Origin of the sequence: Ureibacillus galli (assembly GCF_014836845.1) — a bacterium.
GTDB classification, from domain to species: domain Bacteria; phylum Bacillota; class Bacilli; order Bacillales_A; family Planococcaceae; genus Ureibacillus; species Ureibacillus galli.
In genome coordinates this window covers 57,672-113,571 of the sequence record NZ_JACSQA010000004.1, presented here as the reverse complement: position 1 = coordinate 113,571, position 55,900 = coordinate 57,672, and the positions used below count along the sequence as shown (strand labels likewise).

Annotated in this window: 66 protein-coding genes, 1 pseudogene and 3 riboswitches (2 of these 70 only partly in view); of the genes and pseudogenes, 14 read left to right on the top strand and 53 right to left on the bottom strand. The window is 36.3% G+C overall.

Translation table 11 applies throughout. The annotated features are described in order from the left end of the window. Positions 1 to 453: the 5' portion of a hypothetical protein gene (locus H9636_RS05050; RefSeq protein WP_191706536.1), read on the bottom strand. It extends 12 nt beyond the left edge of the window; the window shows 453 of its 465 coding nt (coding positions 1-453); the start codon lies at positions 451 to 453; its stop codon lies off the left edge, out of view. A gap of 755 nt (positions 454 to 1,208) precedes the next feature. Between H9636_RS05050 and H9636_RS05045 the strand changes: the two genes are divergently transcribed. Beyond that, complete coding sequence (locus tag H9636_RS05045) at positions 1,209 to 1,694, top strand: NUDIX hydrolase (protein ID WP_191706535.1); 486 nt, start codon at positions 1,209 to 1,211, stop codon at positions 1,692 to 1,694. Positions 1,695 to 2,332: 638 nt separating this feature from the next. On the opposite strand, the gene spoIIP is transcribed toward H9636_RS05045, so the two are convergent. The 5 genes from spoIIP to H9636_RS05020 form a co-directional block, all read right to left on the bottom strand. Next, positions 2,333 to 3,226, bottom strand: coding sequence for a stage II sporulation protein P (spoIIP, locus tag H9636_RS05040; RefSeq protein WP_191706534.1), 894 nt, complete (start codon positions 3,224 to 3,226; stop codon positions 2,333 to 2,335). Continuing rightward, positions 3,216 to 3,755, bottom strand: a complete 540-nt coding sequence (locus H9636_RS05035) for an RNA polymerase sigma factor (protein WP_191706533.1) — start codon at positions 3,753 to 3,755, stop codon at positions 3,216 to 3,218. The genes spoIIP and H9636_RS05035 overlap by 11 nt, the downstream gene beginning before the upstream one ends. Positions 3,756 to 3,975: 220 nt before the next feature. Beyond that, on the bottom strand, positions 3,976 to 4,116 hold the full coding sequence (locus H9636_RS05030) for a hypothetical protein (RefSeq protein ID WP_191706532.1): 141 nt from the start codon (positions 4,114 to 4,116) through the stop codon (positions 3,976 to 3,978). Between the two features lie 64 nt (positions 4,117 to 4,180). Continuing rightward, entirely contained in the window at positions 4,181 to 4,870 is a 690-nt protein-coding gene (locus tag H9636_RS05025) for a Dph6-related ATP pyrophosphatase (RefSeq protein ID WP_191706531.1), read from the bottom strand. 228 nt (positions 4,871 to 5,098) lie between these two features. Further along, positions 5,099 to 5,491, bottom strand: coding sequence for a DUF2294 domain-containing protein (locus H9636_RS05020; protein ID WP_191706530.1), 393 nt, complete (start codon positions 5,489 to 5,491; stop codon positions 5,099 to 5,101). A 141-nt stretch (positions 5,492 to 5,632) separates the two neighbouring features. Next, positions 5,633 to 5,763: riboswitch (cyclic di-AMP (ydaO/yuaA leader) on the bottom strand. A 159-nt stretch (positions 5,764 to 5,922) separates the two neighbouring features. After that, positions 5,923 to 6,062: riboswitch (cyclic di-AMP (ydaO/yuaA leader) on the top strand. A 335-nt stretch (positions 6,063 to 6,397) separates the two neighbouring features. Here H9636_RS05020 and H9636_RS05015 point away from each other — a divergent pair. Then, positions 6,398 to 6,775 carry a hypothetical protein gene (locus H9636_RS05015; protein WP_191706529.1) on the top strand — a complete coding sequence of 126 codons (378 nt, stop codon included), beginning with the start codon at positions 6,398 to 6,400 and terminating at the stop codon, positions 6,773 to 6,775. Between the two features lie 76 nt (positions 6,776 to 6,851). Beyond that, positions 6,852 to 8,678 carry an APC family permease gene (locus tag H9636_RS05010; protein ID WP_191706528.1) on the top strand — a complete coding sequence of 609 codons (1,827 nt, stop codon included), beginning with the start codon at positions 6,852 to 6,854 and terminating at the stop codon, positions 8,676 to 8,678. A gap of 46 nt (positions 8,679 to 8,724) precedes the next feature. On the opposite strand, the gene H9636_RS05005 is transcribed toward H9636_RS05010, so the two are convergent. From H9636_RS05005 to H9636_RS04965, 9 genes are all read right to left on the bottom strand, one after another. Next, positions 8,725 to 9,192 (bottom strand): FixH family protein, encoded by a 468-nt coding sequence (locus tag H9636_RS05005; protein ID WP_191706527.1) that lies wholly within the window; start codon positions 9,190 to 9,192, stop codon positions 8,725 to 8,727. Further along, positions 9,185 to 10,558 carry a PepSY-associated TM helix domain-containing protein gene (locus tag H9636_RS05000; protein ID WP_191706526.1) on the bottom strand — a complete coding sequence of 458 codons (1,374 nt, stop codon included), beginning with the start codon at positions 10,556 to 10,558 and terminating at the stop codon, positions 9,185 to 9,187. Before H9636_RS05000 ends, H9636_RS05005 begins: the two co-directional genes overlap by 8 nt. Positions 10,559 to 10,605: 47 nt before the next feature. After that, positions 10,606 to 11,172, bottom strand: a complete 567-nt coding sequence (locus H9636_RS04995) for a DeoR family transcriptional regulator (protein ID WP_191706525.1) — start codon at positions 11,170 to 11,172, stop codon at positions 10,606 to 10,608. A 218-nt stretch (positions 11,173 to 11,390) separates the two neighbouring features. After that, positions 11,391 to 11,960: a hypothetical protein gene (locus tag H9636_RS04990; protein ID WP_191706524.1), complete on the bottom strand. Its 570-nt coding sequence runs from the start codon at positions 11,958 to 11,960 to the stop codon at positions 11,391 to 11,393. A gap of 118 nt (positions 11,961 to 12,078) precedes the next feature. Then, on the bottom strand, positions 12,079 to 13,107 hold the full coding sequence (locus H9636_RS04985) for a potassium channel family protein (protein ID WP_191706523.1): 1,029 nt from the start codon (positions 13,105 to 13,107) through the stop codon (positions 12,079 to 12,081). A gap of 5 nt (positions 13,108 to 13,112) precedes the next feature. Then, positions 13,113 to 14,348, bottom strand: a complete 1,236-nt coding sequence (locus tag H9636_RS04980) for a glutathionylspermidine synthase family protein (RefSeq protein WP_191706522.1) — start codon at positions 14,346 to 14,348, stop codon at positions 13,113 to 13,115. Next, the gene (locus H9636_RS04975; protein WP_191706521.1) at positions 14,345 to 14,806 is read right to left on the bottom strand and encodes an RNA helicase; all 462 of its coding nucleotides are present in this window, start codon (positions 14,804 to 14,806) and stop codon (positions 14,345 to 14,347) included. Before H9636_RS04975 ends, H9636_RS04980 begins: the two co-directional genes overlap by 4 nt. Before the next feature lie 18 nt (positions 14,807 to 14,824). Next, on the bottom strand, positions 14,825 to 15,223 hold the full coding sequence (locus H9636_RS04970; protein ID WP_191706520.1) for a DUF350 domain-containing protein: 399 nt from the start codon (positions 15,221 to 15,223) through the stop codon (positions 14,825 to 14,827). Between the two features lie 44 nt (positions 15,224 to 15,267). Continuing rightward, complete coding sequence (locus H9636_RS04965; protein WP_318240994.1) at positions 15,268 to 15,597, bottom strand: aminotransferase yhxA; 330 nt, start codon at positions 15,595 to 15,597, stop codon at positions 15,268 to 15,270. Positions 15,598 to 15,864: 267 nt separating this feature from the next. Here H9636_RS04965 and H9636_RS04960 point away from each other — a divergent pair, with 267 nt between their 5' ends. Next, positions 15,865 to 16,587, top strand: a complete 723-nt coding sequence (locus H9636_RS04960; RefSeq protein WP_191706519.1) for a class I SAM-dependent methyltransferase — start codon at positions 15,865 to 15,867, stop codon at positions 16,585 to 16,587. Positions 16,588 to 16,635: 48 nt separating this feature from the next. Here the strand turns inward: H9636_RS04960 and H9636_RS04955 are convergent, their stop codons facing one another. Together H9636_RS04955 and H9636_RS04950 are read right to left on the bottom strand one after the other, a co-directional pair. Further along, on the bottom strand, positions 16,636 to 17,220 hold the full coding sequence (locus H9636_RS04955) for a hypothetical protein (protein WP_191706518.1): 585 nt from the start codon (positions 17,218 to 17,220) through the stop codon (positions 16,636 to 16,638). Between the two features lie 93 nt (positions 17,221 to 17,313). Then, positions 17,314 to 18,261 (bottom strand): helix-turn-helix transcriptional regulator, encoded by a 948-nt coding sequence (locus tag H9636_RS04950; RefSeq protein ID WP_191706517.1) that lies wholly within the window; start codon positions 18,259 to 18,261, stop codon positions 17,314 to 17,316. 98 nt (positions 18,262 to 18,359) lie between these two features. Here H9636_RS04950 and H9636_RS04945 point away from each other — a divergent pair, with 98 nt between their 5' ends. Next, the gene (locus H9636_RS04945; protein WP_191706516.1) at positions 18,360 to 18,863 is read left to right on the top strand and encodes a DinB family protein; all 504 of its coding nucleotides are present in this window, start codon (positions 18,360 to 18,362) and stop codon (positions 18,861 to 18,863) included. 413 nt (positions 18,864 to 19,276) lie between these two features. On the opposite strand, the gene H9636_RS04940 is transcribed toward H9636_RS04945, so the two are convergent. From H9636_RS04940 to H9636_RS04900, 9 genes and pseudogenes are all read right to left on the bottom strand, one after another. Further along, positions 19,277 to 19,558, bottom strand: coding sequence for a DUF2564 family protein (locus tag H9636_RS04940; protein WP_191706515.1), 282 nt, complete (start codon positions 19,556 to 19,558; stop codon positions 19,277 to 19,279). Positions 19,559 to 19,698: 140 nt separating this feature from the next. Beyond that, the gene (locus H9636_RS04935) at positions 19,699 to 20,784 is read right to left on the bottom strand and encodes a lipocalin family protein (RefSeq protein WP_191706514.1); all 1,086 of its coding nucleotides are present in this window, start codon (positions 20,782 to 20,784) and stop codon (positions 19,699 to 19,701) included. 75 nt (positions 20,785 to 20,859) lie between these two features. Continuing rightward, entirely contained in the window at positions 20,860 to 21,597 is a 738-nt protein-coding gene (locus tag H9636_RS04930) for an energy-coupling factor transporter transmembrane component T family protein (protein ID WP_191706513.1), read from the bottom strand. Then, positions 21,594 to 23,177: pseudogene (locus tag H9636_RS04925) on the bottom strand (ABC transporter ATP-binding protein). Before H9636_RS04925 ends, H9636_RS04930 begins: the two are co-directional and overlap by 4 nt. Then, positions 23,155 to 23,751: an ECF transporter S component gene (locus H9636_RS04920; protein WP_191706512.1), complete on the bottom strand. Its 597-nt coding sequence runs from the start codon at positions 23,749 to 23,751 to the stop codon at positions 23,155 to 23,157. The pseudogene H9636_RS04925 and the gene H9636_RS04920 overlap by 23 nt, the downstream one beginning before the upstream one ends. Then, positions 23,748 to 24,434 carry a thiaminase II gene (tenA, locus tag H9636_RS04915; protein WP_191706511.1) on the bottom strand — a complete coding sequence of 229 codons (687 nt, stop codon included), beginning with the start codon at positions 24,432 to 24,434 and terminating at the stop codon, positions 23,748 to 23,750. Before tenA ends, H9636_RS04920 begins: the two co-directional genes overlap by 4 nt. Positions 24,435 to 24,547: 113 nt before the next feature. Continuing rightward, positions 24,548 to 24,647, bottom strand: a riboswitch (TPP riboswitch). 136 nt (positions 24,648 to 24,783) lie between these two features. Further along, positions 24,784 to 25,560 carry a TerC family protein gene (locus tag H9636_RS04910; RefSeq protein ID WP_191706510.1) on the bottom strand — a complete coding sequence of 259 codons (777 nt, stop codon included), beginning with the start codon at positions 25,558 to 25,560 and terminating at the stop codon, positions 24,784 to 24,786. A gap of 406 nt (positions 25,561 to 25,966) precedes the next feature. Beyond that, positions 25,967 to 26,110: a hypothetical protein gene (locus tag H9636_RS04905; protein ID WP_191706509.1), complete on the bottom strand. Its 144-nt coding sequence runs from the start codon at positions 26,108 to 26,110 to the stop codon at positions 25,967 to 25,969. A gap of 150 nt (positions 26,111 to 26,260) precedes the next feature. After that, positions 26,261 to 27,673, bottom strand: coding sequence for a DHA2 family efflux MFS transporter permease subunit (locus H9636_RS04900; RefSeq protein ID WP_225230085.1), 1,413 nt, complete (start codon positions 27,671 to 27,673; stop codon positions 26,261 to 26,263). 211 nt (positions 27,674 to 27,884) lie between these two features. On the opposite strand from H9636_RS04900, the gene H9636_RS04895 reads away from it, so the two are divergent. Next, a complete protein-coding gene (locus H9636_RS04895) occupies positions 27,885 to 28,439 on the top strand; it encodes a TetR/AcrR family transcriptional regulator (RefSeq protein WP_191706507.1) in 555 nt (184 codons plus the stop codon). A 43-nt stretch (positions 28,440 to 28,482) separates the two neighbouring features. Here H9636_RS04895 and pdxR read toward each other — a convergent pair whose 3' ends face one another. After that, a complete protein-coding gene (pdxR, locus tag H9636_RS04890; RefSeq protein WP_191706506.1) occupies positions 28,483 to 29,844 on the bottom strand; it encodes a MocR-like pyridoxine biosynthesis transcription factor PdxR in 1,362 nt (453 codons plus the stop codon). A gap of 92 nt (positions 29,845 to 29,936) precedes the next feature. Between pdxR and H9636_RS04885 the strand changes: the two genes are divergently transcribed. Next, a complete protein-coding gene (locus H9636_RS04885) occupies positions 29,937 to 30,509 on the top strand; it encodes a GNAT family N-acetyltransferase (protein ID WP_191706505.1) in 573 nt (190 codons plus the stop codon). Between the two features lie 54 nt (positions 30,510 to 30,563). Here H9636_RS04885 and H9636_RS04880 read toward each other — a convergent pair whose 3' ends face one another. Then, a complete protein-coding gene (locus H9636_RS04880; RefSeq protein ID WP_191706504.1) occupies positions 30,564 to 31,187 on the bottom strand; it encodes a TetR/AcrR family transcriptional regulator in 624 nt (207 codons plus the stop codon). 155 nt (positions 31,188 to 31,342) lie between these two features. Here H9636_RS04880 and H9636_RS04875 point away from each other — a divergent pair, with 155 nt between their 5' ends. Then, a complete protein-coding gene (locus tag H9636_RS04875) occupies positions 31,343 to 32,494 on the top strand; it encodes a YhgE/Pip domain-containing protein (protein WP_191706503.1) in 1,152 nt (383 codons plus the stop codon). Positions 32,495 to 32,573: 79 nt separating this feature from the next. On the opposite strand, the gene H9636_RS04870 is transcribed toward H9636_RS04875, so the two are convergent. After that, positions 32,574 to 32,996: a VOC family protein gene (locus tag H9636_RS04870; protein WP_191706502.1), complete on the bottom strand. Its 423-nt coding sequence runs from the start codon at positions 32,994 to 32,996 to the stop codon at positions 32,574 to 32,576. A gap of 147 nt (positions 32,997 to 33,143) precedes the next feature. Between H9636_RS04870 and H9636_RS18980 the strand changes: the two genes are divergently transcribed. Further along, positions 33,144 to 33,347 (top strand): hypothetical protein, encoded by a 204-nt coding sequence (locus H9636_RS18980; protein WP_225230079.1) that lies wholly within the window; start codon positions 33,144 to 33,146, stop codon positions 33,345 to 33,347. 109 nt (positions 33,348 to 33,456) lie between these two features. Here H9636_RS18980 and H9636_RS04860 read toward each other — a convergent pair whose 3' ends face one another. The 11 genes from H9636_RS04860 to H9636_RS04810 form a co-directional block, all read right to left on the bottom strand. Continuing rightward, the gene (locus tag H9636_RS04860; protein WP_191706501.1) at positions 33,457 to 33,888 is read right to left on the bottom strand and encodes a DUF4362 domain-containing protein; all 432 of its coding nucleotides are present in this window, start codon (positions 33,886 to 33,888) and stop codon (positions 33,457 to 33,459) included. Positions 33,889 to 34,147: 259 nt separating this feature from the next. Then, positions 34,148 to 34,951, bottom strand: coding sequence for a hypothetical protein (locus tag H9636_RS04855; protein WP_191706500.1), 804 nt, complete (start codon positions 34,949 to 34,951; stop codon positions 34,148 to 34,150). 1 nt (position 34,952) lies between these two features. Further along, a complete protein-coding gene (locus H9636_RS04850; RefSeq protein ID WP_191706499.1) occupies positions 34,953 to 35,825 on the bottom strand; it encodes an ATP-binding cassette domain-containing protein in 873 nt (290 codons plus the stop codon). Continuing rightward, positions 35,822 to 36,199: a GntR family transcriptional regulator gene (locus H9636_RS04845; protein ID WP_191706498.1), complete on the bottom strand. Its 378-nt coding sequence runs from the start codon at positions 36,197 to 36,199 to the stop codon at positions 35,822 to 35,824. Before H9636_RS04845 ends, H9636_RS04850 begins: the two co-directional genes overlap by 4 nt. 204 nt (positions 36,200 to 36,403) lie before the next feature. After that, positions 36,404 to 38,122, bottom strand: coding sequence for a methyl-accepting chemotaxis protein (locus tag H9636_RS04840; RefSeq protein ID WP_191706497.1), 1,719 nt, complete (start codon positions 38,120 to 38,122; stop codon positions 36,404 to 36,406). A 266-nt stretch (positions 38,123 to 38,388) separates the two neighbouring features. Beyond that, complete coding sequence (locus H9636_RS04835) at positions 38,389 to 38,850, bottom strand: GNAT family N-acetyltransferase (RefSeq protein ID WP_191706496.1); 462 nt, start codon at positions 38,848 to 38,850, stop codon at positions 38,389 to 38,391. Between the two features lie 148 nt (positions 38,851 to 38,998). Further along, on the bottom strand, positions 38,999 to 39,763 hold the full coding sequence (locus tag H9636_RS04830) for a GNAT family N-acetyltransferase (RefSeq protein WP_191706495.1): 765 nt from the start codon (positions 39,761 to 39,763) through the stop codon (positions 38,999 to 39,001). A gap of 103 nt (positions 39,764 to 39,866) precedes the next feature. Then, the gene (locus H9636_RS04825; protein WP_191706494.1) at positions 39,867 to 40,229 is read right to left on the bottom strand and encodes a YunG family protein; all 363 of its coding nucleotides are present in this window, start codon (positions 40,227 to 40,229) and stop codon (positions 39,867 to 39,869) included. An 82-nt stretch (positions 40,230 to 40,311) separates the two neighbouring features. Then, complete coding sequence (locus H9636_RS04820) at positions 40,312 to 40,476, bottom strand: DUF5320 domain-containing protein (protein WP_191706493.1); 165 nt, start codon at positions 40,474 to 40,476, stop codon at positions 40,312 to 40,314. 143 nt (positions 40,477 to 40,619) lie between these two features. Further along, entirely contained in the window at positions 40,620 to 41,393 is a 774-nt protein-coding gene (locus H9636_RS04815) for a Cof-type HAD-IIB family hydrolase (RefSeq protein ID WP_191706492.1), read from the bottom strand. Between the two features lie 130 nt (positions 41,394 to 41,523). Then, positions 41,524 to 42,504 (bottom strand): ABC transporter substrate-binding protein, encoded by a 981-nt coding sequence (locus H9636_RS04810; RefSeq protein WP_191706491.1) that lies wholly within the window; start codon positions 42,502 to 42,504, stop codon positions 41,524 to 41,526. Positions 42,505 to 42,655: 151 nt separating this feature from the next. On the opposite strand from H9636_RS04810, the gene H9636_RS04805 reads away from it, so the two are divergent. From H9636_RS04805 to H9636_RS04790, 4 genes are read left to right on the top strand one after another with little or no spacing between them, the layout of a single operon-like run. Beyond that, positions 42,656 to 43,654 carry a FecCD family ABC transporter permease gene (locus H9636_RS04805; protein WP_191706490.1) on the top strand — a complete coding sequence of 333 codons (999 nt, stop codon included), beginning with the start codon at positions 42,656 to 42,658 and terminating at the stop codon, positions 43,652 to 43,654. 1 nt (position 43,655) lies between these two features. After that, positions 43,656 to 44,711, top strand: a complete 1,056-nt coding sequence (locus H9636_RS04800; protein ID WP_191706489.1) for a FecCD family ABC transporter permease — start codon at positions 43,656 to 43,658, stop codon at positions 44,709 to 44,711. A gap of 15 nt (positions 44,712 to 44,726) precedes the next feature. Continuing rightward, positions 44,727 to 45,557, top strand: a complete 831-nt coding sequence (locus H9636_RS04795; protein ID WP_191706488.1) for an ABC transporter ATP-binding protein — start codon at positions 44,727 to 44,729, stop codon at positions 45,555 to 45,557. Further along, entirely contained in the window at positions 45,535 to 46,305 is a 771-nt protein-coding gene (locus H9636_RS04790) for an IucA/IucC family C-terminal-domain containing protein (protein WP_191706487.1), read from the top strand. Before H9636_RS04795 ends, H9636_RS04790 begins: the two co-directional genes overlap by 23 nt. 114 nt (positions 46,306 to 46,419) lie before the next feature. Here H9636_RS04790 and H9636_RS04785 read toward each other — a convergent pair whose 3' ends face one another. The 11 genes from H9636_RS04785 to H9636_RS04735 form a co-directional block, all read right to left on the bottom strand. Continuing rightward, positions 46,420 to 46,704 (bottom strand): hypothetical protein, encoded by a 285-nt coding sequence (locus H9636_RS04785; protein WP_191706486.1) that lies wholly within the window; start codon positions 46,702 to 46,704, stop codon positions 46,420 to 46,422. Continuing rightward, positions 46,701 to 47,000: a DUF2089 family protein gene (locus tag H9636_RS04780; protein ID WP_191706485.1), complete on the bottom strand. Its 300-nt coding sequence runs from the start codon at positions 46,998 to 47,000 to the stop codon at positions 46,701 to 46,703. The genes H9636_RS04785 and H9636_RS04780 overlap by 4 nt, the downstream gene beginning before the upstream one ends. A gap of 134 nt (positions 47,001 to 47,134) precedes the next feature. Then, positions 47,135 to 48,166: a serine hydrolase domain-containing protein gene (locus tag H9636_RS04775; protein ID WP_191706484.1), complete on the bottom strand. Its 1,032-nt coding sequence runs from the start codon at positions 48,164 to 48,166 to the stop codon at positions 47,135 to 47,137. 37 nt (positions 48,167 to 48,203) lie between these two features. Beyond that, complete coding sequence (locus tag H9636_RS04770; RefSeq protein ID WP_122973012.1) at positions 48,204 to 48,581, bottom strand: VOC family protein; 378 nt, start codon at positions 48,579 to 48,581, stop codon at positions 48,204 to 48,206. A 143-nt stretch (positions 48,582 to 48,724) separates the two neighbouring features. Then, positions 48,725 to 49,693 carry a DUF3994 domain-containing protein gene (locus H9636_RS04765; protein ID WP_122973011.1) on the bottom strand — a complete coding sequence of 323 codons (969 nt, stop codon included), beginning with the start codon at positions 49,691 to 49,693 and terminating at the stop codon, positions 48,725 to 48,727. 147 nt (positions 49,694 to 49,840) lie between these two features. Then, positions 49,841 to 51,202, bottom strand: coding sequence for an MFS transporter (locus tag H9636_RS04760; protein ID WP_191706483.1), 1,362 nt, complete (start codon positions 51,200 to 51,202; stop codon positions 49,841 to 49,843). Between the two features lie 64 nt (positions 51,203 to 51,266). Further along, complete coding sequence (locus H9636_RS04755; RefSeq protein ID WP_191706482.1) at positions 51,267 to 51,857, bottom strand: TetR/AcrR family transcriptional regulator; 591 nt, start codon at positions 51,855 to 51,857, stop codon at positions 51,267 to 51,269. Positions 51,858 to 51,994: 137 nt separating this feature from the next. Then, positions 51,995 to 52,375 carry a hypothetical protein gene (locus tag H9636_RS04750; protein ID WP_191706481.1) on the bottom strand — a complete coding sequence of 127 codons (381 nt, stop codon included), beginning with the start codon at positions 52,373 to 52,375 and terminating at the stop codon, positions 51,995 to 51,997. 35 nt (positions 52,376 to 52,410) lie between these two features. After that, complete coding sequence (locus H9636_RS04745; protein WP_191706480.1) at positions 52,411 to 52,890, bottom strand: GNAT family N-acetyltransferase; 480 nt, start codon at positions 52,888 to 52,890, stop codon at positions 52,411 to 52,413. A gap of 135 nt (positions 52,891 to 53,025) precedes the next feature. Beyond that, positions 53,026 to 54,024: a trypsin-like serine peptidase gene (locus H9636_RS04740; RefSeq protein WP_191706479.1), complete on the bottom strand. Its 999-nt coding sequence runs from the start codon at positions 54,022 to 54,024 to the stop codon at positions 53,026 to 53,028. A 73-nt stretch (positions 54,025 to 54,097) separates the two neighbouring features. Then, the gene (locus H9636_RS04735) at positions 54,098 to 54,475 is read right to left on the bottom strand and encodes a DUF3221 domain-containing protein (protein ID WP_191706478.1); all 378 of its coding nucleotides are present in this window, start codon (positions 54,473 to 54,475) and stop codon (positions 54,098 to 54,100) included. 318 nt (positions 54,476 to 54,793) lie between these two features. Here H9636_RS04735 and H9636_RS04730 point away from each other — a divergent pair, with 318 nt between their 5' ends. After that, on the top strand, positions 54,794 to 55,219 hold the full coding sequence (locus H9636_RS04730) for a nucleoside 2-deoxyribosyltransferase (RefSeq protein ID WP_191706477.1): 426 nt from the start codon (positions 54,794 to 54,796) through the stop codon (positions 55,217 to 55,219). 53 nt (positions 55,220 to 55,272) lie between these two features. Here H9636_RS04730 and H9636_RS04725 read toward each other — a convergent pair whose 3' ends face one another. Together H9636_RS04725 and H9636_RS04720 are read right to left on the bottom strand one after the other, a co-directional pair. Then, the gene (locus H9636_RS04725; protein ID WP_191706476.1) at positions 55,273 to 55,701 is read right to left on the bottom strand and encodes an OsmC family protein; all 429 of its coding nucleotides are present in this window, start codon (positions 55,699 to 55,701) and stop codon (positions 55,273 to 55,275) included. Between the two features lie 26 nt (positions 55,702 to 55,727). Continuing rightward, positions 55,728 to 55,900: the 3' portion of an amino acid ABC transporter ATP-binding protein gene (locus H9636_RS04720; RefSeq protein WP_191706475.1), read on the bottom strand. It continues 574 nt past the right edge of the window; 173 of the gene's 747 nt are visible here — the last part of the coding sequence; the start codon falls outside the window, past its right edge — the gene reads right to left on this strand; it ends in the stop codon at positions 55,728 to 55,730.

The window sequence follows — 55,900 nt, the reverse complement described above, 5'->3', positions numbered from 1 at the left end:
CTCTAATCTACATATCCATTTATAAAATGCCAACACAACAACAAGGAGAATCGGGTAACAAGGTGCTGAATAAGCTAATTTCCACCAGCCATAATGAAAGTAGCCCCAAGGTTCCGGAAGCAAGGCAAGTGCTTCATAAATTGTACACCCGATGGACCATAAGATGAGATAAAGGAAACGCTTAAAAAAAGAAGCGTGAAACGGGAAACGATTCAAAAACAACAGAATAACAGGCGGAGTCAAAAATGTTCGTACCGGTAAATCTGACCATTCAATTTCACTACTGTCAAAATACCAGTAAGCATTATATCTAGAACCTAAATAGAGGTCGACAAATAATTGAAACACGACGGTAAACATCCACATATGTACGATTTGATTTTTAGTTAGTCGTTTAACAGTCATAAAAGCAACTGTGTTAAGTAGGATAACCGCAATAATAAGTCCGATCATAACTAAATAGAATCACCTCTTTAGACACTATTCTTTACTAAAACTTTATTAAGTATTCCGCACCTTTCTTTCAAGCACTAAACATCTTCATTTAAATGCAATAACCCTCTTTCAAAAAATGAAAGAGGGTTTAAAGCGTTCTTAATTTGATCATTAGGTTTACTATTTTTAACGCATATTCATTGGTAGAGATTTTTCATCTATTTCTTTTAATATTTCATGTAAAAATTCCTCTAGGGACATTGTTTTTTGCACGTTCTGCTTATATTCCCTAACTGTAACTGTTTGGTCTTTTTGCTCTTTAAGGATATGCACTATGTACATATGTATTTTATAGGAAAAGGTGGTTGAAGATAATACCATTTAGAATCCAATTGAAAAGTTAATGCCTAATAGATGAAAAAATAAAAGAAATTACTTAAGATGAGAATAGGTTAAATTATTAATAAATGGGAAAAAGAGTGATTATTATGAAAACTAATGGCTTTCTCGTTTTGAATTTCATTATTTTGTTTGGTATAGGGGTTTATTTAATGGTTTATAGTTTTTCTGCGCATGTGGAATTAAAAACAGGGATTCCTATAATATCAGGTCTTTTAATGGGTTTTTCCATCTATTCAACCTATCGAATACAAAAGCAAGCAAAGCATTAGTTTGAACAAGATCATTTTTTTATCCGCGCTCATGATACATATGCAAAACTGATTTTCTAGATTAAACCAAACCATTATCCCATATCAATTTGGAGGGGAAACATGACAACTACTTATGTCCATTGGGGAGAATCAACGGTTAAATTAACATGGAAGAAAAGTGACGTACTTCCGCAAAAAAATCTAATCACAAGTGTCCACGGTTTTTGTTTTCAAGATGGGAAATTATTATTGGTTCATTTAAACAAAAGAGGATGGGATTTTCCTGGAGGACATATCGAGCCTGGTGAAACACCTGCCCTTTGCCTTAAACGAGAAGTACTGGAAGAAGGTTATGCAGAAGGCGAATGTCAATTGTTAGGACACATCATTGTTGACCATCACGAGAATCCTCTTTGGAACGAGGACAGCTCATACCCTAAAATTGGTTTTCAACTATTTTACAAAATGAATATTACAAAATTGCACCCTTTCGAAGGGCGATTTGAATCTTCGAGGCGTATATTCGTGAGGCCTCAAGACATTTCCTCATATCATCACGAATGGAACATTCTTTATCAAGAAATTTTGAACTGTGCGCTTACATAGGAATTCCCTTCTTCTTTCCGTTGCCATTGAACCATATATTTTTTGAAAATTATGTATAAAGAATTATGCTTTTATTTTCCAAATTAAATTTCCCATGTTATAATCTAATTAAATTAAGAGTACATTAAAAAAGACTACTCGATGTGTGCCATCAAGTAGTCCTAGCAATTTAACAGATTGCTTCAAGGGCAATCAGCAACACAGTAAAGAGTAAACCGTATGCTTGGTAGGCGGGCGGTTTACTTTTTTTGTGTGAACGTGTAGGACAATGTAAGAATCATCACTACAAGAACAGCCACATCAATCGTAAGAGACAACGCTTCTATACTCATCAATCTATATCACCTCCTAATCGATTACTCTTTCGGAAATGATGTAGATTATGTTTCAGTCATCGTCATAGCAACACCCCCTCTCCTCAAAGAGTAGAGGAAAAACGAGTGCTGACCGCCCACAAAACCCTATTAAATCGCTAACCTTATTATACCATTCTTTCTATTATAATACTTAGTCAAAAATCTGATTATTCTTAAATTTATTTCTCCCAAAATAGTAAATAGGTCTATTTCGTAATGGGATAGACATAAAAATAGATGGTTTCCTTTCTACCAAGAAAACCACCGAAGATTATTTTCTCATTACTCGTTCATTATTTCTTCAATCACTTCAGCCAACGCATCTGCAGTTCTATAAGCCTCTTCAAATGTATTTTCATGCCCCCCTATGTTTAACGATAAAGAATGATCATGAAGATCTTGGTTGTATGTGTTCCGAGGATTCTCCCCTTTTTCAAATACGCCTTTAGATAAACCGGGATATAATTTTTCTAGCTTTTCATGGAGACGTTCGGCAAATGCTTTGTTCGCTTCATAATTATCATTAATTTTTGATACAAAAAAAGAAATCTTTGCGTAATCCTTTCCGTCAATGTTTACCGTTGTATAGGATCTTTTTTGGGAATCTCTGTGTATGTCCAAAACCATTTTTATGCTTTTATATTCATTTAATGTTTCTTGCAACTTTAGCCTTGAAACGTTATAAGCGTTGGAAAAGGATAAATTTTGGTCTTCTAATATTCCTAAAACATCGGTATCATCGTGTATATTACTAATATTATTTTCCTTCAATGCTTTACTTAACTCTTTTCCAACTAATGTAACATTCTTCGTTTCGCTATAAGTATCTGCAGCACTTTTAGGTTCCTTTACGTTATAGGTCTCGGTATTATGTGTGTGATAAATGTATACTAACGGATCCTTTTCATCAATTGCCGTTGACAACGCTTCACCCCCAGTATTCGTGAGGATATTTGTCATTACCTCTTTTCCGTTAAATAAAAAGAACCATGAGAAAGATAGTGTGAAAAATAAAATACTACTTGTTACGGCGGATAACCTTTTTACCTTTCCATTTCGATTCATTCTTCTCGCCTTTTGTCTAAGTTTGGCTTCAGTTAAAAAAATAAAGTCTTTACTTGGATGCTGCGGGTAACTTTCTTTAATCATATCCAATAATTCTTTGTCATTTTGCATTTGTCAAAACCTCCCTTGCATCAAAATGTAGTTTCCGCTTTAGCTCTCTCAAGGCTCGATGATAATCTACTTTCACTTTGGATTCACTACAATGCAGAATTTCGGAAGTCTCCTTTATGGAGAATTCATGAATACCACGAAGTATTACAACTGCTCGATAATTAGGTTTCAGTTTCGAAATCGCCTCATGAATTAATTGTTCCATTTCAGTAATTTCAAATTCTTCATCAGGTCTCTTCTCCTTTGATTCCAACTGTGAGAAAAATCCTTCTTTAAAAACCGAAATAAATTTCTTTTTCCTGTAATGATCCACTGCTACATGTTTTGCTATGGAAAAAATCCAAGTTTTTAAATTGTTTCCGTTTTTAAAATGGGGTAAGTTTTTTAAAACACGAATAAACACTTCTTGTGTTAAGTCCTCGGCATCATTTTGATTACCTGAAAAATAGACAAGGAATCTAAACACGTCTAAATAATGATCGTTGTAAATAATAACAATAGAAGACTCTAAGTTTTTTAAATCGACCAATCTTTTCCCCCCTTATTATGAATTCACGTATTATTCGTTTAAGCCCATTAAAAAGTTACAATTATTTCGTTTAAAGTTTTAATTTATTTATGTACCCTTCTAGCTAACCTTCAGTTTTTCCTATCTTAAATATATATTCTTCTCAACCCTGCAAGTACTCCAATAAAAAAAGCGCTTATCCTTTACTCGGATAAACGCACCCACCTTGTTAAATTTCCCTTCACCATATATTCGAAATAAGACGAGCCACCATTCTTGGTAAAAACATTACAATGTTCCAAACTACTTCAAATAGGAGTTCGAATTGAATATCACTGTAAAAACGTTCTTTCTTTGCTTTATTTCTTTTTCTCCCTTTCATCCTCAATCCCCCAAACACTTCAATAGTTGCGGCTAACTACCAAAAGCTTTACACCTTTATTTTGTTACTGATCTAGCTCCAAAGGTAAAAATGCATAATCTCCGTCCTTTACGATATCGCAATAACGAACAGAAATCGGATGTTTAAAAATAGGTCCATCCATTACTGTAGTATGGAATTCTCCACCTTCTCCGCAAGGGTCAATACCACGAGCTTCAAGCTCTTTCACATATTCATGCGTAAATGTTCGCCCTAAATCGTCCTCTCGCATGCCAAGTGATAAATTAACCGTTACAATAACCGTTACAAATCCTAAATCGATGAATTCTTCGACAACTGCACGATGGTCCATTTCCCATAACGGCATCCTAAGCTTTAAGCCAACTTCATTCGTAACCTTTTCATGCCAACAGCCATGTTCAGGTATATCAATATCTCCCGTTACTAACACTTCTGCTCCTTGTTTTTTCGCCTTTTCTAAAAGGCTTATAAAGACTTTTTCATAATCTGCCCAACTTGCAGCAGCTGCGTAAATAGGTAAACCGATAGAACTCGCTTGTGCACGGATGATTTCTGGAGGCATTCCATGGGATCTGGAACGTTTTCCCTCCTCCTCCATCATGACAATCAGTCCAATTGCTTTCCCCGCTTTCATTGCTTTAAATAAAGCTAACGTACTATCCTTCCCTCCACTATAAGATGCTATAAATTGATGACCGTGAACACTCTTTTTCCAATCCTTTAATTCTTCCATTCATCTCTTACCCCCTTTATTTTCATAAACTGCATCGCTCTATACGTTAAATTTTATCACGATTTACTTAAACAAATAGGCTAATATCTTAATCGAAAAAAATAATTAAAGGAGGCTCATTTTAAGGCGATTCTCTATCAAATCTGTCTATCAGAAAGTGAGCTATTGAAAAAAACCCGTTATAATGAACGAGTTTTTTTCATAGATATGAGTTGTTTTTTAGAGGTTTTATTTTCTTAATTCTTTTTCAGATTGACTAGTTAAAATTTGTTCTAAGTCTTTCTCCAAAATAAATACTTCGATTCTTTCTCCTGTATTCGTACTTATGTCAGAATGGGAGGAAAGAACTTTACATCCTGTACTTTCTTCTACAATTCTTTCGTGCTCTGCACTATAAAGTTCACGAAGTAACGTTCTCATTTGCTTAACGAGTTTTTTACCCGTATCGTTACGAACAAGGTGCTTCTCTTCCACCGTCAGAACACCTTTGAATCGAGTAATGAGCATGTCTTTTATAATATAGGTTTTAGCCTCTTGTGGGCCTTTTCCGATCAATTCCCGCTGAAATTTAATAAATGCCTCACTAATTTCAGCTTCTAGTTTCTTTTTTGAACTTAACATACTGCCTCCAATTGATAAATTGACTTTCCTTTTCTAGTTGAGCTTAATATATCCCGATCATTCTTTTTCTAAGCAACAACTACTATCTTGATTTCCCAAATCTATCAAAAGAAAACTTCCAATATCATCATCTCTTCACCTGCTCTCTCCAAACAACGCTTACGAGGTTAGCTGTCGGGTTTGGATGGTTAGAGTCACCCTACCTCTTATGAGGATTCACCCCTAAACATTGGTTCCCCCGATTCAAAATTTGAATTCAGCGAATGAGGTTAAAATTGACTTTATAATACTATTAGAAAAAATGGTTGTAAAGAACATTTATTGGATAAAACATGTACTTTCCATCCTCATTATAAACATCGTTTTATGTAATAAATAGCACTTTTCGACTATTTACAGATTATCAATCTAGAAGTATATTTCTTTCATAAATTAATTATCGGCCTAATCCTGGTACCAGGAACGGAGGAACCAATCTTTTGGGGTTAATTCTACAGTTAGTAGAAGGGATGAGAAACTCTTTCGCCATCCTACCCGTCAGCTAACTTCGTCGGCTAAAGCGAAGGAGGTCATAAAGACCGCCTTATTTCAGGGGGCTTTTTTTGTTGGATTTAACAGCAAAAAGGCAGCTTGATTGTACGTAGGTCTTTTTATTATGCCTATTAATTGAAAAAGTACCATGGAAGACAGAACACAGAGACGGCTGATTGCTTGCTAGGTGTTAAGTAGACCAATGATGCTTTTTCTCCATTACATGAGCAACTTACAAATCATTCAAAGGGATAATCGTGAATTTTATTCACTTTTGAGCTTGATTGTTTTGTGCTGCTACATGCCGGAGAAAGAGTGTTATTGGTCTTTTTATTTTGCAAAAGCTTTTCAAGATCATTTAAAGAAGGGATACACATGACAAACAATTTAATTGTATGTAGCGAAGCGTTTTACGATGCAATCGTGTCACTAACCGATTCCGAGTCTCCTGTAGAAGTAATGTCCTATGAGCAATCCCTATTAAGCCATATTCAAAAAAGTGATTCTAGCAAAATGGACTTTATCAATTTAGTTGATAAATTAATCGATTACGAAAACGTCTATATCATTCCTCGTTCTGAAAATGAGGGTTTTAATTTAACTTTATTCTTTTCTGAAATGGGAACAAAAGTGATCGTTGCCGTCACCCATCAAAGTCGGTATATACCCATTTATAAAATGTTGGGAGCCAAAATTGTCGTGACAACAAGTCAAGGTGATGCCGCCTATAGTTGGTTACATCACATTACTTAAAAAACGATATTCATCGCTTTAAAATTCAATCCATTTTGACATGTAGAAGAAAATATTATGAAGAGGAGCAATCAAAATGATTTCATCTATCAAAAGGGTTTTAATTGGAAAACCGCTGAAATCAACTGAACTTGGTGAACAAAAACTAAACAAAGCGAAAGCATTAGCTATCTTATCTTCGGATGCCCTATCATCCGTAGCATATGGTCCAGAACAAATCCTAATTGTTTTGGCAACATTAGGCGTATTGGCATATTGGTACTCTCTCCCTATTGCATTGGGTGTTTTAATTCTTTTAGTAGCGCTTATCTTGTCTTATAGACAAATTATTTTCGCTTATCCTCATGGAGGTGGAGCGTATGTCGTATCAAAAAGCAACTTAGGCATAAATTCAGGTTTAATTGCAGGGGGTTCCCTTTTAGTAGACTATATATTAACGGTAGCCGTAAGTGTCTCTGCTGGTACCGATGCGATTACATCTGCATTCCCAGCGTTACACCCTTTTAATGTAGAAATTGCGGTTATTTTTGTAGTTCTACTTACCATTTTAAATTTAAGGGGAGTCACAGAGTCTGCCTCTATATTGGCATACCCCGTCTACTTATTTGTGCTTGCTTTATTTATTTTAATCGCTGTGAGTATTTATCATATTGTAACAGGTCAAGCTACACCAGCATTGCATACTGAAATGGGTACTCCTGTTGCGGGGGTTAGTTTGTTTATCCTTTTAAAGGCGTTTGCCTCTGGTTGTTCTGCTCTTACAGGAGTTGAAGCGATTTCGAACGCCATCCCTAATTTTAAAGATCCAGCACCAAAGAACGCGGCGAAAACCTTATTAATGATGGGTGGCTTACTAGCGGTATTATTTACAGGGATTGTATTTTTAGCTTACTTTTACGGAATCTCTCCAAGTGCCGAAGTAACCGTCGTCTCACAAATTGCAGAAGAAACATTTGGACGTAATTTCATGTACTTCTTTATTCAAGGAACTACAGCTTTAATATTAATCTTAGCTGCAAATACGGGTTATTCTGCTTTCCCATTACTTGCCGTTAACCTTGCAAAAGATAAGTTCATTCCAAGAATGTTTCTTGCAAGAGGAGACCGATTAGGTTATTCAAATGGCATTATCATACTTGGGGCTGCTTCGATTATTTTAATTTTTGCTTTTCAAGCACAAACGGAACATCTTATCCCACTGTATGCAGTAGGTGTGTTCATTCCATTTACCCTTTCTCAAACCGGGATGATTGTAAAATGGATTAAAGAAAAACCGCAAGGATGGGTTCCGAAATTAATCATTAACTCCATAGGCGCTATCATTAGTTTTATTGTGACAATGATGTTCTTTATCACTAAATTCGAACAAGTCTGGTCAATCTTTATATTTTTACCTATTATCATTTTTGCTTTCCATCGCATTAGAAAACATTATCGTGATGTCGGTGACCAACTTAGATTTACCAACCATCATGAACTAAAGGCCATTAATGGAAATGTAATGATCGTTCCGGTCGCTGGTATGACTCGAGTGGTCGAGAATTCCTTAAATTATGCGAAAGCTTTTTCGCCTGACCAACTGTATGCCGTCTATGTTTCTTTTGATCGAGAGGATGAAAAAGCCTTTGAGGAAAAGTGGAAGAAGTGGCAGCCTGATGTAAGATTAGTAACCTTGCATTCTCAATATCGAAGTGTCATTCATCCACTGATGAAATTTATTGATATCGTTGAACATAAAGCAAGTGAATCCAATTACCAAGTCACGGTAATCATTCCTCAATTTATTCCGAAGAAAACATGGCACAATATTCTTCACAACCAATCGGGGATACTTATCCGTTCTTCCTTATTGTTCCGAAGAAACGTCGTCGTTTCGACGGTACCGTACCATTTGAAAAAATAAATGAAAAGAGACAACTTTCTATATGTGAAAGTTGTCTCTACTTCTATTAATGATGATGTTCATGCCCTTCGATTTGACTTTGTTGTCCTTTTTGTAAAAAGTCCAATTCACTTTTAGAAAGACTGCCCACAACAAATTGTTTTTGTGGAACGATAATCGATCCATTATTGCCAGCATGTACTTTTACAAAATAGAGACCGTCACTATTAAAATCTTTACTAATTCCATACACACCGTTGCCTAAATCAAAGGCTTCTTCCATATAATATGTGACCGTTCCATCTTGTTTCCAAATTTCAAAATGGACAAAATCTGCATCTTCTACTCTTTCCCCGTGTTGTGTCAGAATGACTTTAATTGTCTCTTTTTCATTGGCTGAAAATGTGTCAGGAATAATAATTTCTGATTGAAGGGGCGATTCTTCTTTATAGAGCTTGGCAACGTCCGGTTTCAGGGAACATCCACTAAGCATCACAATGAAAAGAAACATCCATATCATTTTTTTCTTATGCATTGAAAAACATCCTAACTTTCGAGATTCTTTTAATAATCAGCCAATCTATTAAGAAAACAATAATAAGAGACAATCCAACTAAAGGAAACAGTATACCGAGCGCAATCATCAATAATAGGAAGAGCTTCATTTTCTTTATACTAATGGCCTTCGGAGCCCCTAAACTATGTGTCGGCTTCCGTTTCCACCAAAGGTAAAATCCACTTACGACAACAAAAATAATCCCTAAACAAATGACAAGACTAATAAGTTGGTTGATGAGACCAAATTGTGTTCCTTTATGTAATGTGATTCCCCAAGCGATGATTTTCCCCATTACGCCGTAGTTATCATAACGATAATCAGCAAGCACCGCACCAGAATATTGGTCGATATGAATCGTTGCTTCATCCTGTGCTTTTGGAGGAAAGGCAGATAATGTGAATACCCCTTCTTTACCATTTGGGAAAATGACCGTATAACTCGGATGCATCCCTACTCGATTGGCGACCTCTACTACATCGTCAATGGAAATGGGTACATACCCTTCCACTTCAGACTTCGGTACTTCTAAATTTTCCGCCGCCCAAGGGACATCGGCAATTTCCTTTGTTTTTACATTGGACGTTGGGGCATTACCAATCCAAACAGATGGTGGATACCCTTCTCCTGTATTCGTAACGATTGTCTGAAATTGATTTCCCCATAATCCGGACCAAGGCAATCCGGTCATAATAAGAAATAACATTCCTGCTGTGATCCAAAAGGCAGGTACTGCATGCATGTCTCTTCTGAAAACCTTTTTTCCTTTCGATAGCCTTGGAAACAGCACTCCCGACAGGTCCTTTTTCTTCCTCGGAAACCATAAGAAAAGGCCTGTCACAATGAGTACAATCGCCCAGCAAGCAGCTAATTCTACGATTCGGTCTCCGATTGTTCCCGCCATTAATTCTCCGTGAAATTCTTCAATTCGATCCATGATTCGATCATTATTATTTAATTCACCAAGGGACTCCCCTGTATACGGATCTATAAAAACCGTTAACGACTCATCATTGGAAATGATGCCCACTTCACTTGAACGTTCGTCATTTTCTCCTGGACGATATTGGGTTACGACGGCATCCGGGTACAGTTTTTTCACTTCTTCTATTTGCGCAGAAGCGGAGATTTTCTCCCCTTGTGGGTTTACCTCATAATAATCTTTATAAATGACTTGTTCAATTTGTGGCTTAAATAAATAAATGGAACCTGTAACGGCGAGAATGATTAGGAAAGGAGCAAAAATAATCCCTGCGTAAAAATGCCATCGCCATACCGATTTATATAGGGCCGCTTTCGTTGTTTTTTTACTTTTTTCTTCTAGACGATTCGTTGTTTCATCCATGCCTAGCCCTCCTTACTTTTTAATGCTGATGGAAGAAAATTTCACCTTTAACAACAACCATTTTTCGGATGCATTTCATCAACGATTGCTTGAATGGCTTCATCAAAACTATAAATGGTCCCACCAAACCCTTTTCGGAATTGTTTTGCTTGTTTCTTTGATTCAAAAACAATGACCTGTGGTTGGCAACAATTCAGTTGGATATCCGCATTCAAAAGATAGATAGCCGTTTTTGCACTGATTGTTGTATCTTTTAAAAAGTCTCGGCAAATCATTTGAGAGACGTCCTGCTCAATATCCTTATATCGCAAAAGCGCGCAATGGGGACAACAAGCTTGCTCAATTTGTTGGTTCTTTTTGATTAATTGCACTGCCATTCTTGAAGTCGGTTCTTTTAAACAGTACGCACATCGATTTAATAAATTTGGAGTTTGTACAACAAGGGTAATCCCCTTGGATGTTTTAGAAACCTTTTGTTCATCGATTAAAGGTTTAATATCCCGATAAACTGTCATTTCTGAAACTCCTAATCTTTCACTAATTTCAGAAACTCGCAATGTCCCTTCTTGTTCTAACCATGTTAAAATTTGTTGTTGTCTTTTGATAGGTAACATTTATCTCCAACACCTACTTTTATTGTAATGACACGATTCTTCTACACCATTATAGATTTAATCATTAGGGATAGGTGATAAATTTTGTGAATTAATGTTGAACTTTAACAAATTTGCAACAAATAACTCCCTTTTAATACGCCTGAAAACATAAAAAAACCTAACAACAAACGCGTTACGCATTGTCGTTAGATTTTGTATCCATATGTCAATATTCTCTATCCGAACACGGTTATTGCCTCTAAAAGATCACCGATAAAATATGATATAACTACATTTAGGACAGCTAAAAAGATGATTGAAATGGCAATCGAATGATTTTTTAACATATCCCCATTCACAAACTTCATTTTCGGGATAGCGAAATCCTTTTTTACTTGGTTTAAAACATCATTTATGTCTAATAACACTTCCAGATAAACAAAGAAAAACGGAAGTCCGATTAACCAAACGCTTTCACCCATAGAACTCATCGGGAAGAACAGCACCATCAAAACAACCCATACCATGAATACTATTTTGAGCAGTGACCTGATGATGACCGTAATCAACTCCCAATTTAAACAACCTAAAGCGATAAATAAACCAACCGCTATAATATTCATTTGGATGACCGATTCCAAAAGCTCACTATACGTTGTTCCTTCAAGGGCTTTCACCCATAAAAATAGCGATGATAAATAAATTACGATACTGACTATTAAGAATAAAAATACTTTTGGAAGACTTAACAAATGTTTACGATTTTCTACTTTCTCCCTTTTAATCCTTTCAGCTCTCGATAACATTTTAACCTCCCCATATATCAATTGGAATGCATTTATGTATTCAAAATCGTTTCCCTAAATAAAAATCAAAGCCCCGCCAAAATGAGGCTTTCCTTTAATATACCAATAATTGACACAATTACCCAACAATCTTTTGATAAGTTCCCTCATCACAGATGATAAATAATTTCGCTCCGTCAGGAATTTGCTCATGATGACGGCGGGCAATGTCTAAAGAGCTCCCTTCTGAAATTAAAATGGCGCCCATATCAAACAACTCGATTGAAGCATCCCGGTATGTTTTCCATTCGGGTTTGGCGTTAATCTCATAAAGATTCTCCCCGTCGGTGTTGCTTAAAATTTGCTTAAATAACTTACTCGAACCGTGATGGAGGGCTGCTTGCGCCATCAGTCGGGAAACCGAATCGTTGGACAGAATGAATTCATCCACATTGGCATGTTCAAATAAAGCAATATGTTTATCTTTCTTTATTTCGACTATCGTATAAATATTTTGATCGTATTTTTTCGAGATATGCTCCACCCTGGAAGCAGTAAGTAACGTTTTTCCATCGGCATATTCGGCAAAATTTTGTTGATCATCGGAAAAGATAGCGACGGATTTTGCTTCCAGAATATTTGCCTTCATCAGGACCTCTTCTTCAGCCGGATTGCCACTTATAAAATGAACTTTGTCGTATTCAATCGGGCAGCGCTCCCCGTGATCAATAATGACCACATCCCCTTTATAGCCACCACTTACAATTTCCTCTACGACATTTTCCAGTTTTTCTTTTGATGACCCGATTAAAATATAATGGTCCTTTCCTGAATAGCTCAATCGCCCCTCCTCCTTCATTCTTCGATATGTGCTAAAGCTCTCGAATACTTTCCCGATAATAATCCCCATTCCACCGATACCGACCGTATAAAGGAGAATCATCGTAAACAGTCTTCCAACGTCACTTTGCGGAAAATAATCGCCATATCCAACCGTTACAAGGGTCGTCATCGTCCACCATAGGGCATCGATGAATCGTGGGAACGTTTCCGGCTCAACCAGTCTCATCGTAATACTACTTATTAAAATGAGAGCAACTGTTAAAAGGGCAGCCTGTAGGAGTGAAATCTTTGATATTTTCGAGAAAATTTTATGTAAAATCCACATACTCCTTACCCTTCTCCCTTTAAAAGTCCAACAGGTAAGTAATAGGAAAGATTATTTGTAATCGTTCCCCCTACTCTATAGCCTATTGCAGATGGTTTTCCATTTAATAAAAAGCTTCCAAGTAAAAGCTGACCTTGTTGGACACCCTTTTCACTTTGAAAAGTTACCGTTGGGTGTTCAACAAATTGCTGATAGACCGGTAAAAATTCCGAATAAGATTTTTGGGCATCTTGATGTACAAGTTGACCATCCCCATTAAAAATTTCTACCGTGTCACCTTCCCTTCCAAAGGACGGCTTTTTCACGAAGGGAACTCCCTTTTCTAATAATGGATCCGACTCCAAATAAGTTGGAAGAAAGTATTCTTCTATCCATTCGTGTTCTTCATCTGTATAGAAAGGATGGCGCTCTTCATGCAGACCCCAAATAATTGCTTGAACTGCTTTATTTTGTAGTAAAAAGGCAGATGGAGGATTCATGATCATCAGTTTCCCTTCCTCCACCAACTCCAACAACCATTGGCCAATCGGGTTTCCTTCATCGTCTTCGTCCGTTATTAAACTTTCAATCGGGAAAGTTTGGCGGTAAAGAAGATCGATTTTCACGCCATCCTCATCAAAGAGACCGACTCCCCTTTGAATTTGTAGCTGATGAAGGGGCGTGAATTTAGATGGCACTCCCCTTTGAAGAAACAGTACCGTTTCCCTATCCTCAATGTTGTCCTCGTGGGCTGTAAATACAATATGAGGGGATGGATGGGCAATACTTTCATTAATACTATGTCGAACCGCTTTTCTTAAAAGAACTTCCATTCCTTCATTCGGATTGGCCACGCCAAAGTCGCTACAAACGAACCCATTAATCGAAAATAACTCTTTAATGAATGTCGGTGTATCCGCATTAATTTCGATACATTTATAACTGTCTCCATAAGGAATTAAATCCAGCCGAGAAATGACACTCTCAGCTGGAATGGTTTTTAATCTTAGAAAAGAAATCGTCTCCTTTGGGAAGCCCATTTCGAGTAATGTTTCGTCGGGCGCATTTCGAAGTAAGGAAGCACTTTTAAAAAAGATTGTTCCGATACGTTCACTAATTTGGCGAATGCGGGTTACTTCTTCTTCTTTTAAAAGCTTTATATCATATAGGGCATATTCCTCCCCATACAGGTCAGCCCAAAATCCTTCTATATTTCGGTAAAATTGTTGGCGTTTTGTATGATAATCAACTGACTCCTTCACGCTGTTCCCTCTCCTACATCCTTGACATATAGGACATAAACTCCCCGGTCCTCATCGATTTCCGTTGAAGTTACGAGTTTTTGTCCGATGCCCGGTACATCGACGACATCCTTTACAAGGTAGCGAAGGACATCGAAGTGGGAAGGACAAGGAATGCGAGATAATAACGGGAAATTATTCCGTTCATCAGGGCTACGAAACTCGATATGGACGCCCATACCACGAAAACTTTTTTCATCTTCTCCTGGGTAGTTTCTGCCGATTTCTTTAATCACTAAAATCTCTTCTTCCCCAAGCATTTCATTGGAAGTGAGTTCGTATTGGGTTCCTCTTAAGATGAAGTACGTACATAACTGCCTCGCGTAAAATTCATCGATTCCAACATTGGCTGTTGTATATTCATAAAATGGCTCATAATGGCCATTTCCTTTATCGAGATAGTAAGTTAATGCTTTCATTGTCCTTCCCCACCCTAACTAGTAAGATAAACAGTTGGCAATAATCCAACCAACGGCTAACGATAAAGATAATAACATCGTTCCTACTGCTCGATTATCCTCTTCGATTGCTTGATGGATACTAAAGCGAATCGTTAACACTTCCGCTAAAATAAAGACGATAATTTGAGCGACAATTCCGATTGCTCCCCAAAGTAACATGTCAAGAAGAGAAACCGAATATTGTGCTGCCGCACCTAATACAATTGCTAAACCAAAAATTTTCCCTCCAAGGGACATTGCTGCCGTGACATTTTTTTCAGCGATTAAACGAAATTCCTTTAATTTCGGTGTACTGATCGTAAATAAAACAACTCCTACGATAAGAAGCAGTAAAGAAACCCCTACATACGATGCAAAATTAAGATATAAATTCATTGTGTACCTCCCTTTTTAACTTCTATTTTTCATAAAGGGGGTTCTTATCCCCCGTAGCTTTTTGATCCACTGCCAAAGCCAGAGCTCTTGTTCACAGAAGAACTACTTTTCGAGCTCTTAAAACTTGAATTCTTTAACAGGGAGTTTTTATCTTTATAATAAGAGCCGCCATAATAATAATGACCATAATAGCTAGAATGTCTGTCATCACATTCCCATACACCATCATCGTTATCCCATTCCCAATCATTACAATATTGATCATCAGGAGGAGATCCTTCAGCAGTATTTGAACCACATCCAGCTAATCCTAGCGTCAGTGCAGTCGACGTAACACCTACCATGACCTTTCTCGTTTTCCCCAATCTCTTCACCTCTTTTCTTTTACATTTACGAGCAATTTTGTAAAAAGATTCAACTTCTCTCAAGGGTCGTCATACCATACGATTTCCCCATCCTATTTATGCTAAAAATCGAATGAACCTTTACTATTGTAGTGCTTACAAACTTGGAAGGAAATAGGAAATAAATCGGATTTACGCCTATTGAATTTGGAGGAAATATTGCGTATGAACAATACACCTTTGAAGGAACCATCAATTATACCCAACATAAACTACAACTAAAGATAAAGGAAGTAGGTGGTTCAAATAAAAAGTTCTAAGTATTTAGATTTTCTTTCCCAGTTCGGAGTCGGAGGGGCCCATCCTGGAGGACTTAGTTTAACGATGGAAGTGTTAAAAAATGAGTCGATTGACGAAACATCCCATGTATTAGATGTCGGTTGTGGTACGGGGCAAACGGCAGCTTATCTTACCTCTCGATATGACGCAAAAGTAACCGGCATTGACATCCATCCAATAATGGTAGAAAAGGCGAAAAAAAGAATGAAGAAGGATCAGTTACCGGTAGAGATTCTCCAAAGTTCCATCGAGAATGTCCCATTACAGGACGCTCAATTTGACCTTGTCCTCTCTGAATCCGTACTATCCTTTGCCAATGCATCCGTTGCCCTTAAAGAGATTTACCGTCTATTAAAGTCTGGTGGTCGTTTCATTGCGATTGAGATGACGATAAACCGCCCTCTTGATAAAACGGAGGAAACGGATCTTCAACAATTTTACGAGTTTCAATCCCTTTTAACAGAAAAAGATTGGATTCATTTATTCGAGCAAACTGGTTTTCAACATATTCACATTCATCCTCAGCCTTCCCAACAACAAGACAATGCCGTTTTAGAAGATTATCATTTCTCCGAGTCGATTGAACCTGAAACGTTCGAAGTAATGGAGCAGCATTTTGAAAAAGTTTTAAAATATCAAGGGATTTTAGATTACCGTATTTTCACTTGTACGAAGGGATAAAACGCAAAAAGCACATCAACGATATTGATGTGCAGTGATGTATACGTGCTATCTAGGTCCTCTAAAGGCATTCAGAAAGGCTCCCAATTGCCTTACCATATCAACCCCGTTCCGAATCGTTCCGACATGACCGTAAATTTTATTTATATTATCAGGTAATCTTGTGAAAAAACCAGGTCGGGGTTGTTGGTTTCCGTTAAAAGGCGGTTGCTGTGGCCTCCCTGGATTGCGGTTAAAGGCACCCGGCTGTGGTCTTCCTTGAGCTTGGTTAAACAGCGGTTGCCCTCCCCGTCCTTGATGAGGAAAAGGTTGCCCCCCTCCTTGAAAAGGATTGAAAAACGGAGGCTCTACATCATAAGGGTTGAAGTATGGTTGTTCCTCCAAATTTTGATATGGATCGAAATACGCTTCCTCTCCTCTTCCTTGAAACGGGTTAAAGAACGCCTGCTCTTCCTGATACGGATAGAAGGGCTGTTCTGCTCCTTCATACGGATTGAAATAAGGCGTCTCTTGTCTACCTTGATTGGACTCATAGGATTGTTGTTGCCCTCTAGCTGGATTGGAAGGTCCAAAACCAGATCTATACATCATTTGCTGTTGCCTTCGTCTAGGATTGGGCGGATAAAATGGCATCAATTCACCCCCTATCAGGGTTAAACTTTAAAATTAGTATATGGTGAATCTTTGCTAGTACCTAGACTTTTGGGGACACTCCATCATAAAAACTTAGTGACAATACAGTTTTAAAATTTCATGTAACTTTTCTTTCATACAGTCAATTAATTCTATAGGGCCATTGATCAATGCTTCTTTCCCATAATCGATAAAATAGTTTGCAAAAAAGGACAAATCTTCTTCCGAAATCTCACCTATTAAATACCCCGAACCATCTTCTCTCACGTGTAAAAACACGCCCGGATAGCTCGCCTTTTTAAATTTTTCTATCCCTTTGTCCGTCAACTCCACATGTAATGGATAAGTGACTTTATTTTTATCGATTAAATTAAAACGATTTTTCAAGTGTATTTCCGATAGATTAATCGGTGGCGTTTGTTCATCCTCTTTTACCTGTTTAATCCGATCACACCTGAAAACACGATAATGATTTCTTAAAAAGCAATAAGCCGGGCAGTACCATTTTCCATCTTTCGCGTAAATACCAATCGGTTGAATACTTCGGTTACTGCTTTTTTCGATTGTTTCATAGTCGATGTTGATGACTTTCTGTTCGATAGCTGCCTCCAATAGTTGTTTTAAAAACGGCACCTCTTCTTGTTGGGTAATGGCATAAAAATCAACCCGGTCTTTCATTTGGTCAATTTTATCCCGCACATCTCCAGAAAGAGTTAAATAAAATTTCTTTTTGATTGATTCATACTCTGTATCAAAAGGAAGGGAAATGTAATGTCTTAATGCATGAATAGCATAAAAAATAGAAATCGCTTCATTTTCACTAAAAGCAATCGGAGGAAGAATTCTTTCATTTAATACTTGATAGCCCCCATGGGGACCTGGCTCAGAATACAGTGGAACCCCCATTTCACTTAATTCTTGCATATCTCGTAAAATCGTTCTTTTAGATACGCCAAATTCTTGCGCTAACTCCCCGACCGTAAATCTTTTCTTTCGATTCACCATCATAATGAGTTCATTTAACCTTTTCGCTTTAGACATGGATACCTCCAAATAATAAACAGTGACATTCGTTGTCACCATTGTAGTTTATAATCGACAATAGATACAAAAAATATATGATATCGGAGGAATGAAACATGTATGGTACCGTTGCAGATTTTATAAAGGAATGGAATAAGGAAGCGTTGTTAACGCAAAAAGTGTTGGAAGGTTTAACCGATTCATCGTTGAACCAACAAGTGTATGCGGAAGGTCGTACATTAGGAAGGATTGCATGGCATTTAACGACGACAATACCGGAATACTTATCCGATTTTGGATTGAAAATCAATGAAGTAGAAAATAAAGAACAGATTCCAAGCTCCGCAAGTGTTATCGTTAAAACGTTTCAAAAAACTAGTGCAGATGCTGCGAGAGTGATTGAGGAACAATGGACAGACGAAGATTTGAAGAAACGACAAATTGCCTTTGGCAGAGAAGAATCCAATGCTCAAATTTTAATGGGATTAATTAAACATATTATCCATCATCGCGGCCAAATGACTGTTCTCATGCGTCAAGCTGGCATAAAACCGTTCGGCGTGTACGGCCCACCAAAGGAAGATTGGTTTCAATTTGGAGTGGAAAATCCACCTCTTTAAAAGTTTCAAAGGCATTCTGGATATATGTTTATGAGATTTTGCTTACCAAAAGTCCAATTAGAACTACATGTGAAGGTTAGTTGAGGAGTATTGTTTAAATACTATGGATATTTATGGTAACATTTAATTAATTTATGGAATAATTACATAGGAGGTGTAAAATTTGGTTACAGAAGATAAAAAGGAAAAGAAAGACTTACACCTAGCTCTTTTTGTTTTTCCAGCAGCTAGTATTGGTGCATTTATCGGTTTATTAACCTATGTTAAAGGTTGGCTTTGATTGTATGCCAACAAAACATAGTGGGTTTATTAAATAGAAAATCGAAGTTTTCACTGAAAATAATGAGTTTTTCACGAAAATCAGCTAATTGGCATTTTATTTGCCAATTAGCTGTCATGTTTGTAATACCAATTTATTTTTGCTCTTCCACAATCTCTTCCACTTCACGTAATTGTTGTTTCACTTTGTCTAAATGCTGTTTATTTGCTTCAATCATATCCATATGTTCTTCATGTTGGACTGCATTGGAAAATGCGTTTTCTGCGTGGGCGATGGAATTGAAAGCATGCTCCACTGCTATTTCCTCTGGGTGGGACATCGCTTGCTTTACCGCGCGATCAGCCTTTTGAACCGAGTTGCCGAACAACGTACTTGGATGATCCTGTTTCCAACTTGTATCTGAATGCTTCGCCATATGTCTCTTCCCTTCCTACGCCAATTTTCGTTTCCACTTTAGTATTGAAATTTGGCTACAAAATATGTACGAAGGAAAGCTACAAATGTTGGACATATCTTTTTGTGATGGAGCAATACTAACAATACAACGAAAAATATTTAATTCGCATATCCGACTAATTCCATAAAGCCTTTCCCATAAATATTTTTTCTCTTTCCATTCGCTAAAATTTCCTGACCCGTTACAATACAAGCTCCTTCCCATATAGCTTGAAGCGGTCCGATAATCGGCATTTCTTGATTAGGGAAAGCAGCCTTCACGTTTATTTCCATTGAAAAATCAGGAATAACAATCTTCCATTCGATTGGATAATTCCCTTTCGTTTGCACACTTTGCCAATGTTTCAATTGTTGAAAATCCACATTTCTTGAAAAACGCAATGATCCGTCCCGTTCAATTAAATTGGCCATCGGAGAAAAGGTTTTCTCCCCTCTGGAATGCATCTCATTTAATAACAACTCTCGGCCATCACTTAATTGAAGACCAAACCAATTCCATCCTTCGTTTCCTTTTAATAATGCATAATCCCATCCCCATTGATGATCAAACCAACCTTGACCTGTTACTTTTTGTGTTCCTTGTTCCGTACGAATCTGTCCTTGAACTTCGTTTTTCGTAAAGGAGTAATAGTATAACTCATCTGGTTTAGCATCTTCACCAATAAGAGCAATGGATTTAAGCGGTGTAAATTGTAAATCGATTTCCAATTTTTCGTCGGCTAGTTGTACGTTAAAACGATCTTCCTTCTCACCGAAAAATGATACATGATGATCCCCATAAATAAGCTCGGTTGGATTATGTTTGATTGTCACTTCTTTCATTTGCGTATGGGGAGAAGGAATTTTTCCCTTCAACAAGCTTTTTTGCAATCTCCAAATGCGCTTATCTGCGGGACGAAGTAGTAAATACAGCGGAAGATAGAAGGCCTTTAAATTCCACTTTAATGTTGAGTCGATTTGGGAATAGTTATACTGAATTTCTTTATTCAAATCAATGAGAGAAAAAATTAAATAATGGCCTTTATTTAACTCGGTTTCCCCAATTCGAAAAAAGGAAGCCATTGTCGCATATCGGCCTCCTTTCTCCCCCGTAAGATAAGCAAAATAGTACCACCATTCCACATTTGAAAATAAATGGGGAGCTGTATCTTTCGGAAGGGAAACTTCATTAGAAAAGTTTTTCATCAACTTACGTCACACACCCTACTGTTTTTCAGTAAGATATGCACATCCGAATTAGAATGCGACCATTAATCGAAATCATCCCTCCACCATCATCAACGCGATTACAACGATTAATAATAAAAATGCATAAGCCCAGTCTTTTGTCACGACTTGTGTCGTTTGATAATACGTTCTCTCTTTTGTCCCTGTAAATCCACGGGCTTCCATTGCAATGGCAATTCGCTCTGCCTTTCGTATTCCCTGGCTAAACAGTGGGATGGAATATCGCATAAATGCTTTCCAACTATTTTTTTGTTTGTACCCTCTTACTTTATGGGCCGTCTTCATTTGCCTTAATTCCGATTGAAAGAGCGGGATAAATCGAAACCCGGCTAGTAATCCGTAAGCCCATTTTGGTGAAAGCTTACATTGATGAATTAAACTCATAATGAACAAGGTTAAATCGGTTGTAGAAGTAAATAATAAGCCATACGTGACAAAGCCTAACATTCTTAATGCAACCGTTAAGCCATTTGTGATACTTTCCTCCGTCACATGGAACCAAGCCCATTTCCAAATCGTTGTTTCCCCTTCGCCAAAGGCCGCCATCATCCAAAAGACAAGAATGGAAAACCCAAGGTATGGCACAAGCCGTTTGAAAAGGTACGAAATCCGCCAACCTCCTAACAAAATTCCCACGAATACACCGAGAATCCATATGAATAAGGTTACTTTTGGATTTGAGATTGTCATTAATAAAAACATGACAAATATGTGCGTAAATAACTTACAACTCGGATTTAAAGAAGCGAGGAATGAATCGTTTGCCTTCATACAAAAACAAGCCCCCTTCTTTCATGCATCAACTGGTAATGGAGTGGTGGGATTAATCCACATTCCCGCACCATCTTTACATCAGAAAATAATCCATACGGTTGGCCTTGATACATCACTTTTCCATCGTTAAAGAGAATAACTTGATCCGAATAGCGATCAACTAAATCCATATCGTGGGTCACCATTATAATGGTTGTTCCCTGGTCCTGCCTTTCTTTTAGACAACGAATCAGTTCATTCGCCGTTTTTTCATCTTGGCCAAAAGTAGGCTCATCGAGTGATAGTAAAACTTGATCGAACAATAACATTGTCGCCACACTTAATCGACGTTTTTGCCCTAAACTTAATGTAAAAGGGTGAGCGTCGCAATATCTTTCCAATCCAAATTCCTTTAATAATTGCATTGTTTTTGTTTCAATTAAATCCTTTGGCCAATTTCTTTGTCGGCCACCAAAGGCAATTTCGTCAAATACCGTATCTGTTATAAATTGATGTTCTGGATTTTGAAAAACAAAGCCAGCCTTTTCAAATAATTACCGATCGGACCATTTTTTTAATTCCTTATGTTGAAAGTAAAGTTGTCCTTTTTTTATAGGCTCTAAACCAATCACACTTTTTAAGAACGTACTTTTTCCACTTCCGTTTTGCCCTATAATAGATACCCATTGCCCCTTACGGATTTCTACATTAATGTCGCTAACAATCGTCTTTTTCCCATAGCCTATTTCCATATTTTCTGTACGAATCACTACGTCATTATTTCCCTTTTCTTTATTAACTAGCTTCGTTTCAAGTTTTTCAGATAGTTTCATCGATATAGGATGGGACGTATTCTCCACTACTTCCGACCACTTTTCAGGAAAAACCTTTGGTCGCCAAATCCCCGCTGCTTCCATTTCTTTTTGGAAGTTTTGAAGAATGTCCTTTGGTTTTCCGTCGGCAATCACAGTTCCACAATCATTTAACAAAATGGCTCGATCCATCCACTCGATACAACCATCTAATACATGTTCCACAAAGACCATCGTTTGGTTTGTTTGTTTCGAAAGTTGGTGCAATAAATCAAATATTTCCTGTCTACCTTTCGGATCGAGTTGGGCTGTTGGTTCATCAAAAAACAACACTTCAGGTTGTAAGGCTAACAGACAGGCCAACGCTAATCGTTGCTTCATTCCACCTGATAATGTTTCAATCGGTGTTCTCCTATCTACGTTCAAACCGACTTGCAACATTAAGTCGGCAATCATTTTGTCCATCTCATTTCGAGGAATAGATCGATTTTCCAGACTAAAGGCAATCTCTTCATCTACATGCAACATGCAAAATTGGGAATCGGGATCTTGGAACATCACGCCACCATTTTTTCTAGAAAATACTTCACCACTTACTTCGGCCTCAACATGCTCCGGAATAATACCAGCGAGGGCGGAAATCAAAGTTGATTTGCCACTCCCACTAGGTCCGAGGATTAATACTTTTTCCCCTTTATTTATGGATAAGGTTATATTTTGAAGCGATTGTTCAGAGCGATTATAGAAGCGAATAAATAAATTTTTACATCCTAGAAATGTTTCCATTGATCTCGCCCTTTTTTCTAGTTTGTTTCATAATTTCATATTGTTCTAGTACCCCTGTTTTGGCTAGGGCGTCGACTACTACTTTCCCTAACCATCCACCGAGAATCGCTCCGCTAATAATATGAATCGCTAATGTTGCAAAAAATACGCCCGTCGTATAGTAGCCAAAACCGTTAGCCACTAAGTTATAAACTATTCCTAAAACTCCTGCTAAAGCACCCGAAAGCATTAAAGTGAAGAGGTTGTAACGTTTATATCGAAATAGGGCAAAGGCGATTTCGGAACCAATCCCTTGAAAAACCCCTACTAATAGAGCCGATAAACCAAAGTGACTACCCGTCAGTAATTCAACAGCAGCTGCAGCAACCTCTGCGATAAAGGCTGCACCCGGTTTACGAATGATATAAGCAACGATGGGGCTAGCAATAACCCAAATCCCAAACATAAACCCTGCTCCTACTGGTCCGACTAGAGCGGAAATCGGAATCCAAAGGGTCGACCAGCCTAAATAAATGACACCACAAGCTACTGATAAAATAACCGCAAGGACGACTTCTTTCATCTTCCACTTCATTCTTTCACAGCCTCCATTTTCACAGGCCATTCTTCCAGTTGATAAGCCATATCCCAAAACATATATTCAAGCTGGCAACTGAGTAAAAAGTGACTTCGCATCTTTTCCTTTTCTTTCTCTGTTGCATTTAACGCCCATGTATCTAGACGTTCACAGAATTTTGTCGTAATAGAATCCGTACGGCTACCGTAGAAATGAATCCATTCGTAAAATGGATGGAATCGATCTGGTTTAACGTCATTTAATAATTTCTTCCCTATCTCCCAATACGTCCATGGACAAGGCAATAAAACAGCTAAAATTTCGCCTAACGTTCCTTCATGGGCAACGGTCAGCATATGACGAATATATTGATGAGCAGATGGCGATAACGGATATCCTTGTAAATCTTCGTATAGTACACCTGCGATTTGGCAAAAGTTTTGGTGCGGATGGGTTTCACTGTTTAAAATAAATGCTATTTGCTGGTTAAACATGGCCATATCTTCACGATTCTCGCACTTTGAAATGGCAATTCCATAGATTCGTATAAAGGAACTTAAATACTCAAAATCTTGTTTGACGTAATGGATTAATTGTTCCCTTTTTAAATCTCCCTTTGCGATTCCTTGTACGAAAGGATGTTCAAAAATTGCGTTAAAGATAGGAGTTGCTTCCCTCCTAAGTTCTGCTGAAAAATTCATGTTAATTCCTCCTTATTGGTTATAATCGGAAGACGTTCATTGGAGCCATTTTTCCTTCAACAACGAAAAAACCGCTCCAAAAAATGGAGCGGCAGAATAATTTTAAACATACCCATGCACGGACTCCACTTTCCTACGCTAGTATGAACTAGATCAGGTTCAAAGGGTCCAGATTACTCTGTCTCAGCCAAAACGGCTCCCCTAGTGGTCTTTCCTATTAATTTAATTTTCACTCTACATCCGATTATTTTAAAAGTCAATTCAAATTTTTCCAAGAAGGTACAATTTAATCCGAAGGTACTATAGGTAGATAGTGATAAGGTAAATGCTTTTATAGATTATTTTTTATTTATAACGATACATCTTTTCCTTTTGGCTTGTTACTAGGCGCAAACCAACCGAGTAGGGCAATAGCTACTAATACTCCATAGAAGATTAGTGTCCAAGTAGTGCTGTGAGGGAAGTGATGATCCAACACACCGATATCCTCATGGGCAAGCGTGATTACAGCTAATTTAACACCAACCCAAGCAACAATTGCATATGCTGTAGTTTCCAAAGCTGGACGTTTATCAAGAAGTTGTACGAACCAAGTTGCTGCAAACTTAATTAAAACAAGTCCAGCAATACCTCCAAGTAAGACAACGATAAATTTACCTGCATCCATACCACCAAAGTCGCCTAGTGGGGAATCTGGAAGACCGAGGGCAAGAGCAACTGCGGCTAGAATAGAATCAATTGCAAAAGCAAGATCCGCTAATGCAATCTTCCCTACAGTAGCACCAAAACTTTTACCTGCTGATTCCTTTTCATCGTCCTTATGAATATTCTTATTATCTTTACCAAACCGTGCTTGAATGACATGCTTTAATCCTAGATATAGAAGATAGGCAGCCCCTATCGCCTGTATTTGCCACACATTGGCAATAAAAGAAATGGCAAAAAGTGCAGCAAATCTAAATACAAAGGCCAATAGGATTCCGTAATTTATAGCTCTTTTTTTATTTTCTTCAGGTAAATGCTTGGCAATTACTGCAAGGACTAGAGCATTGTCTGCTGATAATAATCCTTCCAATCCGATTAAAATCAACAATGTCCAGGCATACTCTAACCATAATGACTCCATTTTACAAGACCCCAATCTGTAAGTATTATGATAGGAAAAAATCTCTATAAATATAGACTTTCCTAATTAGACATAAGTATTCTTAGTGGTTTTGAAAGCAATTTTAGTGGTTAACCATTAAATTACTACTCAACTGCTAAGGTATATTTTTTCAAAGAAAGTGCTGAAGGTCAATATTTCATTAATTTCGACTTTACATCAATTGCACTTATACCTTGTATTATTTTCTTCCAACGACAAAGTGCCATTTTTTCCTTTAAAAACGAAAAACTTCTCAAAAAAAGGGAACGGTGTAATAATAGTAAACATCCCACTGTATGGACTCCACTTTCCTCTAGTAAACGAGATCTCAACTATTGATACATATATATTGCTCATTCACAGTGGATATTTCTGGGAAGCCACATTATATTTCGGTTACAGTTACTTTTAGTCTTTCTTTTTCTAACGCTTCTTCATCAAAATACACAATCCATGTTAATTTATTCTTTTCAACATGGGCATAGACCGCTTTTGTATTTTTAGAAATAGAGCAGAAAACTTTATGCACTTACTATCAGTTCTCTAAAGATTGAATCTATCAGGTTATTCACACTCCTTCCGAATCACTTTTAATTAAAAATACCATATCTTAGAAATTAAATTAAGTATTTTCTCATTAAAAAAAGACTTACCCATAAAGAGTAAGACTTGTTATTGTTTATCCTTCTTGTTTGGTTGTTTCTAACTTCACTTTAGCTTTATTTGGCATAAAGAATGTTAATAAAAGAGCAACTACGGCTAAAATCAGCATAAATTGATAGGCATCTCCCGAACTTAATATTGAAGATAGACTTGTCATTTCATCAGTAGAAAGTTTAGGATTTTCACTCCCTATCTTTGTTGCGTGAGCTGTCGCTTGGACCGTATAAACCGTTACAACTACCGCTGTTCCTATAGCCCCTGCTAGTTGACGAACGGTATTATTCACTGCTGAACCGTGTGTTCCTAAATGTTTTGGCAATGCATTCAAACCTGCTGTATTTAATGGCATCGTGATGCAGCTTAAACCAATTCGTAAAACTATCGTACGCATCATGACATATAGATACGTCGTTGATTCCGATAAATCCGTCACCGCCCACATGGAAGCAATGACGAAAAGTAATCCTGTGATAAACAACGGCTTTGCCCCGTATTTATCGTATATTTTCCCCGTTACAGGTGATAAAAAGGCATTGATTACAGCCCCTGGCAGTAACAATAATCCCGCTTCAAAGGCTGTAAATCCCCGACCCGTTTGCAGGTATATCGGGAGCAAAATTAAATCTGCGTACATCACCATCGTGACGAACACATTAATGATGGATGTGAGCGTAAACATTTTATTTTTAAAGACAGATAAATTTAATAATGGATCGACCGACTTGATTTGTCTTAAACAGAAAAGGAATGTAATCACGATGCCTAAACAAATCGACATAAGGACAACTAAATCATCCCATCCTTTACTACCGGCACTACTAAATCCATATAAAATACCACCGAATCCTATCGTTGATAATAAAACGCTCGGAACATCTAATTTCGCTTTCACTGTTTCCGAAACATTGACTAAAAATTTGTACGCAAGAACGATAACGATAAATGCCAATGGAGCTAATCCTATGAATAACCATCTCCATGAGACAAATTCAATAATAAAACCAGATAAAGTTGGTGCAATTGCCGGCGCAAAAATCATTGCAAACCCGACAATGCCCATGACACTTCCCCGTTTTTCTACTGGGTAAATAAATAAAATCACGCTCATCATTAACGGCATAATAATTCCTGCGCCAATGGCTTGAATCATTCGTCCTGACAATAACATGCTAAAATTCATCGCACAACCACAAAGAACCGAGCCGATGAATAAAAAAATCATTGAACTAATAAACAACTGTCTCGTCGTAAATCGTTTCATTAAAAATGCCGTAATCGGCACTAATACCCCGTTTACGAGCATAAATCCGGTTGATAACCATTGAACTGTTGTCGGACCTACATGAAAGATGTCCATTAAATCACTAAGAGCAACATTTAATAATGTTTGATTCAACGTTGATAAAAAACAGCCCGTTACTAGTACCATTAATAGTATTTTTTTATTTATATTTAGTTCCTCGTTCACCATTTGTTTCTCCTTCTCTTCTATTGCTTAATCAACACAATGTCGATAAAATTTATAATAACAAAGGAATTAGATGTTTCCTAACCACAATTTCCTCGAAAACGTTCACTACTCAACATGCGATATAACTGTTGTTGAGGAAGTTGAAAAAAATAGATAAAAGGAGGACGAAATGTTGATGACAAAAAAGGAAGATCCCCGTTCCATCCGGTCGAAAAAAATGTTCAAACATGCGGTTTTCTCCCTTTTAGCCGAAAACCCATCCATCGCCGATTTAACGGTTCAAAAAATTTCAAATCGTGCTGAACTGAATCGCACAACGTTCTATTTACATTACCAAGATATAAACGATTTATTAAAACAAATCACCGATGAAATTATCGACGAACTGTCGAATAAAGTGGATGATTTAATTCATATGAAGGACCTATCGAATCATGAACAATTCGTTATTTTATTAGATTTTTTATATGATCATCGAAAATTCATCGGGGTATTGTTTGAGATGCGAAAGTTTGAAAATGAACTATTTCATTTATTGAAAAAATTAGTAGCAACGAGGAGAGAAAATGCCGAAAAAGCAGTAATAAAAGAATATGTCGACATTGATATTAAAGTAGCCTCAATGACAGGAATCATTATGTGGTGGTTAAAGGATGGGATTCATTTTAGTTCAGAATATATTGCCCGACAAATGTACTTATTTCAAAGACCAACGAAAGAATAACATGAAAAATCTCACCTGCTTCATACAGATGAGATTTTTTCACCTATTTTGATTTCCAAACTTTTGCAATCGCCGTAATTCCTTGCGAGATTTCTTCCAATGATAAAGCCCCGTACCCTATGACAACTTTGTTCGAACTTTCCCCTGCTTGATCAAATTGGGAATAGGCATCAACGGTTACCCCTACTAAATTTGCCTTTTGTAAAGCTTGTTGCTCCGTTAAATAATCGGGTAAGTGTAAAACAATATGTAACCCCGCATCATCACCTGTAATTATAAACTCATCGCCTAATCGGGTTTTAATTTCATCGATTAAATGTTGTCGTTTCTCACTGTAAAGTTTTCGCATTTTCGCGATATGCTTTTCAAAATGCCCATCTTTCATAAAATGCGCCAGCACTACTTGATCTAATCGAGATATCATTGACTTTTCAAATTGCATAAACTGTTCGAAGGAATCTACTAAATGCATAGGTAAAATCATATAACTCATCCGTATGGAAGGAATCGTTGTTTTAGAAAAGGAACCGAAATAAATGACCCGTTCTTCATAATCTAATTGGGCTAATGGTGGAATCGGATTTCCTTTATAACGAAATTCTGCATCATAGTCATCTTCAATAATATAACTTTGATGAGCAGCGGCCCACTGTAACAATTCTCCCTTTCTTGTGATGGACATGATTGTTCCTTTTGGAAATTGATGAGCAGGTGTTGTATAAAGCAAATCTAGCGGAACAGTCGGGACCGTACAACCTTGTTCATCTACCGGGACAAGGGTTGGTTCAAGCCGGGACTGTTTCCACGTATAGTAAACTCGATGGAAACCAGGATTTTCAATTCCGACAGCAGTTGGTTTTAAAAATTGACTTAGCACTTTTAATTGTTGTTGGGTACCGTTAAAAATAAAAATTTGCTTAGGCTGACAGTGAATGCCCTTTGCCTTTCGTATGTACCGCGCAATTTGATTTCGTAAAATCGCTTCCCCTTGCCATTTTGCATTTGGCATGATATCGGCATGAATATATTCTTTCACATACTTCATCCATACGGAAAATGGAAAATAGTCAGCATCCACTTGGCCGTTCCGAAAACTAATCGTCGGATTTTCATTCTCTTCAATTTCTACTATAGGCTCAAAGGAATCTTCAAAGGAATAAGGAAATTCCACTTCCGAGACATAATAACCATTCCGTTCAATTGTATAAATAAAGCCCTCACTAATAAGTTGTTCATAAGCCGTTTGAACTGTTTGTATACTGACATTTAGTTGAGTTGCCAACAGTCGTTTTGGTGGCAACTGTTCGTGGGCATGGATGACGTTCGTTAAGACTTGTTTTTTAACTTGCTTATAAATGGCCATATATTTCGGTTCATCGGTTGAAAAGATAATTTGCAGTTCCATTTTGACGCTCCTTGGTATTGTTTAATAAACGTTTTTTGGTTATTTCTATCATATCAAAGCTAGTATTTAATAAATACAAGGAGTGATGAAAAATGGAAATATTACAAAATGACATCGTCAAACTAGAACCTATTAATCCTTCACATATGGACGGGATTCTTTCTGCCGCATCAGACCCCCGTATTTGGGAGCATATGTCGGTGGAATTATTTAGTAAAGAAAGTGTCATCCAATACGTGGAAGACGGCTTGAAAAAACGGGAGGCCGAAACCGATTATGTATTCGTCATTATCGACCAAAGCTCTCAACAAATTGTCGGCGCAACGTCTTATATGGACATTTCTTTTCAACATAAGCGTTTAGAAATAGGTTCTACCTGGCTAAATCCGAACGTGTGGCGAACAAACATCAACACAAACTGTAAATATTTATTACTACAATACGGCTTCGAACAATTGGGCATGCAACGTATTCAAATTAAAACAGGACACGAAAATGTTCGTTCCCAAAAAGCGATTGAACGGTTAGGAGCTGTAAAAGAAGGTATTTTACGCAATCATATGATTCGTAAAGAAGCAACGATTCGCCATACGGTCATGTACAGCATTATTCAAGAAGAGTGGAAAAGTATAAAAGAAAGATTTGAACTGCAATTGTTAAAATAACCATTAGCAAGCCTACTCAACCATTAAAGAGTAGGCTTGTCTTCTCTAAAAACTTCATTTTTGCTCCATTATAATCTTGATTAGCCCACTCGCTTCCAAAGGTCCTTTTAATATCATTTGAACTAACATCGAGGAGATCTCTTCTGGGGTTTGCTTCATATCTGTATTTAACCAATATCGTATAACCCCTAAATGAGCTGAAGAAATGAATTGTGTCATTACCTCTAACGGAATGTTAAGGTTTGACATATTCGGTATATTGGAGATATTTCGAAACATATTGTCTATAATGGTGTTTCTTAATTTTTCTTCAAATAATGGATCTCCCTTTGGACTTAAGATCACCTTTAAGAAAGAAGCATCCTTTTGGAAATAGTGAAATAAGTTGACTATAAAAGGTAGCGGCCTTCCTGATGAAAATAACTCCTTCATATTAGACGAATTCAACTCCCTCGCAATCCCTTCAATCTTTTGAAATATCTCCTGTTCACACTTCTCTAGTAAATCAAATTTATCTAAATAATGAAGATAAAACGTTCCTCGATTAATTTTGGCACGTGTGGCGATATCCCTTACGGTGACCGCATTAAATCCCTTTTCTTCTATTAACGAAATAAATGCATCTTTAATTTCCTTCTTTGTTTGCATCGTTTTTCGTTCATATTTCTTCTTTTCCAATTTCCATCACCCTATTTTCACTGGACATTTTCATCAAAAGTGATGAATTTTCAACACATCGATCATTTTTGCTTATCGATTCTTATTATTTTAAATCATATAATAAAACTGCTTTTAAATGAACACGATGTTGAATTTTGATTGGAGGTATGAAAATGGAAGGCAAAAAATATTTTGGATTAGCCTTTATAGCTGTACTCGTTTTATCCTTTGTTTTTATTTCGACTCAAATTCCCGCTGCCCATCAATCAATCAAAAATCTACCAATAGCGCTTGTTAATGAAGATGCCGGGCAAATGGGGCAAACACTGATCGATACCATTCAAGAAAATGGGAAAGCTATGAAAACGAATGATGAACCGATGATGAAATTTGATGTTCTGGAGAATGAACAGCAAATGAAAGAAGAAATGGCAGAGCAAAATTTCTATGGTGCAATCGTCATTCCTTCCGATTTCACTGAGAACTATATGTCTTTACAAACAGCAACACCGACTTCGCCGAAATTACAACTTTATGTAAACCAAGGGAAGAATATGAATGTAGCAAATGTCGTTAGCCAAACATTATCCGGTATAGTTGCACAAATGAACGAAATGATGAGTACTCAACTCCTTACAACGATGGAGCAAAATAATGTTTCACTTAATGTTGAGCAGGCTCGTATTTACACAGCCCCTATTAGTAATAATACGACTATGCTAAACGAAACGGGGAAATTAGGGAATGCACCATTATCATTATTTCAACCACTATGGATTGCAAGTATTGCAAGTGCCGTTATGTTGGCATTCGCGGGTAGAAAAAACATGTTCAAATCGGTTAACGATCAATTCAAATTCAAAGGGATTCAAGTACTTGTCGCCATTGCTCTAGGATTCGTAGTAGGCTTTGCTTTAACTTGGTACACAACGTTTATGTTAGATTTTGAGTATGATAGTTTTTTAACTGTTGCATTGTTTTTATCCATTACGTGTATTAGCTTTATTCTTTTAATATCTGCTGTTATTTCTTGGATTGGCTTAGGGGGCGTTGCTTTATTTGTTCTGCTTATGTTCTTTGGCCTACCTTTGCTCCAATTAGCTCCAGAAATGCTTCCGGAATTTTATAAAGATTGGATTTACCCATGGTTACCGATGCGTTTTATGTTTGATGGATTACGTGACATTCTTTTCTTTAATGGGGAAATTTGGAACAGCGCTACAACCATTTTAATTTGGGTAGCCATTGTGAGCGCCATTGTTCACTTAACTAAATCGTGGGTCTTAAAGAAAAACGTTGTTGAAGAAGTTCAAGAAGAAATATAAAAGTTTTATCATCAATTAATTTAAAAGGAATTGCATCCCTACTGGCATTGGGGCTGCAGTTATATTCGACTAAAACGAACTACTCTACAATCGTTGAAATTTGCCATGTGATGCCATATTTATCTTTTACTTGTCCGTATGAAGGACTCCAAAATGTTTCTTGAATCGGCATAACCGTTTTACCCTCTTTCGCAAGTTTACCAAACACTTCTTTTGATTTTTCTACATCATTTAAAAGGATGGCAACATCTACTTGAGATCCCATTTCATAAGATTCACCTGGGAAAATGTCCGATAACATCAAGAATGTATTCCCGATTCTTAAATTTGCGTGGACTATACGATTTTTCCCTTCTTCAGGAAGTGTAAATTCAGGGTTTTCAGGTAATTCCCCATAAGTTTGAATGCTTAATACTTCCGCTTCCAATACTTCCTCATAAAATTTCACTGCTTCTTTTCCGTTCCCATTCATTTTTAAATATGCATGAACACCTAAAATCATCAAAAGCACCCCTTTTCCATTTTCAAAAGAACATACGTTCGCGTTTATATTACCATACACTTCAAATTTTGGGAAGCGATAATTTAGAAAAGTACTTTATAATTGTTAAAAAATTCCTATATAATTAAGCTTAGGAGCGTGATGACATTGAAACTAATAAAAGAAGCTATTTGGAGATTAACTGAAATTATTACATTACTAGCAGTTGGCTTGCTTTTTACTATTTATATTTTGAAACCGATTTATAAACGATTTGGTATTGAATTTATAGGAAACGTATGGGTAAATTGGTTCGGTGTTTCTTATCTTTTATTTGTCCTATATACGATTAGCAGGAGTATTTGTTTCTAAGAAAAGTATGTTTAAACAACGACTGTCATCCACTATGTTTTGGCTTCTTTTTATCGGGTCCAGTTATATTGTTTTTATTCCGTTTATTAAGGGGGAAAATCCATTCTAACTATTTCGCTACGGTGAATATATGGGTTTCCTCTGAATTGCCGCAGCCTTCCAAAATATATTCTGTATCTTCTCCTGTTTGTACTTCCTCAATGGAACTACATGTTGTATGGCTAACGCTTCCTTGACCATACTTATCTCTCCGAGTATCGTAGGTTGAATTAATAATGTCTCCATCATACTCTAGAACATGCAAAATGGGATCTCCTTCTATTGTATAATGAACGATTCGAACTTCATCTGCTTTCCCTTTTTTTATGTTGCTAAGAAATTGTTCAAAGCGCTCGATATTTTGTATTCCATTAGGCTTATTTACTACATCATCTGGAGAAGAAATCAATTTAGGTATATCATCTGTATTATTTTGTGGACTTTGACAACCTGATATAAAAATCAAACTTAATAAAGCAAATAAACTATTTCTCATCTTCATATTTACCCCTCCTTTTACAATTTGTTGTTAATATTCGAAAAAAGTTTCATAGCATGTAACTTCACATAACTTTGATAAAAAATATGAAATCCAAGGAGAGCACAATGTAAAAGACCTTTTTGAAATACTTGAAAGAGCAGAAAAAAATAATCAGATGTAAATTAAATTTAGTACTCCTCCCCTCAATAACATTACATAACCGCTGGATAAATAAGGACTAATAAAAAAGAGCTAACCCTCCCGGATTAACTCTACTAAACTAATATTTCACAATTATTTTTTTCGTCATTAGACGAATTAACCAACAGTAAATGGCAATTAACACGAAAGTTCCGATTACAGAAAAAGCGAGGGGTAATTCTGTTATTGTTATAAAACTTGGAACTGGTAAACCTAAGCTAATGGATATTAAAATATCCTCAATATAAATTAAAACAAAGGCTAGCACAATTGATACGATACCGAATATACCGAATCGACTAAAGGCCGCGCCAATTAACCAACCCGCTACATAATAAGTGAAAATATTTATTGCGAAAATGAAGATAGCTAATAGCCAACTAGAGCTAGGATCTTCATACGGTGTGAAAATGATGGATAAAATTAAGTCTGCAATAAGGTGCCCTTCCGTCTCGTTCATCGATCCATCTAGTGGATTCATATTTACCGGAATGTTCAAAAGGTTCACGATGAAAGTTATTACTGCGGAAATAATCGCACCAGCAACTGGAATCGTAATCGCAAGGCCTAACGTGCCAATTAATGTCCCCTTGAAATAATCTTTTCTTGTAACACCATTGCTCACATAATGGGATAGTACGCTCACCGCGGAAATAATCCCAATGACAAGCATAAAAATATTAGAAGCAATGAATAATGAATCGAAATACGTATTTACGCCACCACTCTCTTTAAATAGTGAAGATACGATTTTAACATCACTCAATATCGATGACATGATTTTCACGAATTGAATAATGAGCATGACCTCCATAAAGCCAAATGCCCACGATCCTTGGACTAAAAACATATCCTTTGCTACTTTAGGATAAATTCGTGGCATCTTATTCTTCCCCCTCTGTTAAATGAATAAATAGGTCTTGTAGTGAGATCGGTCCAACTTCCAAACCATTTTGATGGGCGAGCTTGCGATCTACATCTCTTAATTCCCCATAAACCATAACGGATTTTGTATTCCCTAATTGTTTCGTATTTAATATGTTCATCGATTGCGTAAAGGCATCAACAGCTTCACTTGCCCCTGTAATGGAAGCCCCTTTTGTCACAACCGTTTCATAATCTTCATGGAGTACAAGTTGCCCTTTATTTAAAATCAAAACTTCGTCAAATAAATAATCCATTTCAGATACAAGGTGTGTCGAAAGGATGATGATACGGGGATGCTCAGATTGGTCTTCCAACAACTCTTGGTAAAAGACTTCTCTAGTTGGAGCATCCATCCCGTTATAAACTTCATCAAAAATCGTAATCGGTGTACGACTAGCTAAACCGATTACGGCATTGACAGCAGATTGCATTCCCTTAGAAAGCTTACGAATCGGCTTATCAATAGGTAAGTTGAATTTCTTCACTAAGTAATTGGCATATTCCATATCAAAATTTGGTCGATAGCGCTGAACATCTCCCAATACTCGTTCCAATTTCTCTGTTTCATCTTGATTGTCTTTATTAAAGATGAAATTCACTTGTTGCATGATTTTCGCATTTTCAAAAGGAATTTCCCCATTTATTTTTAACGTGCCATTCGTCGGTTCACGAAAGGATGCTAGTAAGGATAATAGCGATGTTTTACCTGCACCATTTCTACCGATTAATCCGTATATTTTATTGTCACTTAACTGAAAGCTAACATCTTTTAACGCATAATGGTTGCCAAATTGGAGAGAAAGATTTTTCACATCAATTTGCATGGTCATTCCCCATCACTTCCTTTACATTTTTTAATTAAATCAAATAGTTCCTGATCGCTGATGCCTAACTTATTTGCTTCTTGAACGAGACCTACAACAAAATTATCTAAAAAAGCATCTTTTCTTTTTTGAATGAGTTTTTCTCTTGCACCTTCTGCTACGAACATGCCGATTCCTCTCTTTTTAAATAAAATGCCTTCTTCCACTAGTTGATTAACCCCTTTCGATACCGTTGCATGATTGATCTTATAAAAACTTACAAGCTGGTTTGTAGAAGGTGCTTGCTCTCCTTCTTTCAGTTGTTCGTCCACGATTTGATCTTCAATTTTTTCACGTATTTGTACATAAATTGGTTTATCTTGATCTAATAAACTGCCCAATCTTATCACCACTTTTCATTTTAAATTCCGACATTTTAATATCATTTCAAACCCTTTTATGGACACCTTAAGTTTTATGGTTATATACTTATGTGTATAACCATATCAGTATACCACTTTTCTGTCAATAAAAAATGCTAAGGAAATTTTCTGTTTCCTTAGCATTTTATCGATTTCGTTTAATAGGTTGATAATTAACCTTTTCTATTTATGAATTTTAAAGATGGAGACAGATTCATTTAATTTTTCAGCTAAGTTAGCTAATGACTGGGATGTTGCTGCTGTTTGTTCACTTGCTGCAGCGGCTTCTTCACTTGTCGCCGCAATACTCTCTACCGCTTGCATAACACTCGCTGATTGTGAAGATTGTTGAGCACTTGCTGATGCTATACTCTCAATCGCCTTCATAACATGGTTAGATTGTGTAGATTGTTGAACACTTGCTGAAGCAATCTCTATTGTCTTTTCGTTTGCTTTAGCCATCATCTCTGTAATTTCATTAAAGGCTTGTCCAGTACGTTTTGTTGATTTGACTCCCTCAACTACAGCGTGCACACTTTGAGTCGTGTTGTTTTGAATCCCTTTAATAATTGTGGTAATTTCTTTCGTCGCACCGCTAGACTGTTCTGCTAGTTTACGAACTTCTTCAGCTACAACCGCAAACCCTTTTCCGTGCTCGCCTGCTCGAGCCGCTTCAATTGCTGCATTTAAGGCTAACAAGTTTGTTTGGCTTGCAATATCATCAATCACCTGAATAATATCGCCAATATGATTTGCCTCTTTTTCAAGCAATGTCATTTGATGGCTAATATCCTCCATGCCTATAATCGATGCCTCCACAACTTTTGTTCCATCGAACGCTACTTTCGATAAATGATCGCTTAAAGTAGCTGTTTCATTCGCATTATTCGCAACCAAATCAATCGCTTTATTCAATTCTCCGAACAGTTCTTTTATTGTTTGAGCATCGTATGCTTGACTGTCAGCACCTTTAGCAATCTCCTTAAATAATTCGGTAATTTTTTGGGCGTCATTTGCTTGAGTTGTCGCACTGCTTGCAACTTCTTCTGTTGTTGCCGAAATTTCTTGAGCAGATGCTGATACATTTTCGGCTGATAAAAGAATTTCTTCTACTGTTGAACGCAGGCTTATAACCATGTTATTAATGGAACGAGCTAAGTCACCTACTTCATCCTTCGTATTAATAGAGATTGTTTTCGTCAAGTCCCCTTGTGAAACATCTGCAACTAAATCGGAGACATCTTTTAAAGGTTTCGAAATTAGTCTTGCTATAACAATGCCTAAACCAATTGCGAATAGGACTGAAAGAATTAGCACAATAAACGTAATGATGGTAGCAGAATTATACAGTTCTTTCGACTCCATATTTGTTGTATCAGCTAAATGAATATTTAAATCAATAAGATCTTTAAGATATCCTTGTACTTTATCTCCTGCTTCCGCAAACTCAGGTGCTTTTTCTAAATAACTTTCAACATCACCAGCATAAGCAAACTCTAACGCTGTATCATAAATGGATAAATAATCGTCGAATGCAGGATAAATTTCGTCAAGAATTGCCTGCTCTTCCGGGGTAATAATGGTATTACTGTACTTCTCTAACTTACTTTCTATTTCTTCAATAGCTTGAACACCTTGTTCATTGATTTCGTCTTTTCTCTCTTGCGTCGTTGATGTAAACATCATGTCGCGAATGAGTACTCGCAGTCGTTGGAAATCTGTCTCTGCTCTACCTAAATCGCTGATTGGTATAACCCGCTCGTTATACATAAAACCTATTTTCTCATCCATGCTACTTAAATTGATCAAACTGTAAATTCCTACCGCACCTAAAACGACACTCATGATAATGAATGTACTAATCAATTTAGTAGCTGTTTTTAAGTCTTTAAACCACTTCAAAATGAACCCTCAACTTTCTTTTTCTATTTCTCTGATAACGCTGACAGAGTTGTGAATGATAAGGAGTGGAAAGACTTAAAAAATAGGTACTTTTTCTTATCTAAACCACTTCGTTTAACCTATTATAAACGTTGGATTCAATATAAAAAAGGACCATTTTTAGGTATTATTTTAGGTATAAATAACTAGAATCATTGATTCTATTCACAAACCTTCATGTACTTTTTAATTTTCTCCCTCTTCTTATTTCCAAAAGCAAATCCATCTTATTTTGGGAAGAACTCCATCGGCTCTTTACATTGAACGTAACCATTTTTCTCATAATAATGAATCGCTTCATAACTTGGCCAAACAATAACAAATTCATACTCATTTTCTTTCACCCATTTATTAATTGAACGAAGTAATGTACTTCCTATCCCCTTATTTCGATACTCTGGAACGGTATAAACATTTGTCATATACGCAAATGGACGGGTTACTCTACCTGGTCTTGGTACTTTTTGAATTACCTCTATGTATATATGGGAAGCCACTTTTCCATTTTCCTCAGCAACCCAAATGAACCATCTATCATTTTGAATGGCATCTTCTAAAAAAGCATGACACTCCTTTTCGAAATCCTCGAAAGATGCATTCTTTTTACTTTCATCGTGCTCAATCGTAAAATTCCATCTCATTTTGATTAGTTGATCAATGTCTTTTGTTTCTGCGAGTCTAATATTCATCACATTTCCTCCCCGTTTTGTAGAATTGTTACTCTACTAATCCTTTCAACAAAAAAGAGCATACATCCTTTGATATATGCTCATCACAGTTTCGTTTTCCATAAGAAATAAAGTTCCATACAAATGTCCCAGTGTATATGAGATGAATTTAATCCATAAGCTCTTTTAACCGCTTCATTACCGAATGAATCGTCAATCGATGAAAGGAAATAAGAGTTCCCTTAAAGACAACGGAAAAAATACCATATGGCGTTGGGGATAACTCCATTAACTCACCTCTATTTTTCAAATCAATTACGTTTACATCCAATCCTAGTTCATTTGCAGCGGTAATTAGATTTTCTGTTGCTACTTCTACATATGGACATTGAAAAGAACGGAGTATTGTAAGGTCTTGAAATCGTTGTATGCGATTCTCCCAATTAGTAGGAAAGGTAGGTAAAGAAGTGTTATTTTCAAACCGATAGACGAGCAACTCAAATTGATAAGGTGCTGTATCTATCAACTTAAAGTTGTTTTTCAAAAAAATCTCTTTACTTGGTGTCCAAGAAGTTTCCGAGTTTGTTACAACTATGACACCTTTTTTCAAACGACTCTTTGCATCTTGAATGCATTTGTTAATAAGTTTAGCCCCGTGACCTTTACCTGTTTCACTTACCCAAAGACAATGAATAACTAAATAATCATCAGCGTGAACGACTCGAGAAGAAAATTCTGCATCCGTATATTCAATAAACCCTACTTGTTTATTGTTTTTTAGTAATTGAATATACTTCAAACCTTCTTCAAATCGTTTGTTTAGCCATTTATTTTTATTTATGTATCCTTGTGATTTTTTCTTACTTCTAAGACAATAGCTTCCTATACCTTCTAGCATTTCAGTATTGACCTCAATCATTTGAATATTAGCCATTTAATCTCCCTCCTCTTTATAACTATTTCTTCTAACTGTTTCATTTTTCCTTTCATTACAAGAGAACAAAAAATGCCTTGCTGTTTCAAGCAAAGCACCTAGGTTATGATTCATTCTTTAAGTTCATGAATACTGTTTGTTTTAAATAGCTGTACTGTGATTCGTTCGTATCAGCATAGGCTTCCTCTCGGTTCGAGAGAACATCCGTATAAACGATGTCTTCTTCAAATTGTGAAGCTGTAAAATCAAAACGTTCCCCGCTAATTACATTATAAAAGTGCCATCCATCTGGTAGTTTCGTCTTTCTGATTTCCCCACCTAAAATGTCGTGTACAACTAATGCCGTTACTCCACATTGGCCCTTTGCAGGATTATCCGCGCTCCATTTTGAACTAGATTGTAAAGACCACGATTTTCGCAATGCCTTCTTGATGCGTTCTGTTTGGTCGATTATATGACTTTCCATGAAAAAAGCTCCTTTTACTTTTCGCATTTATAAAAACGAATTCTGCTCCATTCTAGCGGAATAATACTTTTTATTTCTCAATCTATTTTTGCTTTTCCTCTAACTCTTTTATTTGTTTTTTTATATTTTTCAATTCCATCTTTAATGCTTTCACTTGCTTCGAGCTATCAATACCCATTTGAACTCCGTATGTGACGATGAGAAACAAAAGGACAAGCCCAAAAAAAGTCATAATGTACATTTCCAATACATGTCACCCCTCTATATAATCTTAACCATATCACGAATAGGGAAAATTCAGTTATGAAAACTTCATCTTTACTCCCTTTTAATTTACCCACTATGTAAATCACTATTAATAAAAGAACGAATTTAAAAGAATAGTAGTTCCTAAATGATCCCAAACTTTTTTAAAGCATAATCTATCCCGCCATCTTTCGATTGTTTTGTCACAAAATTGGCAACCCGTTTTAATTGTTCACTTCCATTTCCCATTGCAATACCAAGTCCTACAAACTCCAACATATCGATATCATTTTCACCATCCCCAAAGGCAATTGCTTCCGATGGATTTATTCCAAAGTATGCTAATGTTTTCTTCATCGCTAACGATTTTGATACATCCTCCTGCAGAACGTTTAATACGTATGGATGCCACCTTTTAAAAGTCAGATGGGGAAAATGATTTTTATACTTTTCAACCGTTTCATCATTTGCAAACAGACACATTAGAAATACTTCTTGATCTGTCAACCCATTCATTGTTGCAGGGTAATCATTTAAAGACAACGTTTCTTGCAATGCGGTGAATATTTTATTTTCCATGACACCATTCATATAAAATCCTTCCGTATAGAAGGACAAACCATTCTTTTCGATTTTCGCAAATTCCACTACTTCTTGTATGACCGTTTTATCCATTGGTACTTTATGTATCACTTCTTGTTTATGTTTCACATATCCGCCATTCGCTGTGATAAACGTTTCGATTCCCAGTTCCTCTAATTCCTTACACATCGATAACGGCCTACCGGTTGCAACGACAATCTTGATTCCTTTTCTTATTAAAGATTCAATCGCTTTCTTCGTAGTCGGGTGAATACTGCCATCTTCATTGTTAGTCAATGTCCCGTCCACATCAAAAAATATTATTTTATAATCCATATGATTCTCCTAAACTAATATGACCTAAATGTTAAGGATTCGACTTCAACATAAATTATCCTTGTTATTTGAGAAAACAAAAAGGTATTTAGAACGAACTTGTTCTAAATACCTTACTTGATTTTAAGGTTTATTTGCCTTCAAGGAAAAATTTTTCGATATCGTCTAACATTAAGTTAGCAGCCCTGACGCCACCAGCAGTATTCCAAATTTCATCACTTACTTTATGAATGTTCCCTTCTTTAACGGCACTTAAGTTTTTAAATAAAGGATCATTCACCCATTCTTCTTCTAGTTTAGAAGCTTCACCATCACCTGTTTCATAAGAGAAGTAGAAAATTATATCTCCATCCATTGCAGGTATACGTTCTTTTGTTACATTTTTTTCCGCAAAATCATCCACATTTTGTGATTCTGGACGGGCAAATCCTAATTGATCTAATATCACACCAGAGAATGTATCTTTATGATAGATTCGAACATCCCCTGCCATAAAGCGTACAATCGATATTTCTTTTTGTAATTGGTCACCTAACTTGCTTTTTAAGTCCGCAATACGGTTATCAAAATCGCCAATTACTTTTTTTCCTTCTTCTTCTTTATTTACCGCTTTAGCGTAAAGCTCAAAGTTTTTCTTCCAATCTCCACGAAGATCTTCAGCAAATACTGTTGGGGCAATCGATTTTAACTGTTCATAAATTTTCTCATGACGCATTTTGTTCCCGATAATTAAATCTGGCTTTAATGATGCAATCGTTTCTAAACTTGGTTCACCTTCCGTACCAACACTCGTGACCCCTTCCATATCCGCTTTAATATGGTCATACCAAGGATCGCCAGTCCAAGACTCTACAGCTCCTACTGGTTTCACGCCTAAAGCTAATAAAGCCTCTGTTCCTTCGTTTGTTAAAATAACCACACGTTCAGGTGTTTTCTTTATTTCCGTTGACTCCATTGCGTGTTCAACTGTATAACTTTCTGTACTTGATGCTTTATCAGATGTACTCTCTTCCTTCGAAGTTTCTGCCTTGTTTCCGCACCCACTTAGTACGACAACAAATAGTAAAGCAGTAAAAAGTAAAAGTTTACTATGCTTAAAAAAGTTTATCATTTTTCTATCCCCTTTTGAGAATGATTTTCATTTACATTCTGAATCATATTGGATAAAATAATCTCTGTCAATATGAAATTGAAAATGATAATCACTATTATTTTTTCGACCATTTCTCAAATTATAAATAGATACATAGGGAGAAAACGATATGCAACTTCATAGCAAAAATGGAAAAGTAGCTGGATTAGTATTAGGAGTTATTTTACTTCTAATCGTAAATTTTCTAAGCCTTGTTCTTGGTTATACGGATTTAACGATACATACAGTAATTGACGCCTTTACCCAATTTGATGGTTCTAATGAACACATTATTATTCAAGATGTTCGATTGCCACGGGCTTTGATCGGGACAGTTGTAGGAGCAAGTTTGGCGATAGCGGGCGCATTATTACAAGCTTTAACAAGAAACCCTCTAGCTTCTCCAGACATTTTAGGATTTAACGCGGGTGCGAGCTTTTTTATTGTCGTTGCACTCATGTTATTTTCTATCTCTTCTTTACAAGCAACAACTTGGATTGCTTTTTTAGGCGCAATGATTGCAGGGCTTTTAGTGTACTTTTTAGGCTCCGTTGGTCGGGATGGCATGACACCTATTAAAATGACGCTTTCGGGGGCAGCCATTGCAGCGCTCTTCGGTTCGTTAACTCAAGGGCTGCTTGTCATGGATGAATCCGCTTTAGACCAAATGTTATTTTGGATGTCTGGCTCTGTCCAAGGAAGAAAACTGGACATTTTACTATCTGTACTCCCCTATATTGTCATTGGGGTTGTAATTGCTTTAACGATAGCGACGAAAATAAATATTTTAACGATGGGCGATGATGTGGCGAAAGGATTAGGACAACGGACAGGATTTGTAAAGTTAGTAACGGGAATAGCGATTATTTTACTTGCTGGTGGTTCTGTTGCGATTGCTGGTCCCATCGGATTTATCGGTATTGTCGTACCACATATTGTAAGAACGGTTGTAGGAAATGATTATCGTTGGATTATCCCTTACTGCGCAATCGTCGGAGGAATTTTCCTTGTGATAGCGGATATCGGTGCACGATATGTACTGATGCCGGAAGAAGTACCCGTTGGTATTATGACGGCACTCGTCGGTATACCATTCTTTATTTACATTGCAAGAAAAGGTGGAAAGTAACATGAAAAAATATACTTCAGTAAGAGCTTTTCGGGAGAAATTCTCTTTTTTAGTGGATCATAAAGCATTTAAATATAATGTCTCTTTCCTTCTTTTTCTTTGCTTTCTTTTCCTTTTAAGCGCTGGTATGGGAGAGCAATATTTTTCTCCTTGGAAAGTATTCAATATACTTCTGGGGAATAGTGATAGTTTTGAATCGATGGTCGTTGAATCTTTTCGAATGCCAAGAATTTTAATATCCATTTTGGTTGGGATTAGTCTGGCAGTAGCCGGAGCCATTTTACAATCCATTCTTCGAAATCCATTAGCATCACCGGATGTAACGGGCATTACCGGAGGAGCATCAGTCGCGGTCGTGTTATTTTTAGCACTTTTTAGTAATGATAGTAATGTTTTAACGGTAAGTATCCATTGGATGCCCCTTGCCGCCTTTATAGGAGCAACGATTATTGCCTTTCTCCTTTATATCCTTGCATGGAAAAACGGCCTATCCCCTTTCCGTTTAGTACTAATCGGAATTGGTTTATGGGCATTAACAAAAGCGTTAACGAATTTATTTATGATTTTAGGTCCGATTGTTCAGGCAAGTCAGGCGAATGTCTGGATAACCGGCTCCGTTTATGGATCGAATTGGAACAATGTTCAAATTTTAACCCCCATCACGATTGGCTTATTAATTATTGCATTTATAATGACGAGACATTTAAATATCCAGGAACTTGGAGAGGATATCGCTTTAGGACTAGGGACAAAAATTGAAAGACAACGTTTTGGATTACTTTTACTCAGTACAGCGTTGATTGGTAGTGCTGTAGCCTTTGCGGGTGGTATTGGGTTTGTTGGTTTAATGGCACCACATATTGCTCGAAAGTTAGTCGGTTCATCCTTTGGAAATCTTTTACCACTATCAGCAATAATAGGAGCTATTTTAGTTTTACTTGCTGATACAATCGGACGAACACTCTTTTTACCGATTGAAGTTCCCGCTGGCGTATTTACTGCTACAATAGGGGCGCCTTACTTTATCTATCTTTTATATAGACAGCGAAATGCTTAAAAAGGAGTAACGATGATGCATGTATTAGAAACAAAAGATTTAACGTTAAGTTACGGGGAACAAATTATTTTAGACCAATTAAACGTTACGATCCCACATGGGGAAATTACTGTACTGATCGGAAGCAATGGTTGCGGTAAGTCTACTCTTCTTCGCTCAATGGCTAGATTACTAAAGCCTCAAAGTGGCGCTATTTTGTTAGATGGAGAAGCGATGATGAAGCTGCCTACAAAGGAAGTAGCGAAAAAGTTAGCGATGCTACCCCAAGGACCTGTATCTCCAGAAGGGTTAACGGTCTTACAATTAGTGAAACAAGGACGCTATCCATATCAAAAATGGTACCAACAATGGTCATCAAAGGATGAAGAAATTGTCCGTCATGCCCTACATTCTACAGGGATGACAGAGCTTTCCGATCGTTTAGTGGATTCTTTATCTGGTGGACAAAGACAAAGAGCTTGGATTGCTATGACCCTTGCCCAAGATACAAATACAATTTTATTAGATGAACCGACAACGTATCTCGATTTAACTCATCAAATTGAAGTTTTAGATCTTCTTTTTGAACTGAACGAAAAAGAAAAACGAACGATTGTCATGGTATTACACGACTTAAATTTAGCTTGTCGCTATGCCCATAACATCATTGCGGTAAAAGATAAAGCGGTATTTGCCCAAGGGAAGCCGGAAGAAATCGTAGATCGGGAATTAGTGAAAAGTGTATTTCATTTAGATTGTGAAGTAGTGCCAGATCCTATATTCGGTACCCCTATGTGTGTCCCATATGGGAAAGGTCGACATATGAATGGGGTGAAAAACTCGATTGAACACGTTCTCTCCCGATGAATTAAAAATACTTGAGGAAAAATTTCGTTTCACTTCCTTAACGAATTCGTCTCCTTTATCAATTCAAATAAGTGATTTATTAGATGAAGCACAAATTCATCTTTATTTAACGGCGATCAAAGAAAAAACAAAGGCTGCTAACCTTGGTGTCGCTGCATCCCTTTTTGTAAAACGATATAGTTTTGCAATCCTAGCCGCGCTATATTCAATGAGCGTGTTAAATAAACGAATCAACTTTTCCCTTCAAAACGTTTCCATTCAAACGTTAGATGAATCGGATCCGTTATGGCTGCCTTCGATTAAATTTAACAAGATAAATTTAAGTCCGGCACCCCAACAAGACAGGGAAAATTGGAGAAATGAGATTTTAACCGACATATTTGCGAACCATATCGAAGTTTTATTTAACCAACTTCATCAAACAACAAAACTATCAAAAATCATCATGTGGGAAAACATATATATATACATTGTTTGGATGTATAAAAACTTGTTAGATGACCATCAATATTCGGCTAGGTATCTCGATATGAAAGAGGATTTTGAATGGATTGCTGCTCGTGGGAAAGGGATTTTATTCGGTAGCTATAAAGATAATCCATTTCTAAAGTTTAAAAGTACGGATGATGCTCTAAGCAACCTAGAGGGCCCTGCTCAAGATAGAAAAACTTGCTGTTTATCTTATTTAACAGAAAACAAAGGGCACTTTTGCAAAACTTGCCCAATTAAGCGAAAACGAAAATCGTAATTAGGACTATTCTTTTTTAAGATAGTCCTTTTCTTTTTGGCGTTATTTCAGAATGAATCTCAAATAATAAAATAAGCCCCCGATTAACAACATCTAGAGCTTATTTTTCCACGATTAAATTTCACGAGCTTTCATTTTTTTTAGTTCTTTTTCGGTTTTATTTAATAAAACCTTTCTTCCACTAATCCAATAGCCGATTAAAAATGCTTCCCCTACAATAATCAGTAAAATGAGTTTCAGAATAGACCAGTCAACCATTCCGGTTGTTTGGATATAGAGTAAAAATACGAAATAGGCAATCGGTATAATAGAACCTAAATACCTTTCATTTCTAGTTGATAAAAAATGTTGGACGGCGAAAACTAATACAATGATGCCAAGTCTATACCAATCATTCATTTATTTTGTACCTCCTTTTTATATTTTTCAATAATCAATTTTGCATCTTCTAAACTAATCCGATCATCGATGGAAAGTTTTTTAATAAAACGAATGAATTCTTCATTTTCCGTACTTTCATTGACTTTAATTTTTTCAATCAATTTATCCAGGCGAATTCTAACCGTCGGATAAGAAACTTCGTAGTATTTCGCTATATCTTTTAAAGAACCTGAATTTAATATGAAATTTTTAATAAATTCAACGTCTTCTTTCTCTAAAGATAATAACCAACTTGGAATATCGTGCTTATCCATCACACCGCCCCTTTTATCATTATTTAATTTTATTCAAACATTATTTTTAATAAAATTCAATTTTTATTTAATATTATTAAAGTTTCAACAAATAAAGGCATTTATCCTCCTCGAACAAACGCCTATTTATTGCCTTATTTAATTAATCTTTGCGCAACTATTTCCTCTTCAATTGCCTTCATCATGGCAAAAGCACCTTCAGATTTGTTCGAGCAAATGACAGTTTGGATGGAGAATGAAGGATAAAAGGCAGAGTGAAAACTTACTCCCGGATCGTATCCCATTATGTGATACTTGAACATTTCATTTCCCTTTTTTTGAATCCAAACACCATAACCGTAATAACTATTTTCATTTACTTGAATGTGAGGTGTAAGTAGTTTACGAGTGTATTCATCCCTTAATAATTGATGATCCATCAGGGCATGCCAGAAATTTGACATATCCTTTACGCTCACAAAGGCCCCTCCATCGGACCCCCCTTTGACTGGTAATGAATAGACATTCGTCTTCCAAGTACCATCTGGAAAATCAATATACCCAAGAGCCGTTCTTCCTGGTAGCGAATCCATTTCAAAATAACCAGCGTCTTTCATATTCGCTCTTTTGAATATATTCTCCTTTACATATTCTGAGAATGGACGCTGGCTTACTTGTTCTACAATAAGCCCCAGTAAGATATATCCTGCGTTGTTATAGTGGAACTTTTCCCCTACTCCCGATTTCATCGGTTCATTTTGAAATAACGGTAAGAAATTTTCCAAATTCCTTATTAAGTACATCGGATTTTTAATCCATAACTCTTCAAAATCATCCATTACCTCCTCATCAAAATAGTCGGGTATTCCAGCCTTATGGGTTAATAAATGATGAACCGTAATATCTTGATCGAAGTGAATAAAAGAATACTTTAAACATTCCTGCAGCTTCGTTTCAAAGGAAAGTTTTCCTGCCTCCACTAGTTGACAAATCGCGACCGCAGTAAACAGTTTACAGCCCGATGCAATCCCGAATCGAGTATCTGGTTTATTTTCAATTTGTTCAGAACGACTGGCAAATCCGTAACTTTCCATTACTAAAATTTCTTCTTCTTTTTTTACTAGAACTGTTCCGGAAAAATGACCGTCTTCCTGAACTTGGTTTAAACGGTTAATGATTGTTGTCATCAAATCTTGGCCTTCCTTCTGTAATGTAGTAACTTCCTTATTGGCAAACACCTAAAGGATTATGATCTGGATCATAGAAAGTAAAAAATTTCGTCGTTCCTTCCCCACCCATTTCATTTACTTTGACGTTCTTTTCAACTAAATATGTGTACATTTCTTCGATATCTTGGGGAATGAAGTTGTAGTATTTTCCTACACCAAATTGATTTTCTGGAAACTTCATTGGCTTGTGGTTAGCAGTTTTAACTAGACAAACAACAGTAGGTGAATGTTCGCTAATCTTCATCACCGCCGCCTCTTCTTCGAGATACACAAGCTCAAAACCTAATATCTCTTTATACCATGCCGCTGAAAATTTCGGATCCTTAACGGGAATAAAAACCCCTTCCATTCCTTTTAAAAGTGATTTCACCATCTATCACCACTCCTTACATTAAGTGATTAAATATAACATTCGGTAAATAATAGATTTGTCCTTTATTGGTTTCGTTTAAATTAGACAAAAAAGACGTTCATCCATTTTGGATAAACGTCTAACTGTCATTTATTTGGATTTATTTATTCTTTTTCCTCTTTTTGCTTTTCAAAACTAAATTCCGCTAACGTCTGGGCATCCATCATGCGAAGAATACCATCTTTAAAATAGGTTAAAACCATTTCCTGTTTGGCTCTGTTACCTGCGGATACACTTTTTCCATCCTTATATACTTCATTGTTTTCGATGAGTAATTGATGTGTTCTGAAATCATATTCCCATGTTCCTAACATTACATTATCTTTACTAGGATATAGTCCTCTACCATATCCTTCATAAGAACCATCAGCATTTAATACAATGGCTACAGACTTGTCGTCATATAACCATTTCCCAATTAATTCTTTCCCATCCTTTGATACATTTAGTGTCACACTATCATGGTCAATACCAGCTAAACTATCCAATTCATCTAAATCTTCGGTTGTAATTGTTCCATCCCCAACCGCTTCTGGATCTAAATCGTTTAGCATCGTTAAACCTTTCATTAAGAAATCATTCATTTCTTCATATTTATCAAGTACGCTACTTACATCTACTTCGTTTACAAGTAATCCTTCTTTTAACTTTTCTAAATAAACTAAATAACTATTCGTAGCATCCACAAAGTATTGATGAGTTTCTTTATATTTTTCAGGCACTGTTGCAGTTTGAATTTCCTTTGAAATTTTCATATTCTCAATCGCTGCATTACCCATTTTTAACATTGGATCTTCTATAGTAGAACTATTATTAAACACATCAAGTATCACTTCTTGATTTTTTTTCAAAGTATCGATTTTTCCTGTTATATACTCATTGTATTCACTTTCTTGAAGAGTGACTGGCTCTACTTGAATTTCCTTATTTAACTGTTCTTTTAAATCATTTATTTTTTGCTCTGAATCTTGTGCCTCTGCCGCTTCATTGACACCTTCCTTAACGCCTTCTACAAATTGACTACAACCTGTTAATAAAAACGCCAAACTCGTTAATGCTAAAAATTTTTTCATATTAATTACCCTTCTTTTCAGTTGCTTTAATGCAATAATATTTGTTGGAATTGTATATTATTAACAGTATCTTTATTTATCAAATTAGACCATAAGACTATTTTCATATTTTACTTATTCTAAAATAGGATTCTATTCCCTTATTTTTTACGCTTCTATACCTTTCTTCCGTTTAAACATTACTATATAAACAGTTAATATGATCACATGTAACAATAATAAAACGAAAAATATGTTACTGAAAGTTGCACCTGTAGCTAGTTGGTTCAATGGATTCCATGGGCTGTTTCCTTCCATATCAACAGCTTTTCCATATACCCCTACAGCGATTGATCCTGCAATGAAGTTTTGCATCATTACCATTCCCATCCCTACCCCAGAATGTTCCATAGGTAATGTTAACGAAATCGATTTCGACATCACAATCATCATAAAGGATTGCCCTACATTTCCGATGATTAAAAATAATGAAATCAACAGTGCATTCGTATGAATAAACGTCGAAAGTAAGAAGAAACAAAGGATTAATAAACTGGAAGCAAATATAAATAATGTAGATGTTCCTTTAGAATCAGCAATCTTTCCACCATGTCTATTGAAGAGCGCAGTGGCTATAGCTGCCGGCACCATGGCCAAACCGATTAAATTAACAGGAAGGTTTTGAACCTCAGCTAAAAAGAGTGGTGTTAAAAAGAAAAGGGAAAAACCAATTCCGGTAATGACAAAAGCTAATACTAAATAAGATGTGTATATTTTATTTTTAAATAACCCGGGTTGAACAAAGGGATTTTTAGCTAATCGAATGCGGTAAATAAATAAAATGAACGCAACGACTCCCCCTACAAACCATGTTACATTGTTTGTTACACCTAGTAAGACTTGAGCTACAGTTAGAGCGAGCAATCCGCCTCCTAGCCAGTCGATACTTGTTTGAGTACCTTTTTCATCTCCTAAATATTTCAGATAAAATGGCAATGTGAAAAGAAGTAATAACGGGATGCAAAATAGCCATCGCCAATCTACTACACTCACTACTAATGCGGAAACAATCGGCCCTATAGCGCTGCCTAAAGCTGTCCCTATAAATACTGTACCTATAGCCGTTCCCCTTCTCTCAACGGGAAAATAGCGAATAGGAACTAAAGTAGATATGGCTGGAATTGTGGCTGCTCCAGTCGCTTGTAAACATCTTGCAACGATTAAAAGCCAGTAAGAATTGGAGAAAAATCCTAGCAAGGATGCCATGGCAAATAGTGATAAACCAAAGATTAATAATGTTTTTAACTTATAGCGATCCGCTAGTTTTCCATAAATCGCCGTACCAATCCCATATAAAAGTGTATACCCGGAAGTAACCCAACTAACTTGTGAATTCGTTAGTTGAAATTCAGTACTAATTTGCGGAAGAACAAAATTGAACAGCAATATACTCATAGACGAAAGCATAACCGTTAACATCATTACAATTAATAACTTTTCATTACCTTGTTTTCTTAACTCCTGATTCATCTTTTATTTCTCCTTTTCATAAAATGAATGTCTGTACTGACTGACATTTTAAAGAAAAAATATACTAGGGTGTTAATCCCCTAGTAAATAAGGCGACACTATCTTTTAAAAGCTTTTCAAATTCCCCGTCCCTGAAGTCACAAGATCCATTCATCCTTCCATTGGCAAATCCGAAATTCATATAAAGGAAAGTTATAGCTATTTTTTCTGCATCCACCGGAATAATTTTCTCACGGTTCTTCATCTCTTCAAAGTAGTTGGTTAAAAACTCCTTTAATAATTCTGGGTGTCTATGGGAATATTGATGCAATCCAGGTACATTCTCCCCGATTTTCATAAGCATTTTAAGAAGCTTTCTATTTTGATACATAATTCGATGATAATTTTGACTAATTAGCGTTAAATCTTCTTGAAGGTTCCAAACGACTTTACTTTCAAAAATCGACCGCATTTCCTCACCGTAATGGTACCGATCGATCGCTTTTTCCAATAAGTTTTGTTTACTTTGAAAGTGTCTAAAAAGCGTTTTTTCACTAAATCCGGCTTCTTTAGCTATTTGTTCTGTTGTTACTCCGTTATATCCATCTTTTGAAAAAAGATCAATTGCAGTTGTTATAATTTTTTCACTTGTTTCCTGTTTACGATTCGAAGCCATAAAAATTCATTAACCCCCTATGGAGAATGTCAGTACTGACTAACATTATAGTATTCAATTTTCAAAATATTGTCAACGTATAAATTACGCATTTGGAAATCATTCAATGTTAGTGATGATTAATAGAACGAACATTTTTATTCCTTCCAATTGGTCGGAATATCCACTAACACATACTCACCAGTCCACTTTTGTGTCGTAACAATTAGCCTTTCACCTTGTTTTTCAAAGAAAAGTCCACTTCCATCTTTGTCTGTGAAAGCCCACCCACTTTGACTAACCATTTCTTTAATGATTTCATCAGATGCGGATTGATTTCGTTCGTTTACGATATACCATTCTTGATCATTTTCTTTTGATAAAAAAACGATTGGTTGATCAGAAGTATTTAGTTTCTCTAAAACTTCCCTTTTGCTTATAGTTTCTATTGGTAGCGATGGATAGTAGAGCTTATTGTAAAATACAAGTGCTCCAGCAATAATGATAATGAATCCAATTGTCACGAATACTTTTTTCATAAAACACCGCCTAATTTTGAAGTCTTTTCCTCAATTTAAATTGCCCGGCTTAAAATTTCTCCCGGTAACCCGTCTATTTCACAAACTTTTTCCGATTCAAAACCGAGATTGATTAAAATTTTTCTAGACGCTATATTATTCGGATCGATAATGGCTTTTAACGTTGTGACTTTTGTTCCTTTGGCAAGTTCCACCAATTGTCTTCCAATCGTCTTTCCGTAACCCTTCCCCCAATGCTCAGGCACTATCATATAACCGATTTCAGCTTCTTCCTCATTGGTTGCATTCAACGTTAAATGCCCTAGACCAATAAACTTTCCACCCTCGCACACTTTGTAAGTCCCAAAAATATCATATTTTCGATTCCGTTCTAATATTTTTTGGAAGTTCTCTTGGGCTTCAGTGAAAGGAATGGCCCGTTCAGTAATTTGCTCCATCACCTTTTCATTGGAAACTAATTGAAAGTAGTAATCAAAGTCTTCTTCTGCAAATTTTACCCATTCTAAATGATTCATATTTATTCGCCTCGCTTTTCTTTTTTAAAATGAACGGACTGACACTTTCTATATTGTATAATTCTGAGAATTTGACTAAAAGTGAGAGACAAGAAAAAAGAGCCTTTATTGGCTCTTTTATATAAAAATTCGTTTTTATTGTAATGAAGCCCAAGTTATAAAGTCTACCATTGGTTTCGTCATTTTTGGGCCTCCATTTATAACATTTCCATTCTGTAATCTATATGAAGCATTATGAACTCCGACAACTTGATTTGAAGTATTAAGCATTGCGGACCCAGATTGTCCATTAAAAGTGTCAATCGTATAATATGCTAAGTTAGTAGACTCTTGACTAACAGTTCCTGACATTCCCCATTGATTGTATAATCCAGTTTCCTCTATTAAATCTGCTGGATAACCATATATTTTAATCGTAGTTCCTGATAGGTTTGTTACTTGTTTATATGGAAGGTATCCTACAATATCACCAGCATCATATGACCCATACTTTTCAAGTTTTAGAATGGCAAAATCGTATTGACTATCTCCTGAGTTTGAATACCCGACTGGATGGTAATAATCTTGGATAAAATATGCACCGTATGAGTAATGGTTGTCCTTTAATGCTGGAATTACCACACCTCCTACTGCACTTTCACCTGTATCTAAATCATGCACACAATGAGCATTTGTTAAAACTAAATCCTTACCAATTAAAGTACCTGTACATGCAGCATAAAAATTATCATATTCTAATTCAACGTAAGCTATTTGCTTATGTGGAGTTTTAGTAGTATCTGTAACCTTTGTACGTTGATCTGTACCAATGACTGCAAAAGGAGAAATATTTTTAGACTCTTTATCTTCACCAATTATCTGACCTGTACCCAAGTTTATCGTAGGTTTATTAGGATCTTTAGGTATTTCTCTTTCCGGCAAAACGATACCGCTTCCAACTTCACCACTTGATTCATTAACATTAAAACTCTGTACTTTGTTTTTTAAATCTGAATACTTAATAATTTGACCTTTAGAATTAATTAAATCATAGGGGCTATCACTATTTGCTGAAATAGTATTTGCAAAACTTGGACTAACTGTAATAGCGAAAGCCATCAATCCAAATAATACTGCAGAAATTATCCTTCTCATTTCCTAACCTCCTATTGATAGAATTTTCAATTAAATAATACCATTATTTGTATAATATGTAAATTTATTAATTTCAATTTTCTGAAACTTCCAATTTATTAACTTTGTAAGTAGGAGGATTAGATTCTAGAATTTCACTATACCAAATCTTTACTTTTTGCCCGGTTTGTATATGTTCTAAAATTGATTCATCTTTAAAACTCAGAAATAGTACCTTATTATAATATTTATCTAATAAAGTATTTAAAGGTAGTTCCATATCATCGTAGTTAAAATTTGTATCTTGAATTAGAATTTTTTTCCCTGACTTTTTATCAAATATTATGATCCCTTCTACACTCGCGTTATCTGTAACAATATCAGGTTCCTGACTACTAGAATTCTCACAACTTACTAAAGTAGGTAAGAAACAGAAGATTAGAAATAAGTATAATATCAATTTTACTTTCATTGCCCTGTCTCCTTTCTAAACTTTTAAAATTTGAATATATTCGGTCATTTTTATTACTTCAATAAAAATTGACTTTCTCCTTCTACAACTTTACTCCCCTACATTTGCACTATTAATTTCAATCAAGGGACTCGTTATTTATTTAAAGAAATGATTAACGTTTCGTTAGGAATAAATGATCCCTTCAACTTAAAAAAACGTCCAACAAACTTATTTAAGTAATTGTTATTGAAGGGATGGATAGACTTGATTATGATTAACCTTAGTATTTGTTAATAATGAAGTGATTTCCAAAAATCACTCAGGAGGTCAAAGGAAATGAAAAGAGTTTATTTAGCTAGTCCTTTTTTTAACGATAAAGAGATCGGTTATTTAGAACAAGTTGAGGAGATTTTAGCAGAGAAACAATTAAAAGTATTCTCTCCAATGAGAAAGTCGGCATCCCCAAACGCTGAAGTGGGTTCACGCCAATGGTCCATTGAAACATTTATGGATGATATTAAACATATTAAGTGGGCTGAAATCGTTGTAGGCATCTATCATGGAAATTATTCCGACAGCGGAACCGCTTGGGAACTCGGATATGCTTATGCTACGGATAAGCCGGTTATTTTAGTTCATGTTGGTGAAAACAGTAACTTGATGGTCCATGAAGGTGCACACGCTAATATTACTTTAGAGGAACTGAAAGAATATGACTTTGATAAATTAGCTAGTTCGTTCTATTCAGGTGAAATGCTCTAAAACAAAAAATGATTGAAAGAGATGTACGATACAACTCTTTCAATCATTTTTCATTATACTTGCTCAGCAGTTACTTCTTCGCCATTTAAAATTAATTTGTAATTGATTTCAGCTTTTAAAGATGCAGACACGGCACAATATTTTTCTTCCCCTAAATGAATGGCGCGCCATACTTTTTTAGGTGTAATGTTACCATCTACTACGAAAGTAAGTGTAGCAGCAGTGAAGGCTGTTGGTAATTCTTCACGACGTTCACCATCTACTGTTATTTCTATGTTTTCAATATCATCTAAATGTGGTTTTAAAATCATTGTCACATCTATTCCGATACAACCGGCTAATGAAGCAAGTAACATTTCGGTTGGTGTTGCCGCGTTCCCTTCTCCACCATAGTTAGCTGTTGCATCCATCGTCATGGGATAGCCAGTCGGTCCAACTGCTGTAAAGGCACGTCCACCTTGCCATTTTGCTTTAATTTGCATTTTGCTCATTCCTTTCATGTTCCAAGTTAAAATTCTGAAACTTGCCGTAAAAATTTTTGTGCTCGTTCTGTTTCTGGATGTTCAAAAAATTCAACTGGATTAGCATCTTCCACAATGACACCATCCGCCATAAATAAAATCCGATCTGCTACCTCTTTTGCGAACTTCATTTCATGGGTTACAATAACCATCGTCATCC

What these genes read in the sequence shown, in the direction of transcription:
- H9636_RS05045 (WP_191706535.1), top strand. Translation starts at nt 1,209, where the DNA reads ATGACAACTACTTATGTCCATTGGGGAGAATCAACGGTTAAATTAACA.
- spoIIP (WP_191706534.1), bottom strand. Translation starts at nt 3,226, where the DNA reads ATGCAAAATGACAAAGAATTATTGGATATGATTAAAGAAAGTTACCCG.
- H9636_RS05030 (WP_191706532.1), bottom strand. Translation starts at nt 4,116, where the DNA reads ATGAAAGGGAGAAAAAGAAATAAAGCAAAGAAAGAACGTTTTTACAGT.
- H9636_RS05025 (WP_191706531.1), bottom strand. Translation starts at nt 4,870, where the DNA reads ATGGAAGAATTAAAGGATTGGAAAAAGAGTGTTCACGGTCATCAATTT.
- H9636_RS05020 (WP_191706530.1), bottom strand. Translation starts at nt 5,491, where the DNA reads ATGTTAAGTTCAAAAAAGAAACTAGAAGCTGAAATTAGTGAGGCATTT.
- H9636_RS05015 (WP_191706529.1), top strand. Translation starts at nt 6,398, where the DNA reads ATGACAAACAATTTAATTGTATGTAGCGAAGCGTTTTACGATGCAATC.
- H9636_RS05010 (WP_191706528.1), top strand. Translation starts at nt 6,852, where the DNA reads ATGATTTCATCTATCAAAAGGGTTTTAATTGGAAAACCGCTGAAATCA.
- H9636_RS05005 (WP_191706527.1), bottom strand. Translation starts at nt 9,192, where the DNA reads ATGCATAAGAAAAAAATGATATGGATGTTTCTTTTCATTGTGATGCTT.
- H9636_RS05000 (WP_191706526.1), bottom strand. Translation starts at nt 10,558, where the DNA reads ATGGATGAAACAACGAATCGTCTAGAAGAAAAAAGTAAAAAAACAACG.
- H9636_RS04995 (WP_191706525.1), bottom strand. Translation starts at nt 11,172, where the DNA reads ATGTTACCTATCAAAAGACAACAACAAATTTTAACATGGTTAGAACAA.
- H9636_RS04990 (WP_191706524.1), bottom strand. Translation starts at nt 11,960, where the DNA reads ATGTTATCGAGAGCTGAAAGGATTAAAAGGGAGAAAGTAGAAAATCGT.
- H9636_RS04985 (WP_191706523.1), bottom strand. Translation starts at nt 13,107, where the DNA reads ATGTGGATTTTACATAAAATTTTCTCGAAAATATCAAAGATTTCACTC.
- H9636_RS04975 (WP_191706521.1), bottom strand. Translation starts at nt 14,806, where the DNA reads ATGAAAGCATTAACTTACTATCTCGATAAAGGAAATGGCCATTATGAG.
- H9636_RS04970 (WP_191706520.1), bottom strand. Translation starts at nt 15,223, where the DNA reads ATGAATTTATATCTTAATTTTGCATCGTATGTAGGGGTTTCTTTACTG.
- H9636_RS04955 (WP_191706518.1), bottom strand. Translation starts at nt 17,220, where the DNA reads ATGCCATTTTATCCGCCCAATCCTAGACGAAGGCAACAGCAAATGATG.
- H9636_RS04950 (WP_191706517.1), bottom strand. Translation starts at nt 18,261, where the DNA reads ATGTCTAAAGCGAAAAGGTTAAATGAACTCATTATGATGGTGAATCGA.
- H9636_RS04945 (WP_191706516.1), top strand. Translation starts at nt 18,360, where the DNA reads ATGTATGGTACCGTTGCAGATTTTATAAAGGAATGGAATAAGGAAGCG.
- H9636_RS04940 (WP_191706515.1), bottom strand. Translation starts at nt 19,558, where the DNA reads ATGGCGAAGCATTCAGATACAAGTTGGAAACAGGATCATCCAAGTACG.
- H9636_RS04935 (WP_191706514.1), bottom strand. Translation starts at nt 20,784, where the DNA reads ATGAAAAACTTTTCTAATGAAGTTTCCCTTCCGAAAGATACAGCTCCC.
- H9636_RS04930 (WP_191706513.1), bottom strand. Translation starts at nt 21,597, where the DNA reads ATGAAGGCAAACGATTCATTCCTCGCTTCTTTAAATCCGAGTTGTAAG.
- H9636_RS04920 (WP_191706512.1), bottom strand. Translation starts at nt 23,751, where the DNA reads ATGAAGTGGAAGATGAAAGAAGTCGTCCTTGCGGTTATTTTATCAGTA.
- tenA (WP_191706511.1), bottom strand. Translation starts at nt 24,434, where the DNA reads ATGAATTTTTCAGCAGAACTTAGGAGGGAAGCAACTCCTATCTTTAAC.
- H9636_RS04910 (WP_191706510.1), bottom strand. Translation starts at nt 25,560, where the DNA reads ATGGAGTCATTATGGTTAGAGTATGCCTGGACATTGTTGATTTTAATC.
- H9636_RS04900 (WP_225230085.1), bottom strand. Translation starts at nt 27,673, where the DNA reads ATGGTACTAGTAACGGGCTGTTTTTTATCAACGTTGAATCAAACATTA.
- H9636_RS04895 (WP_191706507.1), top strand. Translation starts at nt 27,885, where the DNA reads ATGTTGATGACAAAAAAGGAAGATCCCCGTTCCATCCGGTCGAAAAAA.
- pdxR (WP_191706506.1), bottom strand. Translation starts at nt 29,844, where the DNA reads ATGGAACTGCAAATTATCTTTTCAACCGATGAACCGAAATATATGGCC.
- H9636_RS04885 (WP_191706505.1), top strand. Translation starts at nt 29,937, where the DNA reads ATGGAAATATTACAAAATGACATCGTCAAACTAGAACCTATTAATCCT.
- H9636_RS04875 (WP_191706503.1), top strand. Translation starts at nt 31,343, where the DNA reads ATGGAAGGCAAAAAATATTTTGGATTAGCCTTTATAGCTGTACTCGTT.
- H9636_RS04870 (WP_191706502.1), bottom strand. Translation starts at nt 32,996, where the DNA reads ATGATTTTAGGTGTTCATGCATATTTAAAAATGAATGGGAACGGAAAA.
- H9636_RS04860 (WP_191706501.1), bottom strand. Translation starts at nt 33,888, where the DNA reads ATGAAGATGAGAAATAGTTTATTTGCTTTATTAAGTTTGATTTTTATA.
- H9636_RS04855 (WP_191706500.1), bottom strand. Translation starts at nt 34,951, where the DNA reads ATGCCACGAATTTATCCTAAAGTAGCAAAGGATATGTTTTTAGTCCAA.
- H9636_RS04850 (WP_191706499.1), bottom strand. Translation starts at nt 35,825, where the DNA reads ATGACCATGCAAATTGATGTGAAAAATCTTTCTCTCCAATTTGGCAAC.
- H9636_RS04835 (WP_191706496.1), bottom strand. Translation starts at nt 38,850, where the DNA reads ATGAATATTAGACTCGCAGAAACAAAAGACATTGATCAACTAATCAAA.
- H9636_RS04830 (WP_191706495.1), bottom strand. Translation starts at nt 39,763, where the DNA reads ATGGCTAATATTCAAATGATTGAGGTCAATACTGAAATGCTAGAAGGT.
- H9636_RS04825 (WP_191706494.1), bottom strand. Translation starts at nt 40,229, where the DNA reads ATGGAAAGTCATATAATCGACCAAACAGAACGCATCAAGAAGGCATTG.
- H9636_RS04815 (WP_191706492.1), bottom strand. Translation starts at nt 41,393, where the DNA reads ATGGATTATAAAATAATATTTTTTGATGTGGACGGGACATTGACTAAC.
- H9636_RS04810 (WP_191706491.1), bottom strand. Translation starts at nt 42,504, where the DNA reads ATGATAAACTTTTTTAAGCATAGTAAACTTTTACTTTTTACTGCTTTA.
- H9636_RS04805 (WP_191706490.1), top strand. Translation starts at nt 42,656, where the DNA reads ATGCAACTTCATAGCAAAAATGGAAAAGTAGCTGGATTAGTATTAGGA.
- H9636_RS04800 (WP_191706489.1), top strand. Translation starts at nt 43,656, where the DNA reads ATGAAAAAATATACTTCAGTAAGAGCTTTTCGGGAGAAATTCTCTTTT.
- H9636_RS04795 (WP_191706488.1), top strand. Translation starts at nt 44,727, where the DNA reads ATGCATGTATTAGAAACAAAAGATTTAACGTTAAGTTACGGGGAACAA.
- H9636_RS04785 (WP_191706486.1), bottom strand. Translation starts at nt 46,704, where the DNA reads ATGAATGATTGGTATAGACTTGGCATCATTGTATTAGTTTTCGCCGTC.
- H9636_RS04780 (WP_191706485.1), bottom strand. Translation starts at nt 47,000, where the DNA reads ATGGATAAGCACGATATTCCAAGTTGGTTATTATCTTTAGAGAAAGAA.
- H9636_RS04775 (WP_191706484.1), bottom strand. Translation starts at nt 48,166, where the DNA reads ATGACAACAATCATTAACCGTTTAAACCAAGTTCAGGAAGACGGTCAT.
- H9636_RS04770 (WP_122973012.1), bottom strand. Translation starts at nt 48,581, where the DNA reads ATGGTGAAATCACTTTTAAAAGGAATGGAAGGGGTTTTTATTCCCGTT.
- H9636_RS04765 (WP_122973011.1), bottom strand. Translation starts at nt 49,693, where the DNA reads ATGAAAAAATTTTTAGCATTAACGAGTTTGGCGTTTTTATTAACAGGT.
- H9636_RS04760 (WP_191706483.1), bottom strand. Translation starts at nt 51,202, where the DNA reads ATGAATCAGGAGTTAAGAAAACAAGGTAATGAAAAGTTATTAATTGTA.
- H9636_RS04755 (WP_191706482.1), bottom strand. Translation starts at nt 51,857, where the DNA reads ATGGCTTCGAATCGTAAACAGGAAACAAGTGAAAAAATTATAACAACT.
- H9636_RS04750 (WP_191706481.1), bottom strand. Translation starts at nt 52,375, where the DNA reads ATGAAAAAAGTATTCGTGACAATTGGATTCATTATCATTATTGCTGGA.
- H9636_RS04745 (WP_191706480.1), bottom strand. Translation starts at nt 52,890, where the DNA reads ATGAATCATTTAGAATGGGTAAAATTTGCAGAAGAAGACTTTGATTAC.
- H9636_RS04740 (WP_191706479.1), bottom strand. Translation starts at nt 54,024, where the DNA reads ATGAGAAGGATAATTTCTGCAGTATTATTTGGATTGATGGCTTTCGCT.
- H9636_RS04735 (WP_191706478.1), bottom strand. Translation starts at nt 54,475, where the DNA reads ATGAAAGTAAAATTGATATTATACTTATTTCTAATCTTCTGTTTCTTA.
- H9636_RS04730 (WP_191706477.1), top strand. Translation starts at nt 54,794, where the DNA reads ATGAAAAGAGTTTATTTAGCTAGTCCTTTTTTTAACGATAAAGAGATC.
- H9636_RS04725 (WP_191706476.1), bottom strand. Translation starts at nt 55,701, where the DNA reads ATGCAAATTAAAGCAAAATGGCAAGGTGGACGTGCCTTTACAGCAGTT.